The following is a 55,833-nucleotide window of genomic DNA, read 5'->3' on the forward strand; positions in this document are numbered from 1 at the left end:
AGCGCACAACATCACCAGCGGCACCGCTTTCCAAGCCACTGTAAAGAAGAGACATTCTTGGCTGCGTCGCGATTTTCGCGAGCATTAGTACGGCCGCAAAGACGGCCACAGTCGCACCAACAATGATGATCTTGCGGCGCATGTCGAAACCCGACCAGGTGCTGAGTATCTGTTTCACGTTCAACCTCCGAAAAGCCGGACTTTCTATCCGGCCGGCAAAGAGGCTTTTCCCGCATCTGACTTAACAATCGGTTAGTGACTGTGTGGTTAGACATGCTGGAACGAAGAATTTGGATTCCTGCTATGACCGACACAAACGTCGAGACAGAAGAGACGCCCAAAAAGGCGTCGAAACTCCCGCTGATCATTGGATTGGCGCTGGCCCTTATCGGGGGCGGTGGCGGATTCTATGCCGTCTATTCCGGTATGCTGTTCGGCAGCGAGCCGGCGGCAGCCGAAGCCACTGCAGAATCAGAAAATGCTCCAGATGCACTGCCTGACGTCGGGTACGTCGCACTGAGTCCTTTTATTGTATCGCTGACCTCGGACGGGCCAGCGAGCCTGCTCCGCTTTGCGGCGCAGCTTGAGGTGCCCAAAGAGCATCTCGAAGAAGTTGAACGTGTGAAACCGCGAATTGTTGATGTGCTGAACGGCTACTTGCGTGCCCTCAGTGCCGAAGACATCGAATCGCCGGACGCGCTTGTTCAATTGCGGGCGCAAATGTTGCGCCGGGTACAAATTGTGACCGGATCAGAGCGGGTGCTCGATCTTTTGGTCATGGAATTCGTGCTGAGCTGATCGGGAGAAACCCAGATGACAATGATCGCAGATATCCTGTTGGTAGCCGGCGCGCTTGGCGCGAGCGTCTACTGTTATGTGCTGGCCAGAAGACTTGCAAAGTTCAACGACCTCGAAGCTGGCGTCGGTGGCGCCGTGGCGGTTCTGTCCACCCAGGTGGACGAGCTGACCCGCTCCTTGAAAGCCGCGCAAGCTACGGCCGGCACGTCGACCAAAAAACTGGAAGACCTGACAAAACGCGCCGAGACCGCGTCAAAGCGGATGGAGCTTTTGCTGGCATCCATGCACGACCTGCCTGATCCCGAAGACCTCAAGGCCTTCAAGGAGGCGCAAAGCACAACGCGATTCGTCCGCCACTCTGACGAAGAAATCGGCACCCCGTCAGACTCATTCGAAGAGGGCGGTGCTTTTGCATCCAGCAAGCCTGAAGAGGATGTCCAGGGCGATGTGGCCGAAGAGAAAAAACAGAAACAGAAGCGCAACAAAAAGAAACGTCGCAACAGAAAGGCCGCAAAGGTCGAAGACGTAACGACTGAAGACGCGCCCGAGATTTCATTCAGACGCGCTGGTTAATCCCGCGTGACGGAACAAAGGAGACAGCACATGTCCAAGAAAGACGCTGTCAAAGAAAAGCAGGCAAAGGCCCCGAAGGCCGCCCGCAAAAAGGCAACGAGGAACGCACGTCCGCCGCGCGGAAGCCTGTTTCTGATTTCCACCTTCTTGGTGGCATCTGCCGTGTTGCGTGTCGGAATCGGTGCCAGCGAAGCGATTGCCCGTGAGGAAGGTCCTCTGGACTCACCGATGGCGGCTATGTCTGCACCGCAAACCTGCGAACAGCCCGAGGACATGCGCGCCCTGATGGCAGCGTTTGACGAGCGTGAAAAGCGTATCGCCAAGAAAGAAGAAGAAATTCGCAACCGGATGCAGGCGCTGTCTGTTGCCGATGCCGAAGTCAGCCGCAAACTTGCGGCTCTGGAAGAGGCAGAAGGCAAGTTGCGCAGTGTGATCGCTATGGCGGAAACCGCTGCAGACGATGATGTGAGCCGTTTGACCCGTGTCTACGAAACAATGAAGCCCAAGAACGTGGCAGCGTTGTTCGAAGAAATGGACCCGGAATTCGCTGCGGGCTTTATCGCGCGCATGAACCCAGACAGCGCAGCAGGAGTTATGGCCGGGCTTAGCCCGCACGCGGCCTACTCGATCAGCGTTGTTTTGGCAGGTCGTAACGCAAACGTCCCCACAGAATGAATAATTCTTAACCACTGTGTGGTTTGAGAAGGACAAGAAACGGACAGGAGACCGAGCAGGTGCTGGGAATCGTAGGCATTATCACTGTGTTCGCCATGATCATTGGCGGCTACCTGCTATCGGGCGGGGATCTGAAGATCGTTCTCAAGGCATTGCCTTTTGAGATGATGATCATCGGCGGGGCTGGCGTAGGTGCCTTCCTGCTGTCCAACGAGATTGCTGGCGTCAAGCACACGATCAAGGACTTGGGGCGCATCTTCAAAGGTCCGCACTGGAAAGAATCGGACTATCAGGACCTGATGTGCCTGATGTTCGAGTTGATCAAGCTCGCACGGAAAAACCCGGTCGCAATCGAAGAACATATCGAAGCACCGGACGAATCGACGATCTTCACTCGGTACCCGAAAATTCTGGCGGACAAAGAGGCTATTGCCCTCATCGCGGACACCATGCGCTCTGCCTCCATGAACTATGACGACCCGCACCAGGTCGAAGAGGTTCTGGAGAAGCGGATCGAGGCCCACATCCAGGAAATGGAACATTCCGCCCACGCCCTTCAGACAATGGCAGACGGTCTTCCGGCACTCGGTATTGTGGCTGCGGTTCTGGGCGTGATCAAAACGATGGGCTCTATCGACCAGCCCCCCGAAATTTTGGGTAAGATGATCGGCAGTGCGCTTGTGGGGACTTTCCTAGGGGTTCTGCTGGCTTACGGTCTGGTTGGCCCATTCGCGGCCAAGATCAAGGTGACCATCGAAGAAGATGCGCATTTCTATCGTCTGATCCGCGAAGTTCTGGTCGCCAATCTTCATCAACACTCGCCCAACATCTGCATAGAAGTCGGGCGCCAGAACACACCGGCCCACCACCGGCCCCGTTTCAGCGAGCTTGAAGAGGCCATCAAAGCCTTGAAGAAGGAGGCCGCATGACCCGTCATTTTCTGGCTGTCTCGTTTATGGCACTCGCGGCGTCCGCTTCGGCGGACACCGTGTCGTTTCAATCCGGCGAACACAGCGATTTCACCCGACTGGTTGCAACCTTACCTTCGGCGGACACACAATGGCGCCTGTCCGGGAACGGACGCACCTATACGATCAAGGTCGACGGCAGCGACATCGACTTTGTCACTGACACGATTTTCACCCGCATTCCCCGTACGCGTTTGCAAAATGTGGTGACCGATCCCGAAGCAGGCGAAGTCAAACTGCACCTCGCTTGTGACTGCGAAGTCAAAGGGTCGTGGTTCAACGACCGGCACGTGATTTTTGATATCCGCGCCAAAGAAACCGCTCAGGATTCGACGATTCCGCGCAACTTTGCCCTGCATCTGCGTGACATCGACATGGGCGAACCGTTTGCCTATTCATGGGCACAACCTGCACCTCTTCCGGTACCCGTGCCTTCTATTGCGCCGGAAACCGAAGAGACGATCACAACAACCATTCCTGATCCGACTCAGGAATTTGACGTTTATGTGCGCAATCAGGAAAAGGTGAGCCGTGTGGCGCAACAGGTGATCGAGCAGATCAACCGCGCCACAGAACAAAACTTGTTGGATGCGTCTTCACCTGAGGCTGCAGAGCCAAAACCAACCATGGCCGCGAAACCGGACAATAACCGGTCGGAGTGGAATGTAGCCTCCGCCAGGGAAGAACCCGTCCCGACCCCGAACGAGCCCTTGAATGTCACCACCTACAATGCCGTGGATGTCGCTGCCGAAGAGATTGCGGCTGTTCTGGCTGGCCGTCGCGGCGCGTCTGAATGTATCGCAGATGACCGGCTGGATCTTGAGAGCTGGGCCGGCGAGAAACCTTTCTCGGTTGAACTCGGACGCCTTCGTTCAGAGCTTGTCGGCGAATTTGACCTGACCACATCGGATTCGATGAAAGAACTGGCCAAATTCTATATCGCTCACACATTTGGCACCGAAGCCGAACAGATCCTGCGTAATATCCCTGACAACAAAATGGACCCTGTCCTGTCGGCAATGGCCCAGCTGGTCGAAACCGGCACGATCGCAGGAGTGAACCCCTTTCAGGATCAGGGCCATTGTGCCTCTGATGTTGCCTTTTGGGCCGCTTTGTCGGGCCAGCAACTGGCCGGCAAAACCTCTGTCGACAGCGCACTGGAAACACTTGCCGGCTTGCCGCTGACACTGCGCGAACACCTGGCACCTTACCTAAGCAATCGCTTTGTCGAACTTGGCCATGTGGAAGCCGCGTCTTTGGTGTTGAACGCGATCCAACGCGTGAATCCCGCGCAAGGCCCGGAGTTCGAGCTGGCGCAGGCTGCGTTGCATGCCGAGATGGGCGACGACGACGCTGCTATCAAAAAGCTTGAAAAAGTCGCTGCCGCAAACTCGACAATGGCCCCGACGGCCTTGGTGGAGCTGATTGCGAAGCACGTGTCCCAAGACCGCGCTGTGCCAACCGAAACTGTCGCTTTGGTGAGCGCGTTGGCTGTCGAACACAAGGCCGGTTATATGGGACCGGATCTGCGTAGGGCGCACGCGCGTGCGCGCATGCTGGATCGCGATTTCACAACCGCATTCAACGTTGTTTCGGAAATCGCCAAGGTTGACGGTGCCGAAGCCGCCGTTGCGCCACGCAGCGAAGTCACGCAATCCCTGATGAAAAAGGCCACCGACTTCGACGTTTTGAGTTTTGCGATTTCCGAAGGTTTGACGGAACCGGAAGCCATTGATTCCGATACGGCTTTTGATCTTGCGCAGAAAATGTACGACCTCGGTTTTCTGGATCAGACAAAACGAATTGTGCAGGCAATCAACATCGACCACGTGACGCCGGAACTACACATCCTGAAGGCACGGGTCGCGCTTGCCGAGGACCTGCCCCGCCGCGCGGAAGCGGAACTCATGAGCGTTGAAGGTCCCGAAGCTGATGAACTGCGTGCCAAGGCACGGTCCATGTCCGGTGACCACGAAGCCGCAGCTGAAATCCTGCAAGCGATGGGCGAAACAGAACGTGCCGCTTTCGAAGCTTGGTTGGGCGGTGATTTGAGTGGTCTGAGTGCCCTGGAAGTTGAAGTTTACCAGCGCATCGAAGCCTTGGTGGCGGCACCTGAGGTCTCCGCCGAAATTGCGGACTCCCCGATCGGAATTCTCGCGCGCAACCGTGACCTGCTGAACGGCAGTCAGGATGCACGTGACACGCTGTCCGAATTGCTTGAAATGCATAAGGTTTCCGACCCCGCATCGTGACATTTCGCGAGGGGTCGGCACCTGAAACGCGCTTACCAAATCTAAAGATTCCGACACTAGATGTGAGCTGAACCGGCAGAAAGCTCACAGAATGAAAAAACAGAAGTTTTTCAACGTTTTGACGCGCGTTTTTGCGTCTACTTTCCAGCGACTCGCATGGCGAATCGCGACCCTGTTCACATGTCTTATGTTCGCAATGCTCTCCCCTGCCCTCGCGCAGTCGACAGGAGCAGATACCTGCGATCGCGTTGCGCGGATTGCTGCCAGTGAAACCGGCGTACCAGTCGAGGTGCTCATGGCCATAACCCGCACCGAAACCGGACGCCGCGCCAACGGCGTTCTGGCTCCATGGCCATGGACTGTGAACATGGAAGGCACGGGCAAATGGTTCGACACACGTGAAGAGGCGCTTGCCTTTGCCACTGCTGGTCTGAAAACCGGCAAGCGGAGCTTTGACGTGGGCTGCTTTCAGCTGAACTACCGCTGGCACGGTGAACACTTCAACGATGTGGAACACATGTTCGAACCGTTGGAGAATGCCCGTTACGCTGCAGACTTTCTCGCGCGTCTCTTCAGCGAGACCCAATCCTGGGACTCCGCAGCTGCGGCCTATCATTCCCGCACGCCAAAATACGCAAACAAGTACAAGGCGCGGTACAAGCAAATACTGGCAAACCTGCCAGACTTGCCAAAACTGGGCGTCGTCGCGCGTTCCGCAGGCGATGTGATCTCGCCGCGCGTAGCCGCGGTTCAGCAAGCCCGCGTCAACGCCTTTCCGTTGCTTCGCAAGGGTGCGCAGGTTACGGGCATGGGCTCTCTGGTGCCGTTGGGTGGCGGAGACGGCCAGCCCCTTTTTGGCGGAGGGATCTAAGCTGTGAACGGATTCTCCACGAAAGCGCTGTTCAGTCCCACAATACTTCTGGCGCTGGCCCTGATGGCGATTATCGTCATGATGATCCTGCCGATGCCGTCGTTCGTTCTGGACGTCGGCCTTGCTGCATCTTTCGCCCTCGCAATCCTGATTTTCACCGTAACGCTGTTTATCGAACGTCCGCTTGATTTCTCGTCTTTCCCGACGATTCTGCTGGCTTCGCTGATGCTGCGCCTGTCGTTGAACGTGTCATCGACAAAGCTGATCATTGGTCAGGGCCACACCGGCACCAATGCCGCAGGCGACGTGATCGAAGGCTTTGCCAACTTTGTCATGGGCGGAAGCGTGTTCCTTGGTCTTGTTGTATTCGGCGTTCTGTTGATCGTGAACTTCATGGTGATCAACAAAGGTGCGACGCGGATGGCCGAGGTTGGCGCGCGTTTCGCTTTGGACGGAATGCCCGGCAAACAGCTTGCCATCGATAGCGACATGGCTGCCGGTGCCATCGACCACACCGAGGCGAAAGCCCGCCGCGAAATGGAACAGCAGGAAACCACGTTCTTCGGCTCGCTCGATGGTGCGTCCAAGTTTGTGAAAGGCGACGCCATCGCCGGCCTACTGATCACATTGATGAACCTTGTCATGGGCCTCGTCATGGGCGTTGCTGTTCATGGCATGCCGATGGGTCAGGCGTTTGAAACTTACGCCATCCTGACGGTGGGCGACGGCCTGGTCACACAAATTCCCGCGGTCATCATCTCGATTGCGTCGGCGCTGCTTCTGGCCCGTGGTGGCAACAAGGGCTCCACCGATATGGCCCTTGTCGGCCAGCTGGGTGCCCACCCCGCGGCAATTGCTACCGTTGCCGTTCTGATGGCGCTTTTTGCGCTGGTGCCCGGTCTTCCATTCATTCCCTTCATCGCAGGCAGCGCCGCTTTGGGGGCGGTGGCCTACTACCGGTATCAACACCTCGAAGAGGAAAAAGACGCCACCGAAGAGGAAGAAGAAGCCCCGGTCGCCGCCAAGGAAAAATCCATGGGCGACGTGCTGGATCTTGATGACATCCACGTGGAGTTCTCCACCGACCTCATCAACATGGTACTGGACCCCGGCACAGGTCTGGACGCACGCATCACCAATATGCGCACGCATGTTGCATCGACCTTCGGCCTCATCCTTCCGGAAATCCGTCTGACCGACGAACCCTCCCTGCCATCCGGCTACTATGTGATCCGCGTGCAAGGCGTCGAACAAGTCCGCGCGCGTCTGCAACCCGAAAGGGTTCTGGCGCTGGCCGGTGCCAATCCGAGCATTCTCCCCCCTGGTGAGGATGTTGAGGAACCGGTCTACGGAGCGCCCGCGCGCTGGATCGAACCCGAAGCACAGGAAAAGGTTGCCATCGCAGGCATCACGATCGTGTCTCCGGGCGAGGTCATGGCGACGCATCTGCTTGAAGTCATCAAGCGCAACTTCGGCCGTCTTCTGACCTTCAAGGCCCTGCGCCGTATTCTCGACGAAATGACAAATCTGTCGGACCAGCACCGTGCAAATGCCAACCGCAAGCTTTTGGATGAGTACATCCCCGACAAAGTGCCCGTCGATCTGTTGCATCGCGTTCTGCGCATATTGCTCGAGGAGCAAGTCTCGGTTCGCAACATCCCGCTGATCCTCGAAGCCATTGCAGAGGCTCGCCATTCGCACGTTTCACCAGAAATGATTGCGGAGATGGTGCGGCAACGTCTTGGCTTCCAACTTGTCTCCGACCTCAAACGCGATGATGGCACCATCCCACTGGTGCAGCTGGCGCCGGAATGGGAAGACACTTTCGCGACCTATCAGGTTGACGGAGATGGCGCGAATGCAGACGTCGCCCTGCCGCCGGATGTGTTCAACACGCTCGCGCAGTCCGTCGCGGACCGTCTGAACGACGCCGGAAACAACGGAATATTTGCCGCCCTTGTAACTTCCACGCGTCGCCGCCGCTTCCTGCGCACAGTCTTGAGCGCCAAGGGCATCAGCAATCCCGTGCTGTCCTTCGAGGAAATCGGCTTGGACGCGCGGCCTGCTTTGGTGGGCGTCGTCAACACATGATGGAAGAAGCCCTCATCCTGCTGACAACATGGCAAGCCGCGCTTTGGCACGGCTTCCTTGTGTTCATCAGGGTGTCTGCCGCAGTGGCTTTGGTTCCAGGCTTTGGCCAGACGTACGTGCCGCCGCGCGTAAAACTGGGCATTGCCATCGCCTTTACGATCATCGTAGCGCCGGCCATACCGGTCTTTGATAGCGCGGAGCCGAGCTTTGCTGCCACTGCGCGCTACTCTGTTACAGAGGCCCTTTCCGGCGTGATTATAGGCCTGAGTTTGCGCATGTTCATTCTGGCTCTGCAAACGGCCGGGTCTATCGCTGCGCAATCCACCTCGCTGGCCCAGTTGCTTGGTGGCGCTGGCGAACCCATGCCGGCGATTGGTCACCTTCTTATGGTTTCGGCCATTGCGTTTGCCTGCACGATGGGGCTGCACGTGCACCTCGCGCGGTTCTTTATCAACTCTTACATGCTGTTTCCCCCCGGGGTTTTCCCGATCGCTTCGATCATAAGCGAGTGGGGTGTCAGCCATATTGCCTCCGCCTTCGGGCTCGCCTTCAAACTGTCGGCTCCCTTCATGATGGTTTCCGCGCTTTATAACCTGATGCTTGGCGTCATTAACCGCGCCATGCCACAGCTGATGGTCGCCCTCATTGGTGCGCCGCTTATCACTTTCGGCGGCCTGTCGATTTTGCTTTTGACCGCCGGCACCATCATCACCGTGTGGTGGAAGCTGATGGAAACCTTCATGTTTGATCCTTCGCGAGGCATGCTATGAGCGGGCAGGACGACGATTCAGACAAGACCTATGAGCCGACACCCAAAAAGCTCGAGGACGCCCGAAAGAAAGGCGACATAGCCAAGTCGCAAGACGTCAACGTTGTCGCCTCATACGCTGGATTGCTGATCATACTTACTGCGGCCGGTGCCACCACCATCGGGTCTGCCGGTGAAGGGCTTATGGTGCTCTTGGATCAAGCAGATTCAATCGCCCCGATGTTCTTCGAAGGGAACACATCAGCTCCTTTCAGCGGCATCATGTGGCAACTCGCGAAATCCGTGGCGCCCTGGTTCATTGCCCCGATGGTGGCCGTCATCCTCGCACTGGTTGTTCAGCGTTCCATCCTGTTCACACCCTCCAAGTTGAAGCCCAAGGGCAGCCGTCTCAATCCGGTTTCCAACGCTAAGAACAAGTTCGGACGTACAGGCCTGTTCGAATTCGCAAAAAGCTTTGCGAAACTGGTTATTTTCGCTGTTTGCCTCGGTTTTCTGCTAAGGGCGCGCCTGCCGGAAATGACCCACGCCATTCAGTTGGACCCATCGATGGTGCCAGCGATGCTGGGCAAAGTGATGTTGGAGTTCCTGACGATTGTGGCTGTGGTCGCCGGGGCCATCGCGGCGGTCGACTATATGTGGCAGCACGCGGAGTTCATGCGCAAGAACATGATGTCCCGCAAGGAGCTGATGGATGAATCCAAGGACGCCGAGGGCGATCCCTACATGAAACAGAAGCGCCGTCAAAAGGGTCAGGAGATTGCCAGCAAGCAGATGATTCAGGACGTGCCGGACGCAGACGTGGTGATCGTCAACCCGACCCACTATGCTGTGGCGCTCAAATGGACGCGCCTGCCCGGCGAAGCACCAGTCTGTGTGGCCAAAGGTGTCGACGAAATCGCGGCTCGTATCCGCGAAAAAGCACAGGAGAGCGCCGTGCCGATCCACAGCGATCCGCCAACAGCGCGTGCCCTGCACGCAGTTGTGGAGATTGGCCAGGAGATTCCACCGGAGAACTACCGTGCTGTGGCAGCTGCGATCCGCTTTGCTGACGAAATGCGCCTCAAGGCGCGGAGACGTGTGACATGAACAGCGACCTGAAAGATCTTCAGACGATTACGCAGGCCAAGTACCAGAAAGCGCAGACTTCGATGCAGGCCGTGCAAAAGGAAGAGGACCGCCTGCGCCGTCTGCTGGCCGAGCTTTCCGAAAAAGAACAGTCCGGTCGGAATGCCATGGCGCAGGACAACACATTGCAGCGTACCGGCGGGGACGTGAACTGGAGCCGCTGGGTGGCGCACAGTCGCCGTATCATCAACATGCAACTGGCTAACGTGCTTGTGCGCAAAGAGAGAGCCTTTCGCGACCTACAGGCGCACTTCGGGAAAGCAGATGTCATGGATAGATTGGTAGAAGAACAGACACAGGCCTGCCGCATGGAGCGGCAGGCCTCGCTGATCAATTCTATTCTGGAATTGGGGCTCAGCACCGGGCGAAATCCCCGCTGAGCCGCAAACGCTGATGGCGTTAGGACACGTCCTGACGCGTGATTTCCAAGATAATGACGTCAGTGACGTCTTCTCCGAAGATAGCGTGTGTCACTTCAAAGAAGTTGCGGCGCAGCTTTGCAAGCCGCGACGAATTGGTGAAAGAGCCGTCAAACCCGCCGATATTGGCATAATCGAACATCACCTGAAGCAATGCCCCCCGCAGGCGCGGTTCGTTCTCGATGATCTTTTCCTGCGCTTCGGGCTTGGTTTCCAGCGCTACGCTGACCAACACCAAAGACTTCATCCTGCCGTCCTCGACAACTGGAATGACGAACTGGTCCTCAAGTTCGAGATAGTCCAGCGCATCGGAGGCTTCCGACGCGATGTGTGGAAGCTCTGCCTGCGCGGTCTCCTCGTGCGCATCGCCGGCTTCGGCAGCCTCGTGGTTCTCGACCGGCGCAGGGGCCGGGCGGAGCATAACGCCCGCCCCGATGCCCGCACCGATCCCGACAACGGCCAAAACGATTGGAAGCAGTTTCTTGATCATAAGAGGCTCCGATCAGAAGGGCAGCACGGTTTCCATGACCTGTTGGCCGTAGCGCGGCTGCTGCATGTCAGTGATCTGGCCACGTCCACCATAGGACACGCGGGCAGAAGCGATTTTCTCGATCGAGATCGAGTTCTGGCGCGAAATGTCCTCCGGGCGGACAAATCCCGAAATCAGCAGCTCGCGCAGCTCGAAGTTCACACGCAGTTCCTGCGAACCCTGAATGGCCAGAACGCCGTTGGGCAGTACATCAACGATCGTGGCTGCAACCATCAGCTCAAGCTTCTCCGAACGGTTCACAGAGCCATCACCGCTGGCCTTGCTGCTTCCGCCCAGCTCAACCGCGTTCTCCATGGAGGCGCCGCCGGGCAAGTGCTGGTCGATGCGCTGAGGGATGCCAAACAGCTGCGGTACCGTCATGCTTTGCGATCCGCTTCGGCTGCGTGATGTCTTGTTGTCGATGGACGCGTTTTCATCCAGTTCGATCACCACGGTCAGGATGTCACCGCGTTTTACCGCACGGCGGTCGCCCAAAAGGGATTTTCGGTTCCGCGACCAAAGAGAGGCTTCGTCAGTGTTGCGCGTCACATGAGACGCTTCCGGCAACGGCGGCGTCATCATCGCGTATTGTTCCTGGGACTCGTTCACCGGAGTCATCTTGGGCGGCTTGCCAATGTTGGTTGTGGTGCAGCCCATCACCGCGAGCGCAAGGCCCATCATCAAAACAGTCAAAAATCGCACGGTTTCTACCCCTTAGTTTGTAACTCGGACACTTCCGTCCGGCATGACGGTTCCCGTCACTGTTGTTCGCGAGCCAATGTTCATCACGCGCAGTCTTTCGCCTTCCCCAGCGCGATCCAGAGCACGGCCCTCGGTCTCGATCTGCAGGCCACTGCCTGCGAAAATCAGCGTCACCACTTGGTTGCGGTCCACGAGTGCCGGTGCGCCGACATCATCCAGTCGGATCGGACGTCCCGGATACAAGGATTTGCGCGCTTCCTGCCCCAAGACCTGTTCGGGATTGTCGTAAACCCCTTCCGCGCTTCCGCGCTTCAAGCCGATTGCGTCGGCCGTGATGATGGTGTTGGCACGAATGATCTTTGTTGCGACCACGATTTCGGCGGAAACCGACGTGGCACCAAGGATCAGACAAAGGCTGGCAAGAAGGCGTTTCATGTTACCTGACCGCAGTTGTGGCCGACAGCATCTGGTCGACGGCCGTGATGACTTTGGCGTTCATTTCATAGCCCCGCTGTGCTTCGATCAATTCGGTGATCTCGCGCACAGAATCCACCGAGCTGCCTTCCAGATAGCCCTGGCTCAATGTGCCAAGACCGTCTTCACCCGGCTCAGCCACAAACGGGTTGCCGGAAGCTTCGGTTTCGCGGAACAGGTTGCCGCCAATGGCTTCGAGACCCTTGGCGTTTGAGAAGCCGACCAGAGTAAACTGACCTAGAAGTTCGGCTTCTACTGCGTCGTCAAAATATGCGTAGACCTCGCCGGAAGCGTTGATCGAGATGCTGCGGGCGTCGTCCGGAATCGTGATCTGCGGAGCCACAGCAAAGCCGTCGTTTGTCACGATCAGACCATCAGCGCTACGTTTGAAGCCACCGTCGCGAGTATAGGCCGGCTCACCATTCGGCATTTCGACCTCAAAGTAACCCTTACCCTCGATCGCCACATCCAGGTCGCCACCGGTTTCCTTAAGGGCGCCCTGTTCAAGGTGCAGAGAGATCGCCGAAGCGCGCACACCGAGACCCACTTGAACACCGGTTGGCAACAGCGAGCCGTCGGACGACGAAACCGCGCCCGCACGGGAAACTTGTTGATAATGAAGGTCCGCGAATTCGGCGCGACGGGCATTGTAGCCCGTGGTCGACATGTTCGCGAGGTTGTTCGAGATGGTGTCAACGCGCAGCTGCTGAGCGCTCATACCTGTGGCTGCAATTTTTAGAGCTTGCATGATGCGTTCCTTTACTGGCCTTTGATGGCTCTTAGTGCTTCGCGGATCCGGTTATCTTCGGTTTCGCCAAAGCTTTGTCCCATTTCATAGGCGCGCTGCACCTGAATCATTCGGGTGATCTGATCGATCGGGTTCACGTTGGAGTTTTCCAGAAAACCCTGAACAACTCGTGGATTTTCAACAATTTCTGCGCCTTCAGGCGATTCAAATAGAACACCGCTTTCTCGGTTCAGAGCGTTGCGGTCCACCGGTTCAAACACACCGATTTGACCGACCAGCTGTCCGTCCGCGCTGATCGTACCGTCGGTACCGACATCAATCGTTCCGGCATCCGGCGGGATGAAAATCGGTGCACCACCGGCATCCATCACCAGATGCCCGTCCATGTTCACCAGATCGCCCTGTGCATTGGGAGTGAAGTTGCCCGCGCGGGTAAGACGCTCGCCATTTGGCGTTTCCACCATAAAGAAGCCGTCGCCTTCGACTGCAAAGTCAAAGGTGCCGCCGGTCTTGGTCATGGCCCCTTGAACCATGGACGTGGTCTGCACGTTGGCCTTTGCCATCGACAGGCTGCGTGTGCCTGGTTCGGCATGAACGAATTCGGTGAACGTCACCCCCTCGGCGCGATATCCGGTGGTCGCGGCGTTGGCGATATTGTTGGCAATCACTGTCATTTCGCGGTTCAGACCCGACTGGCGGGTCAAACTGGTATAAATCGAGTTGTCCATTGTTACCCTCCAATGATCATCGGAATGATCTGGTTCTGAAAGAACGAGACCAGCGTCTGCGCCATGAAGCCCATCGACACCCAGAACACGAGCACGATGGCCAGCAATTTGGGCACAAAGGTCAGCGTCATTTCCTGAATGGAGGTCAGTGCCTGAAACAGGCCGACCGTCACACCGGAAACCAGCGCAACCCCTAGGATCGGTGTCGAGATGATCACCGCGACCCAGAGACCTTGACGAAGAGTGTCGAAAAAGAGGGCTTCAGTAAGCATCAGACCGGCATATTCAGAATTTCTTTGTAGGCCTCGACCACCTTGTCACGCACGGTGACGGCGGTTTCCACGGCCAGCTCGGTTTGCGCCAGAGCCTGCACAAGAGTGTGCGAGTCGGCCTTGCCGGTCATGGACGCCATGGCCACGTCTTCGCTCTCGCGCAGGGTGGCGGCGAATTCCTTGGCAAAACCTGCAAAGGCGTTTTGGGATGGCTCGCTACCGCCTTCGGCCGGACCAGTGGCCGGTTTGGATGCGGTGTACTTCTGAGCGGCTAGGACGGTGCTGACTTCCATGCCTCTTTCTCCTTATTTACTTACGCAACAAGTCCATCAGGCCCGACTGCATTGCGCGGGTCTGTTCGAACATTTTCAGGTTGGCTTCGTAGCTGCGCTGCGCCTCGCGGGCGTCAGCGATTTCGATGATCAGATCCACGTTGGACCCGGTGTAGTGACCGGTATCATCCGCAAGAGGGTGACCGGGATCATAGATTTTGACACGTTCCTTCTGGTCAAGGCGCACCGGACCAACTTCGACTTTGGGGCTGTCACCGGACATGGTGGCCTCAAAGCTGACGGTCTTGCGGCGATAACCGGGCGTGTCGGCGTTCGCGATGTTTTCGGACGTGTGGCGCAGACGCGAAGCCTGTGCGCGAAGACCACTGGTGGTCACGTCCAGCGCGGAAGAAAAATCACCCATTTCTTGGGTCCTTTCCAGTGAGATGCTTAGCGTCCGAGAGAGGTGCGGATGACGCCAAGCGAATGCTTGTAGACTGCCAGCGCGCGGTCATGCTGGCGTTTGACTTCAACGGACTTCAACATCTCTTCTTCCAAAGTGACGCTGTTTCCGTTCGGGGAGACTTCGTATGCAGACTCAAATGCAGAGGCGTCACGCGCCTCAAGCGCGCCGCCCAGGTGACCCTCCCGGGTCACACGCATGGCCGTGTTGCCGGCTTCGGAGCGGTAGATCTCCTTAAAAGGAGTGATGTCCCGCGCGCGATAGTTCGGCGTGTCTGCGTTGGCCATGTTCTCGGCCACAACAGCCTGGCGGCTCGCTGCGTGCGAGGCCATGGCGTGTGAGACCTTGAATATTTCAAGCGATTTGAACAACGGGGTTTCTCCCTCGGATGACTTAAACGCAGGCTTAACTCTGATTCCTTTAGAAAGTGTTTGCGACGACTGAGTTGGAGAAACCAATGAGCGATCAAGGCTTGAAATGCCTCGGCGCTGAGCTTGAAAGAGTTCAGAAAATCAAAGACATAGGCCGCATTGCCGCGGTCGAGGGCAACCTTTTACGCGTTAAGGGACTTGGTGCGATCTCCCGAATCGGGGATTTGCAGGAAGTGCACCTTCACGACGGCAAAACCATCTCTGGTGAGGTGATTCAGCTGCACGGCAGCGAAGTCACCATGATGCCGGACATCGCACCGGACGGAGTGGCGATTGGTGACCGTGTTGTACAACGCGATCAGATTGGCATTGCACCATCTGATTCCTGGGTTGGCCGGATCATCGACCCGTACGGGCGGCCGCTAGACGGTAAGCCCCTGATGCGCGGTCCGGAAATGCGGAACCTGAAAAACCCGCCGCCTCCGCCTGCCGAACGGCGCGGGCTGGGCACACGCCTGGAAACCGGCATGGCGATTTTCAACACCCTGCTGCCTCTGGTCAAAGGCCAGCGTATCGGCCTCTTCGCAGGATCGGGCGTGGGTAAATCGACATTGATGGGGCAATTCGCCAAGCACATGGACGCCGACATCGCCGTGATTGCGCTAGTGGGCGAGCGTGGCCGCGAACTGCGCGAATTTGTCGAACATGTGCTCGGCCCGGAAGGACTCGCACGGTCGATCGTTGTCGCAGCAACGTCCGACCAGTCGCCATTGGTGCGCCGTCGCTGTGCCATGGCAGCCATGAGCGTCGCGGAACATTTCCGCGACAAGGGCAAACACGTTGTCTATATGGCCGACTCGATCACCCGTTTTGCCGAAGCGCACCGCGAGGTCGCGGTCGCAAGTGGCGAGATGCCGGCACTGCGAGGGTTCCCGCCTTCGACATCGCACATGATTATGTCTTTGTGCGAACGCGCCGGCCCCGGCCGCGGCGGTCAAGGTGACATCACCGGTATCTTCAGTGTTCTTGTCGCGGGATCCGATATGGAGGAGCCCATCGCGGATATTCTCCGAGGCGTACTTGACGGTCACGTCGTACTTGACCGGAAAATTGCCGAACGCGGGCGTTTCCCAGCGGTCGATTTGCTGCGGTCCGTTTCCCGCAGTTTGCCCGCGGCCGCCTCCGCACAGGAAAATGCCTCGATCACCGAAGTCCGGCGGTTGCTTGGCGCCTATGAACAATCCGCAACAATGATCCGTGCCGGTCTGTACAACGAAGGCACTGATCCGATTCTGGATGTGGCCATCAAGGCTTGGCCGGAAATAGACAATTTTATGAGCGGCATGGACAGCCCGTCCATTCAGGATGCTTTCAACCGTTTGATGCTTCTGTTGCGACGTTCGGGCGCCAAGGTGAACTAACAAAAAACGCGCCCGAAAGGGCGCGTTTTTTTTGGGTCGTCGAAAGGTTCGGACAGATCAGAACTGCAACAATTGCAAGGCGATCTGACCGGAGCTTTGTACCTGGAAGGTGTCGATCTGGGCCATCAGCAGATATCGCTGGTTGAGCTTTTCGATCGCGGCCGGATCGGAAAACTGGGCGATCTCGCTGTCACCCATGAAACTTTCGGTACGTTTGCGCAGTTCATCAACCTGACGGTCGATGTCCAGCGAACCAAAGGAGTCGGGCAGTCCAAGGGCGGTCTCGAAAACAGATCGCAGCGGCTCGGAGCCGAGGATCGAATACCACATGGTGTTTTCGCTGACGTCGTCATTGGCGATCTTCGCCAGCTCGCGCTCGGCGTTCAACGCCAGACGGAGGCTTTGATCCATGTTGCCAACCGCCGCCTCGAACTGTCGTTCGTTAAAGGCATCGATGATCTGGTTGGCGAATTCCGGATCCTTTGTATTCGGCACCTCAAGGTCACCAAAGCCAAAGGCTTCCGTGATCTCGACGTAGCGATTATCGGCCATCCGGTTGGCCAGCGCGTCGTCCGCTTCGACACCCTGTTCAAGGATGTTCTGGACGAAGAACTTGTTGTGGATGTCGTCATCCAGGCTAAAGGCGCCCAGCGCAACTTTCATCAACCGGTAGTCGCTGACGAGATCTTCGGCAGTTTCGACATTCCCGATGTTCTCGGCGAAGTACTCGACGTCGCTGACAATTTCAGGGGATTTTTCGAACGCAGCGGTCTGCGTGTCCATTGTCTGTTTGAGCAATGTCCACGCTGTGAGACCAGTGCCAACGACCATCGGCTGATACATTACTTGGCAACCGCCAGAAGGCGCTCCTCTCTGGGCAGAAGAACCCGCAAGGCTTTCAGACCTTGGTAGTGGCGTCCGGCGATAACGCTTTCAGTCGCCAGTGCCAGCTGTTTGCGGCTGTCGGGGTCCGTGAACACTTGGCTCAGATCCTCGATGTGGCGCAGCAGCATACGCTCGACTTCTTCCGGTTCGGAATCGCCCGACAGCACCAGCTGCAGGGCATAACAGGCGCGACGCACGGGCGTATTTGCCTGTTCGGGGTGAATGGCATCACGCAGGCGCAAAATGTGCGCGTTCGGCGTCATGATGGACAGCCGGCTGCGGCGGTCACCGTTCTCGATAACGGCACCATTTACGAGAACCCGCTCTTTGGGGCTCAGTTTCAGTACAAGACCACTCATTACTTGGATGCTCCGCCTCTCAGACCGCGCATTACGGCGGTGTTAATTTCAACCAAGGGGGCGACGTTCGCCTTACCGGAAAGCACCTTGGAAGTGTGCTGGCGGGTGAACTCGGACAGATAAATCAGCCGGTCCTTCAGATCCTTTGGCATGGGGTTGTTTTCGTTCGCCAGGTCAACGTTGAAAGTGGACCATAGCCGGCGGTTGTCGTGCAAAGCATTGGCGAGTTCGCCAAATGCAGATTTGCCGAGTTTGCTGGTGGCGATCATGCGTCGGGTCATCTGGCCCAACAGCTCATATTCGGTTTCTTTGAATGACCGCGTTGTCGTTTGAGCAGCGCGATAGGCATTCTTTGCGTCAATGGCAGCGTTCACGTCGTAGCCCTACCTTCTGGTTTCGATGACGGAATTAAAAAAGGGGGTGGCTGGGGCACTTTTTGTGCCCCAGCCGTCAAGCGCTTAGCGGAAGAGCGACAGCAACTGCTGAGGTGCCTGGTTGGCAATCGACAGTGCCTGTGCGCCGAGCTGCTGCTGAACCTGAAGCGCCTGCAATTTAGCAGAAGCTTCTTCCATATCGGCATCAACAAGTGCACCAATACCGGAAGACATCGAGTCAGCAAGTTTGCTCACGAACTCACCCTGGTCGCTCAGACGGGACTGAGACGAACCGAGAGCAGCTGCGCCGTTAACGGCAGTCTGCAGGAGAGCTTCGATGTCGGTGATCGCGGTCTGTGCAGTTGCAGAGTCCGTGATGCCGGTACGAGTACCGCCAACGATGTCGTTTTCAAAGTCAACACCGTCAACAGTGATGGTCGAAACGGTCGGTGCGTTGGAGCCGACGCGGTCGATCGAAGAGATTACGGAGATACCGGTACCACCGTTACCGTCCGTATCGGTTGCCAGCAGGTTCACGCCGTTGAACTGGGCGCCACCTACGATAGAAGCAATCTGCTCCTCTTTGGCTGCGATGTCTGCTTCGATTTTTGCGTGGTCAACGTTGTCACCGGACGCCTGGATCGCCAGATCCTTCATTTCGGTCAGAAGGGAAACAACCTGCTCGGAAGCGTCGGATGCAACAGCAACAGTTGCTTCACCGAGAGACAGCTGGTCGCCGATCTGTTTGAACGAAGATTGGTCGGATTCCATGACCTTGGACACGGCCCAGATGGCGGCGTTGTCGCTTGCTTTGTTCACGTCCTTACCGGTCGCGATCTGCGACTGAACACCTTCCAGGTCGCTGTTGATGGATTTCAGGGTCTGCAGCGCAACCATTGCGCCGTTGTTGGTCAGAATGCTGGACATGGCATTATTCCTTGTGTTGACGATTTTTCGTCGTGTCATGTTTTGCGCCCCAAAACGGAAGCGCTCTCTCATCGTCGTTCTGACTGTTACCGACCGGTCTTCCTGGTTCGGTGCCACCCGTCTTGGGCGCAGGGGCACCTTTGCCCCCTAAATGCTAATGGAGTGCTAAACGCGTCAGGTGAGATAAGACGCATTTGACTCAATTCCCTCAGGAGCGTTTCTCGAAAGTGCTGCCCGAAGTCATAGGAACAGCGTAGCGCTGGCCCTGGTTTGTGTAGGTCTCAAGAGTGTTCTTTACGCGCGCGAGATCCTTCATACGGTCCATTACGGTGCGGATACCGTTCATTGCCGCTTCCAGCAGTGGCTGGTTGTCTTCGGATTTGTTGCGCAATGCCAAAAGCTCCTCGTCGGAGGCGCCTTCATGATCCTTGAGTTGTTCAAAGAGGGTTTCTTTGCGCTCCAGAAGATCAGGTAGACGATGCAATTCACCCGCTTTCAGAATAGCGCGCTCGTCGTCCATCAGGGCGTCGATCTCAGCGATCAGGTCTTTCTCTTGTTTACGAAACATCCTGTCTCTCCTTCAGAGCATTAAAGAACGCTTCCGCAAGGCCAATGCCGCCGGCATCAACCATGGCACGCGCCTGTTCCATGCGCAGGAAGCTGGAAAACTGATCTTCGCCGGCACCACCGCCGAATGATTCGTTGGTTTTGCCGAGGCCAGCGGACTCGAGCATTTCGGCCAGAAAGGTGACCTCAAGCTCCTTGGCAGCCTCTTGCAATTTTTCATCCACAGTCTGTGGCGAAGGCCCTTTGGCGTTCAGGTTCTGGGCCGGAACATCAGGGTTGATCGGGGTAAACATTCAAACTCTCATCAGATTGGGAGTGGTTTTTCACCTTCTGCCTCAGCACCGGTAAAGAAAGTGGTAAGGAAGTTCAGACTAGGTGGGCTCAGGCGGAAGAATTCCCGGAGCACCCATGTTGAAACTGCCCTTTATGACGACCAGCGCGCCCGCATCGGACGCAACCAAGGCCAAATCGACTCAGAATTCCCAGTCGTCCGAACGTAAGGACAAAGGCTCGGACTTTTCTGATGTCTACGACCAATCCAAGCGAGACGACGGATCGCAACCTGTTGAACCTGTTCAGAAAAGAGACGACCAGGCGCAACCGGCGAAGACCGATTCGACCGAAAAAACGCAGCCGGCAAATCCGGCGGATGGTGAGGCTGAAACCAAGGTTGCGTCCAAGAATAAAGACGAACTTGGCAGTGTTCTGAGCGAGAAAATCGCTGCAAAAACCGACGAAAAAGCGGCCGGACCAATGGCAAAAACGCCGGCTGAAGAGGCTTCCGCCTTTGCCAAAACGATTCGTTCTCTGGAAAAAACCGGGGCTCAGCCCGAGGGCCCGACCAAAATTGAACAAACTCCCGGAGCCGTCGACATAAAATCGCGCACCGCCAACACTGATGGCGCCAAGGCCGCGAAAATGAACTCGTCCACCGTGTCCGGTCTGGCTGTTGAAACCGCAGACGAGCTTGATCCGATGCGTGTTCAGGTACGCGCAACCGGCAGCGCAGGCAGCGCCGCCGTGCAGGCGAACCTGCAAGCCAACGCGCAGGCGACTCCGCAAGCCGGTGCGGCGCAGGCGGCTCAAGCACTGGCTGATGCCCAGTCGGCCAAGCAGGCACAGACTGGCGAAGTCGATGCGAAGTCGAACCCGAAGGTCAAGACGGCACCAACGGAAGAAGCGACGGCGGTGCAGCCACGTGAGCAAACTTCCGCGGCGACTGCCACCACCTTGTCCTGGCGTCCACAGTCCACGGAACAGGCCCAACAGCAGACTCAGGCGAACGCCGGTGCGACCGGTTTGTCTGTGGGATCTGAGGGCGATTCGACCCAATCACTGGACGGTTTGATCGGCGCGCGTGAAGACAGCGTTGCCCGCCAGACCAATGCAGGCACCGATATTCAGCAGCAAACCCGTTTCAGCCAGACCAACCACAACCCGGCACAGGTTGTGAAACAGGTGGCTGATGCCGTGAAAGCCTCTGACAAGGGCATCATTGAGCTGACCATGGACCCGCCGGAACTCGGCCGCCTTCGCGTGGCAATGACCGAGGCCGCAGGCGTCATGAACGTCACCATCACCACAGAACAATCCACCACGTCCGAATTGATGCGCAAACACATCGAACTGTTGCGCAAGGACTTCATGGAAATGGGCTACGAAGACGTAACCTTCTCTTTTGAGCAGGGCGACTTCAACGGGCAGCAAAGCTCTGAACAGCCCCAATGGGCCGGAGAATCCGGCAGCGCAGGCGCAGCACATGACGCTGATTCGGCAAATGCCGACCTTGCAACCAGCACCCCACAGACACCCCAACCCACGCCCACGGACGGTTCCGGCGGGCTGGATATCAGACTCTAGGAATTCCACATGGATTTCATGACCACCCAATCGACGAGCCCGTCGGTACAGTCCAACTCGATGGGCGCGAACACATCTTCGTCCCAGACCAGTCCGGCGATTAACTCGGATTTTGAGACCTTTCTCAAAATGCTGACCACACAAATGCAGAACCAGGACCCGCTCGAGCCGACCGATTCGACAGAATTCACTGCACAACTTGCGCAATTCTCCGCTGTGGAACAGCAGGTTCTGACCAACGAAACCCTCGCCACGGTAAGCGCACAGCTTGCATCGCTAAGCTCTACCAGCATGGCGGGCTGGATTGGTATGGAGGCTCGCGTGGCGGGTCTGGCGCACTTTGACGGTGCAACTCCTGTCGAGCTTTATCCGATGGCCAACGAGGCTGCAGATGACGCCTACCTGATCGTCAAAGACGAAAACGGTGATGAAGTCGATCGGGTGAAGATCGATCCGTCGGCAGAAACCGTAACTTGGGATGGTCTTGACGAGAACGGCCAGCCATTCCCCGAGGGCAACTACGTGTTCCAGACGCAGAGTATGGCTGAAGGCAAAGAGCTCGACACTGTACTTGCCGAAACCTACACCCGCATCAACGAAGCTCAGGCAAGCACCGGCGGAATGGTCCTTATCGGTGAAGGCGGAGCCAAATACCTTTCCGTTGATATTGTCGGTCTGCGTGAACCGGCCAAGGTCGAGTCTTGATAAGACTGGCCCGCTAAACTAGCTTCGCGGCGCTTTCATCAAGGAGCGCCGCGCTGACCTCCCTTCCTTCTTCCCCGCCAGTTTCGGTTGTAAACGCAGCCCGTTCGGCCCTTGGTCTGACGGGCGTCGTGACGTGGCAACCATTGTTCGGCGGTCGGACCAACACCGCCTGGAAAGGCGAATGCGGTTCTGAGGCGTTTGTGGCCAAACTATACAGTGGTCCCGCGCGCAATCCGTTGTTCCCCAACGATCCTGACGCAGAACGACGCTTGCTTCTTGCCCTGGCCGACGGCGGAAACACACCCGTTTTTCGTGCGCAACTTCAAACCGAATCGGGCGTGTGCAATCTGTATGATCACATCCCCGGCGAAATCTGGCGTGATGGAGTAACCGACGTTGCCCGCCTGATGGCTGACCTTCATGCTCATCCTTGCCCTGAGGGTCTGCGAACTGTGCCAGACGGGTCCGATGCCCTGCTAAAACAAGGGCAGGAAATTTTGTCAAAATCTAGCGATTCCCCTACGCTGGAAGCCCTAAAACCCCTAGGCCACGTGCCCGCATCTAACCTGCGCCGCCTTTTGCATAGTGACATTGTCCCCGGGAACCTGATTCGGAACACGAGCGGTCTGTTTCTGATCGACTGGCAGTGTCCCGCGACAGGTGACCCGTGCGAAGATATTGCGGTTTTCCTGTCCCCAGCCATGCAGTTTCTCTATCGCGGTGCGCCTTTGACAGAGGAACAAATCGCTGCATTTTTTGACGCCTATGGGCATCCCGAGACTGCCACGAGGTACCGCGCGCTGACCCCGTTTTTTCACTGGCGCATGGCCACCTATTGCCATTGGCAAACCGACAATGGTCGCACCGACTACGGCGCAGCGCTCACGCTCGAACTCGAAGCGCTTCAGAGGTCGCTCAATTCGAACCCGACATAGGCCGGATACATCAGCAACCGACGGAAACGCCCAAGCGGAAAAGGTTTGGGTGGACGGCGCAACACGTCGGGATGAGGCAAACCGGACCTCCCCAGAATGTCCTCTGCTAGCAAGGCACCGGCATAGCTACCCATCGCCACACCGTTCCCATGATAGGCAAACGCCGCGTATAACCCTTCTTCTTCGGGCACGGCGCCCGCAAAGGGTGTCAGATCGCGTGACAAACAGACAAAACCCGTATGGAACCATGGCGTCTCAACGTGCCGCCACTCCGGAAAGAGGCGCTCAAAATGAGCGCGAATTTTGTGCCGGATGCGGTGATGCACTGTTTCCGAAGTGGTGATTCCGCCACGCATCCCAAAAAGGAACCGACGGTCCGGCATCAAACGGAAGTAGTGGATCAGGCTGCGGCTGTCATAGGCCATTTGCGAGGAAGTCCACCCCTGCGACCGCAACTCATCATCCGTCAACGGCCGCGTCACGATGATGCTGGATTGCGCCGGCAGATATCGACCTGCCATCCATGCGGGTATTGCCTCGCTGGAATAGCCGTTGGTCGCAATCACCAGCTTTTCGGCGCGCACCGTGCCTTCTGGTGTCTTCAATGACCATTTCCCGTTGTCCCGTTTCGCGTCGGTCACCGGAGAGTCACCAAATATCGTCGCGCCGGACTGCTCCACCGAATTTGCCAGTGCGGAAACATACTTTCGCGGGTTCAGGGCGAATCCGACAGGTAAAGTCGCGGCACCGTGAAAGTCGCCACCGAGGCCGTGTTGGCGCAATTCCTCTTTCGGGATGACCGTAGATTTCGTCCCGAAAAGCGAATCGATATGGGCAGCCTCGTCGGCAATTGCCCGCATCGCCGACGGTTTGTGGGCCAAGATCGTTTCGCCGTCACTGTGCCGGTCTACATCCCAGCCCGACTCATCGATCATCTGTTCGACAAACTCCACCGCCCCCTTTTCCGCCATGAAAAATGCGCGAGTGGCGTCAGCGCCATAAGTGCGTTCCATGCCAGCGGCATCCAGCATAGCCCCACCAAGACAGCAAAATCCGCCATTGCGTCCCGAGGCGCCCCAACCAACTTGTTTGGCCTCGAGAATAACCACCGACATGCCTGCCTGTGCCAACCTCAAAGCGGCGTTCAGCCCCGTGAAACCGGCTCCGATTATGGCGACGTCTGCCTCCACTGCCCCAGCGGCAGTTCCCCGATCAGGGATCGGCACGGAGTCGGCCCAAAAGCTTTCCGAAACGGGACCGTCACCATAAGAAAACGGATCACAAATCCGGGTCATGACACGCGTTCGGCCGCCCGTTCCTCACGTTTTTGGCGTACAGCCTGATGTTTGGTAATGAGCGATGCGGTGATCACCCCGATTGTCACCAGAACGATCATGATCGTTGAAAGTGCGTTGATTTCCGGGCTGACCCCGAGGCGTACAGAACTCCAGATTTTCATCGGAAGTGTGGTTGCCGCAGGACCCGACGTGAACGATGCAATCACCAGATCATCCAGCGACAGAGTAAAGGCCAGCAACCAGCCTGAAATCACCGCTGGCGCAATGATTGGCAACGTCACAAGGCGGAACGCCTGAAATGGAGAACAGCCGAGGTCCAGCGCGGCCTCCTCCAAAGACTGATCGAAACTTACAAGCCGTGAACTGACGACCACAGATACGTAACACATCGAAAAGGTGGTGTGTGCCAAGACAATAGTCATGATGCCACGGTCGACATTTAAGCCAATGAACAGCAGCAGAAGCGACAGACCGGTGATCACCTCGGGCATAACCAGCGGCGCATAGATCATGCCGGAAAACAGCGTGCGCCCGAAAAAGCGTCCGGACCTCACCATCACATAGGCCGCCATAGTCCCCAGAATAGTGGCGATCGAAGAACTGATCACAGCAACCTTAAGTGTCACCCACGCCGCATCCAGCATGGCCTGATTGGACAGCAATTCTCCGTACCATTTGGTCGAGAAGCCAGCCCAAACGGTCACAAGCTTGGACTTGTTGAAGCTGTAGACGATCAGAATGATCATCGGCACATAAAGAAAAGCGAAACCGAGCGTCAGAGACGTCGCATTGAACCAGCTGAACCTCCTCATCCTTCGGCCTCCCGCTGCTTCTGCTCGTTCCGTTGGAACAGGATGATTGGGATGATCAGGATCAGCAGCAGAACCACTGCAACTGCGCTGGCCACCGGCCAGTCGCGGTTGGAGAAAAACTCGTCCCACAGTACCTTACCGATCATCAGGGTTTTCGACCCACCCAACAGCGAGGGGATCACGAATTCCCCGATCGTCGGGATGAACACGAGGAAGCACCCGGCGATTACGCCTTGTTTGGACAATGGTGCGGTTACCAGCCAGAAGGCGGAGAATCGGGAACATCCGAGGTCTTCCGCCGCTTCCAGCAGGCTGTCATCCATACGATCGAGCGAGGCATAAATCGGCAGGATCATGAACGGCAGATAGGTGTAAACGATACCGATATAGACCGCGATATTGGTGTTTAGGATTACCAAAGGTTCCGAAATCACGCCCAGCCACATCAGGAACTGGTTAAGCACACCTTCTTTGGCCAGAATGCCCATCCATGCATACACTCGGATCAGAAAGCTGGTCCAGAACGGCAGGATAACCAGCATCAACAGCATCGGTCGCCATTCTTCAGGTGCCCGTGCCATGCCATAGGCCATGGGATAGCCAACTAGCAGCGTCAAAAACGTCGCAAAAACAGCGATCTGCAGGCTGGAAAGATAGGCCTTCCAGTAAAGCTCATCTTCTGTGAGCCAGACATAGTTTTCCAGATCAAGTTGGCTGAAGAAGGATTTGATGCCTTCCCAACCTGCCGCCAGATCGAGCTGCGGCGTATATGGCGGGATAGACATGGCCAGATCCGACAGCGAGATCTTGAGCACGATGACAAACGGCACAAGAAACAGTGCCAGAAGCCAGAGGTACGGGACCAGTATGAGAGCCAGACGACGCATACCTCAGCGCTCCAGAAACACGCCGGCGGTGTCGGTCCAGCTCAGCCACACAGTGTCTTCCCAAGTGAAACTGCGACGCGATATGCGCCGGTTATTGGCGGTTTGGGCTTTGATAACCTGCCCGCCCTTTAGCTCAACGTGATAGGTCGAGATGTTGCCAAGGTAAGCGATATCAAGCACTTTTCCCTTCAGAGCGTTGGCCGCTCCATCCGGTTTTTGGGCTGTGATGTTGATCTTCTCGGGGCGGATCGCAAAGAACGCGCTCTGGTCTTTGGAGAACGTTTTTGAAGAGCTTCCGACAATGTCGGGTTGCCCTTCGGCCCAGCTCAGATGCAGCTTGTCGCCTTCGGCTGCAACCGTTCCATTCAACAGGTTAACATCCCCAATAAAATCAGCGACATAGGTGGAATTCGGCGCCTCGTAAATCGCATCAGGTGTTGCGACCTGTACGATCTTGCCATGGTCCATTACGGCCACTCGGCTGGCCACTGTCATCGCCTCTTCCTGATCGTGGGTCACAATAACAAAAGTGGTCCCCGTGCTCTCCTGAATGTCCATCAGTTCAAACTGGGTTTCCTGACGCAGTTTTTTGTCCAGCGCGCCAAGTGGTTCATCAAGCAAAAGCAGTTTCGGCGCTTTTGCCAGGGAGCGGGCCAAGGCCACACGCTGTCGCTGGCCTCCGGAAATCTGATGCGGTTTTCGTCGTGCGAATTTTTCGAGCCGCGTCAAACGCAGCATCTCTTCAACTCGCGCTGCCATCTCGTCCTTGGGCATGCGGTCCCGCTTGAGACCAAAAGCGATATTGTCCCAGACCGACAGATGCGGAAACAGTGCATAGGACTGGAACATCATGTTCACCGCCCTCTGGTTCGGAGGAACCGGCGCGATATTCTGACCACTCAACAGGATCGTGCCTTCGGTAGGTGTCTCGAAACCCGCCAACATCCGCATCATCGTGGTCTTGCCACATCCTGATGGACCCAAAAGCGCAAAGAATTCCCGCTCGAAAATGTCCACTGTCAGATCGTCGATCGCTGTGAAATCGCCAAAACGCTTGGTGACATTCTGGAATTGAATAAGCGGTTTTGCGTTGGGATCGTCCCAAGGGGCAAACGCGTCGAGCGCCATGGGCAGGCCTCCGGTGCTGGTCGGGGAAGTCAGAAATGAAACCCGCGCCAAAAGACGCGGGTTTCAAAGATCGAGAGGCTTAGGTGCCCGACTTGATCTTGGTCCAGGTGCGGGTCACAACACGCTGGGTTTTCGGCGGGTACGGCGTTGTGGTGTAGAGGTTTTCCAAAGTGGCCTCGTCCGGATAGATCGCCGGATCACCAATCACGTCCTCCTCCAGCATGGGCTGGGACGCCTTGTTGCCGTTGGCGTAGTAGACGTAGTTGGACGCCGCAGCCATATTTTCAGCGTCCATGATGAAGTTCAGGAACGTATGTGCTGCATCCGGGTTCGGTGCGTCCACAGGAATAGCCATCTGGTCAAACCACATCATCGCGCCTTCGACCGGCGCGTTGTATGCGATTTCATAGTCCTTCTCCGCTTCCCATGCACGGTCACGCGCCTGAAGGATGTCACCGGACCAACCGATGGCGACGCAGATGTCACCGTTTGCCAGAGCGTTGATGTACTCGGAGCTGTGGAATTTCTGGATGTGTGGCGACACTGCGGCCAGAACTTCCTCAGCTTTGGCAATGTCCTTGGTATCGTGGCTGTCGGGGTTCAGACCCAGATACGCCAGAGCCGCTGGAATCATTTCGTCCGCCGCGTCCAGCATGTGGATACCGCAAGCCGCCAGCTTTTCAGCATTTGCCGGATCAAAAATCAGCGACAGCGAATTGATCGGGGCGTCTTCACCCAGAATCTCGGTGACTTGGTTTACGTTCGCGCCGATGCCCGTGGTACCCCACATATAGTTGATGGAGTACTCGTTGCCGGGGTCATACTTGTCGGTGCGTGCCTCGATTACGTCCCACATGTTGCCCGCATTAGGCAGCTTGGACTTGTCTAGCTTCTGGAACGCGCCCGCAGCGATTTGGCGCTGCAGGAACGTGCCGGACGGTACAACCACGTCGTAGCCGGACTTGCCGGCGAGCATTTTGGTTTCCAGAACATCGTTGCTGTCAAAAACGTCGTAGATCAGCTTGATGCCGGTCTCAGCCTCGAATTTTGTCAGCAGTTCTTCGTCAATGTAGTCCGACCAGTTGTAGACGCGCACTTCTTCCGCAGATGCGGCCATCGCGCTCATCGCAACACCAGCCGTGAGTGTCAGCAGGGTTTTCTTCATGGTGCTCTCCCGTTGGTCCGGGCTCTGGGTCCCGGTTGTGATCTTGCGAGATTAATTTGATCAAGTTTTTTTGATATGGCAACATAGATGTGCATATTGATGATGAAATACGACTTTTGCACGCAGATCAGACGGACGGGACGCACAAATGGAAGGCAGCTTGCCTCAGAGGAAAACAACCGCTCAAAAAGCTGGTGAGCCAGCGCGGATACCAACCCATCAGCTGGTCTATCACCAATTGCGTGACGCCGTGCTGTTTGGCGAGCTCGCACCCGGAGAGCCAGTGACGATTCAGGGACTTATCGAGAGAACGGGTGCCGGCATGACCCCGATCCGCGAGGCCATTCGACGCCTGACTTCCGAGGGCGCGCTGGAGTTTCGCGGCAATCGTCGGGTGCTGGTTCCAATGCCCACGCCAGAGGCCATTGAAGAGCTGATATTTCTGCGGGAAACCCTTGAACCTCAATTGGCTGCACGTGCGGCCACCCGGGCCAGCGACGCCGACATCCAAGAGCTGAAACGGATCGATTCGGCGCTCGACGAAGCGATCACACGCGGCGACGTGGCTACTTATCTGCGCCAGAATCACGCCTTCCACACGAAACTGTATACCGTCGCCGAAGCTCCGATTCTCTCGGAAGTGGTGGGCGGCGTTTGGCTCAGGTTTGGTCCTGCAATGCGCGTTGTCTGCGGACGCATGGGCACCCAGAACCTACCCGATAACCACAAGACCGCGCTCGCCGCGCTGGCGGCCAAGGATAGCACCGCCGCCGCCGAAGCCATGCGACTTGATGTTGTTCAGGGTATGGAACAACTGCTTGAAGCGCTGAAGGACGCAGAGTCCTTCGCCGATGCGATTGACTAAAAATAATTTGATCATATTCTAGCCGTGACTCAGGGCCACTCCAGGGAGGGAGGGCCATTGACCGCGGTTTTTGAGAGGTAAAGTCGATGAGCGTGATCACGAACCACATGCCAACCGAAGAGCTGCAGGCGCTGGATGCAGCCCACCATATGCACCCCTTCACCACGCAGGATGAACTGGCAGAGCGCGGCGTCCGGGTAATCACCCGCGCAAAGGGTGTGACCCTGACCGATAGCGAAGGTCATGAGATACTGGACGGCATGGCTGGCCTGTGGTGCGTGAACATCGGGTATGGGCGCGAAGAACTTGCCGAGGCCGCGGCCCGCCAGATGCGAGAACTGCCTTACTACAACACCTTCTTTATGACCACGCACGTGCCGGTCATCGCCCTGTCCGCCAAACTCGCGCAACTGGCCCCCGAAGGTCTGAACACTGTTTTCTATGCGGGCTCCGGCTCCGAAGCGAACGACACCAACATCCGCTTAGTGCGTCACTATTGGTCCGCAATGGGCAAACCCGAGAAATCGATCATCATTTCACGTCAGAATGCTTACCACGGATCGACGCTTGGTGGCGCAAGTCTTGGCGGTATGGTCCCGATGCACCAGCAGGGGGGCCTTCCACTGCCGGACAAACACCACATCGGCCAGCCGGACTGGTGGTCAGAAGGCGGCGATATGAGCCCCGAGGAATTCGGGTTGATGCGTGCCCGCGAGCTGGAAGAAACCATTCTCCATTACGGCGAAGACCGTATTGCAGCCTTCATCGGCGAACCCGTACAAGGCGCCGGCGGTGTGATTGTGCCGCCAGAAACCTACTGGCCGGAAATCCAGCGCATCTGCGATAAATACGGCATTTTGCTCATTGCTGACGAGGTGATTTGCGGCTTTGGCCGGACCGGCAACTGGTTCGGCTCCGAAACCATGGGTATCCGCCCTGACATCATGACCATCGCAAAGGGTCTGAGCTCAGGCTATGCGCCCATCGGCGGCTCCATTGTCTCTGACGAGATCGCAAAAGTCGTGAACGCAACCGAATTCAACCATGGCTACACCTACTCCGGCCATCCGGTATGCTCCGCTGTGGCGCTGGAAAACCTGCGCATCATGGAAGAGGAACGGGTTGTAGAGACCGTACGCGATGTCACCGCGCCCTACCTCAAACAAAAATGGGAAGCGCTCACAGATCACCCGCTTGTGGGCGAAGCAAAGATTGTCGGCATGATGGGATCGATCGCTTTGACCCCGAACAAGGAAAGCCGCGCACCGTTTGCCGCCGAAAAAGGCACGGTCGGCTACAAATGCCGTGAACACTGCTTCGACACAGGCCTGGTGATGCGCCATGTGGGCGACAGGATGGTGATTTCACCCCCGCTGGTGATCAAGCCGGAAGAAATTGACATGCTGATTGACCGGGCAACCATCGCGCTCGACAAGACCTACGATCAGATCAAATCTGAGGGCCTGTACAAGTAAACTGCCCCAACCGCTTGCGGTTAGTGAGTCACAATCCAGTGAAATCGGGCGTGGAATTTACCTTCGCGCCCGATATTTTTTGCCCGAACGGTCAAGACGTGGCAGGATTCTCCTGATTAGTAGGAGACGAGTGATGCAAAGACGTCAATTTCTGACCACAGCCGCGGCGGCCAGCGCGGCTCTGAGCACCCCGATGATCGCGCGCGCTGCCGCCAGCCAATCCTTCGAATTGATGGAACACCTCAAGCCGCGTGAAGTGACAATCGCACGCAAGTACAAGTTCGAACCCGGTCAGATCGTCGTCACCCTGCAAGCGTTCTACCTTTACCATATGCAGGATGATCGCACCGCGATCCGCTATGGCGTGGCTGTGGGCAAAGAGGGCCTCAACTTCCGCGGCGATGCCACAATCGACCGCAAAGTCGAATGGCCGAACTGGACCCCGACTGCCGAAATGATCGAACGCAACCCGCAATATGCACGCTGGAAAGACGGTATGCCCGGAGGCCCGAACAACCCGCTCGGGAGTCGCGCACTATATCTCTACCAGAATGGACAGGACACATTGTTCCGCATCCACGGAACCAATGTGCCCCAATCTGTCGGCACGCCTTCATCGAACGGCTGCATCCGGATGTACAATCCGCACGTAGAGCACCTCTACAGCATCCTGCCGTTGGGCACGAAGGTCTCTGTTTTCTGATCAGCGCAGGCTGCTGAGCAATCTCAAAGAAGCATAGCCGTCCGGTGTCATACCACGCGAAAGCTGGTATTCCCGAACCGCGTTGATCGTCAGCGGGCCAATTTTGGCGTCGATTTTCTGCGTATCGAAACCTGCTGCAGTCAGGCGCGTCTGCAATTCGATACGTTCATCATAGGTCAGAGCCCGATCTCCGCGCGGCCATGCGCCTTGAATCTTCGCCGCACCTTGAATGCGATCACTCAGGTGCCCCACTCCGATCACATATGCATCCGCGGTGTTGTACGTTTCGATGGCGTCGAAATTTTTGAAAATCATAAACGCCGCTCCCTCTGCGCCCGCAGGCAAAAGGATCGACGCTTTACCGTGGTTCGGTACCTTGCGTCCGTTCATGTCCCGAATGCCGATGCGGGCCCACTCCCCGGGCATCTTGAGCGTTTCCCGGTTGGCCAATGTATAGTCAAATCCGTCCGGAATGCGCACTTCAACACCCCAAGGCTGTCCCTTGACCCAACCCGAATTCTTCAAATAGGCCGCTGTCGAGGCCAGCGCGTCGCTCGGATCGTCTGTCCAGATATCGCGCTTTCCGTCGCCTGTGAAATCCACAGCGTAAGACAAAAATGAGGTCGGCATGAATTGGGTATGCCCCATGGCACCGGCCCAACTGCCGGTCATGTTCGCAACCGATGTGTCTCCGTTTTGCAGAATCGTCAAAGCTGCGGTCAGTTGCTCCTCGAAGAAGGCACCGCGCCGTCCGTCATAGGCCAGGGTCGCCAAAGCGCTGATGATAGGCGTGCTGCCGCGAAACGTGCCATAGGCGCTTTCCAGCCCCCAAATGGCAACGACAACTTCCTTGTCGACGCCGTATTTGCGTTCGATCTGAACAAGCTTGTCGTTGTGCCTGGCCAGCGCCGCCTGCCCGTTCTTGACGCGTAAATCGCTGGCCGCGCTGTCGAGATAATCCCAGATCGTTTTTGTGAACTCGGACTGGTTCCGGTCGCGTTTGATCACATCAGCATCATAGCGGGCCCGCGACATGGCCTGGTCAAATGTGGTCGCGGAAATGCCAGCGCTCAGCGCTCTGGGCCGGTAGGCGCGAATCCAATCCTGAAGTCCAGCCTCTGTCGGGGCCACAACAGCAACGGTTTGCGTGATATTGGTGACCGCCAGATCAGGCCTCAGAACCGGCCGCAGCGACGTTAGCGGCGCTTCAGCGATCACACTTGTTGCGGTCATTGTCAGTGCCAGAATTGCTGCTGCTCGCATAGCCTGCGCTCCTGCTCGTTTTGCCTGAATGTTAACGTGCCACCCGATTCTGACAAAGCGCACAAACGACATACGCGGGGATTTGCCGATCAGGATTGAATATGGCGAGGCGGTTCTGCCTCCAGCCGCGCTTTGAACTCCCGCAGCATCGGAATACGACGCGGACGGAAAGACCGGTCTGTCACTGTGAAATCCTCCATCCGGTCGAGACGAAACACCCGGTAATCCTCACGCAGATGACAATAGGCCAACAGGCAATGCGTGCCGTCCAGAAAGGTAATGGTCAGAGGGTCAAGTTCACGCACGGTACGCTTGCCCTTTGCGTCGGCGTAATCAACAGCGATCGTACGCTCCTCCCAAGCCGCTTGCCGCAAGGCGCTGGCATCTATGACGATGGTCGGGGGCTTATAGAACCGCTTGGCTGTCAGTACCGCGTGCTTGAGACGGTGGGCCTGAGCCGATGGAAGGCGCGATTTCAGCTTTGTTAGAGCCGATTTTGCGGCCTTGGCAAGTGCAGGATCACCAATCTGCGTGACTTCTGTCAGCCCCACCACCAGCGCCTCTATTTCTTCGGGAACAAACCCAAGCGGCGGCAGCGTTGCGTCTTCAATCAAGGTGAATCCGAAACCGGCCTCGCCATCGATCACCGCGCCCAACCCGCGCAACGTGTCGATGTCGCGATAAATCGTGCGCTCTGAAACGCCGGTTTCCAACGCGAGCGCAAGCGCCGTTGCAGGCGCCGGCAAATCACGCAGGGCTTGCATCAACTGAAACAGGCGGTCGGTTCTGGGCATAATTCCAGATACTGCGACATACTGACAAAAACTGGCAAGAGGCGTCGTTAAACCGGATCCATCGTTTCACAAGGAGTGCTATAGATGCATCTGATTATGTTCCCCGGTAATGCGGCCCTTCCGAGCCATTCGCCTTTCTGCCTGAAAACCATTTGCCTGCTCGAAATGGCAGGCATCAAATGGCAGCCAGAAATTTCCGTGGATGTCTCGGTCCAACCCTTGGGCAAATTGCCGGTATTGCGGGTGGGCGACCGGTTGATCCCCGACAGTTCCAACATCGAAGACTATCTGACCGCGCAGGGTGCCGATTTCTACGCCGGCCTTTCCGACGAACAGAAAGGCATCGCACACGCGCTCAAAAGCATGGTCGAGCACAACCTCGTACTCGGCCTTGTGCATGACCGCTGGCTGGACGAACGGGTATGGCCCATCATGCGCGAAGAGTTTTTTGCCGCCGTACCAGCCGAAGCCCGCGAGATGGTTGCTGAAGAAGGTCGGGCGCCTGTACGTACCGGCCTGACATCACAGGGTATCGCGCGTTTCTCACCGGAAGATCGCCATCAACGATTGGGCAGAGATTTGGCAACGCTAGAGACTGTATTGGGTGATCAAACCTACCTGTTTGGCGACCTGCCATCAGGAGCGGATGCCGCCATTGCACCGGTGCTGGATATGATCCTTAGATTGCCCGCCAGAACAGAACTGCGGGCTGCTGTCGAAGACATTCCCACATTCGCGCCTTATGTCTCTCGTGTGCGTTCCGCGATCTATCCCGGAGGCAAAATGACGGGCTGCGCCATGCCCAAACAAGCTCTTGCCGGCTGAAAATAGTCTCTAATAAGGCCGAACTCCGTCCTGCCGTCACTTCCGACGGCGGGACACTTTGCGTTTGATCTTGTCTGCCTTGCGCTTGGCCTTTGTGGCCTTGCGCCGCGCAGGGCCGCCGCTGCGCCCTCGGCCACGGCCGCCGCCGCCCGCGCGTTTGACGACCTCGCCATCAAGCGAGATCAATTCCATCGCAATGCCACCCGTTACAGGTGCGGCCTCAGTCAGCCGCGCTGTGACCCGCTGTCCAAGCCCGATGACGATGCCGGAGTCCGACCCGGTAAGCGTGTTGCTGTCTTTGTCGAAGTGAAAGTACTCACGCCCCAATTCCCGCATCGGGATCAAGCCGTCCGCCCCGGTCTCGTCCAGTTTCACGAACACGCCGAAACGGGCTATCCCGTTGATCCGCCCGGTGAACTCGTTGCCGATGCGCTCCGACATGTAGGCCGCAAGATATCTGTCTGTCGTATCCCGCTCGGCCAACATCGAACGCCGCTCGGTGTCCGAAATATGCGTTCCCGTATTCTCCATGCGCTCGATCATCTCAGGCGTAAGCCCGTCCTCGCCCCACCCGTGTGCAGTGATCAACGCACGGTGTACGATAAGGTCGGCATAGCGCCGGATTGGCGATGTAAAATGCGCATAGGCCCGCAAGGCAAGGCCGAAATGGCCAAAGTTCTGCGGCGTGTAATAGGCCTGCGTCATGGAGCGCAACGTCGAAATATTTATGAGCTCCGCGTCGTCAGATCCCGCCGCGGCATCCAGAAGCGCATTCAAGTGGCGGGTCTGCAATACCTGCCCCTTGGCCAGCGTATATCCGGCGGACTGCGCCGTTTCGCGCAACGCGTCCAGCTTTTCCGGGCTTGGCTCTTCATGCACTCGGAACAGCAAAGGCGATTTCTTGGCGATCAGCGTTTCGGCGGCACAGACGTTTGCCAGCACCATGAATTCTTCGATCAGCTTGTGAGCATCAAACCGGTCCCGGAAGTTAACCGAAAGAACCTCACCTTGGTCCGACAGCTCGATTTTACGTTCAGGGAGGTCGAGAGCCAGTGGCTGACGTTCGTTGCGCGCCTTTACCAGAGCCTCGTAGGCCGCATATAGCGGCGCGATGACAGTTTCCATCAACTCGGCACACCGTTCGTTGGCGTGCCCGTCCTGCGCCTGCTGTACCTCACCGTAGTTGAGCGAAGCCACCGACCGGATCATGGCGCGACAGAATCGATGCCCGATCTTCTTGCCCTTGCTGTCGATCTGAACCCGCAGCGCGATCACGGCACGCGGCACACCTTCGTGCAGTGAGCAAAGATCCCCCGACAGCCGATCCGGCAGCATCGGCACGACCCGGTCCGGAAAATAGCTTGAATTGCCCCGCTTGCGCGCTTCCCCGTCAAGCGCCGTGTCCGGTCGCACGTATTGTGCCACGTCGGCAATCGCGACCCACAACACGTGCCCGTCGGCGTTTTTGGGATCGTCGTCCGCGTGGGCCCAACACGCGTCGTCGTGGTCTCTCGCGTCAGCAGGGTCAATGGTCACAAACGGCATGTCCCGCAGGTCTTCACGACTGCCAAGCGGCGCAGGTTTGGTGGCATCTGCTTCGGCAATCACCTTGTCCGGAAAGCTGTCCGGAATGCCGTGTTGATGGATCGCAATAAGCGACACCGCTTTCGGCGCAGAAGGATCGCCCAACCGCGCAACAACCTTGGCGCGCGGCAGGCCCAGCCGACCCTTGGGTCCGGCCTGTTCAGCCTCTACAAGTTCGCCGTCTTTGGCGTCGTTGATCTGCTCGGGCAGAACCATCCATTCCTTGCCGTCCCCCTTGTCGATTGGCAGGATACGGCCGCCTTCTGCGGTTTTTCTGAAGACACCCAGTACTCGGCGCGGGTTGGTGCCAATGCGCCGGATCAGCCGTGCCTCATAGGCGTGATCCTCATCCTGAATTTCCGTCAACCGTCCAAGGATTCGGTCTCCTGCTCCCAGTGCGGGGTCGGAGGCACGTGTGATCACCATCACGCGCGGCTCATTGCCCTCGCCGTGCCATTCCAGCGGACGGGCAAACAGGTCGCCGTCTTCGTTAGGATCAAGAATTTGCAGCACCGTCACCGGTGGCAACTTGTCGGGATCACGGTAGGTTTTGGACCGTTTCTGAAGATGCCCTTCGGCTTCCAGTTCACGCAACAATCGCTTCAGATCGATCCGCGCAGCACCCTTGATGCCAAAAGCTTTGGCGATGTCGCGTTTCGTGGTGAGGGTCGGGTTCTCGGAAATCCACTCAAGGACTTCTTCTTTGGAGGGCATACGCATGGGTTTGCCCTAACACGCATGCGGGTTCAGGGGAAAGGCCCGCCGCCAAACGAGCTACCGATGCAAAGCGTCGCCCAATCGCGGCGGCGTTGCCTGCTCACGGGTACGGCGTGCTGATTTCGATCAACGCACCGTCGGGGTCTCGTACATAAAGGGACAGGATCGGGCCGGTGGCTCCCGTGCGTTTCACAGGTCCTTCTTCAATCGGCACGCCCTCAACGGCCAGATGCGATTGCCAGTCGGTGATCGACGTATCGGTGAGAAAGCACAGATCGGCCGAGCCACTCGAAACGGTTTTGGCATGCGGCGCAAATGGCGCGGAGGCATCGTGTAGATTTATCTTCTGATCGCCGAATTTCAGAGCCCAGCGCGTGCTGCCGTCTGCGGGGGAGAACCGCTCTGAGGTCATCCCCAAGACCGCCGTGTAAAATGCCAGCGTGCGCTCCATATCCGTGACACTCAAAACAAGGTGATCCAGCGATGTAACCTGAGGCATGGTCTCTCTTGTCCTTAAGGGCGGCTCTGATAGCCTGTCGCCATGAACCATGCCAGCCCTTCTGAAGTCCGTCAAAGAGATGTGTTCGATCCCGCCCGAGCACAAGCATTCTGGACAGCGTTGGGACGACAGGGCGCGCCAACGGATCCATTGCCGCCATTCTTCCACCAACTCTATTTCTGGGATGCTCAGCCACCGGTCCAACTCGGTCGGGACGGTCACCCCAAGGTCGGAGGTATTATCCCGGATATGGGCCTGCCACGACGCATGTGGGCAGGTGGGCGTTTGGAATTTCTGACCCCTCTACGCCAAGGACAGCCGGCGGAGAAAACCACTACCCTTGAAACCGCCACCCTCAAACAAGGGCGCACCGGACCACTGGCCTTTGTGACTTTGCGCCACGAGATCTTTCAGAACGGCGTGATTTGCGTGCGGGAGTTTCAGGATCTGGTCTATCGTGAAGATCCCGACCCTGAAACTCCCAAACCTAAAAGCAAACCAGCAGGCACGGACGAGATCCTCTCGGAGGAGTATAGCTTCGACAGTACCCTTTTGTTTCGGTATTCGGCACTGACATTCAACGGGCATCGCATCCACTACGATCTGGATTATGCCCGTGACACCGAAGGCTACGAGGGGCTTGTGGTGCATGGACCGTTGCTGGCTCAGTTGCTGATGTTGCTTGCGCAGTCCCAGCTTGGACGCCTCTCGTCATTTGCCTTCCGTGCCGCTTCGCCGTTGATGCATTTCGAAACCGCAACTCTTTGCTGGGGCGGCGACGGCAGGTGCTGGGTGCGCGGGCCGGACGGGCGCCTGATAATGAGCGCCGAAGCGACCTAAAGCGACGCCTCAGGGCGGAACCTGTCAGGTATTTGGTCAACCCCGTCCAGAACCAGATCCGCCATAGCCTCGGCCACTCCGGGCGCCATACCGAATCCGATTTTGAAACCACCATTGGCGATGAAGTCGCCCTCAAACAACGGGTGCGCGCCAATCATAGGCGCGCGGCTTTTTGCCCGCGGACGCAAGTTGGCCCAGCGCTCGACAACCGGCGCAGCGGCGAGCATCGGGAACACCTCGCAGGCCCGAGCGATCAACTCTTCCAACTGCTCGTCAGTTGCGTCCGGAGAGGAATATTCCCGCTCGGATGTGGAACCCACCGCCACGGTACCGTCCGCATGTGGCACCACCAGAACATCTCCGGCGGACGTGATGGGCGCGCCTCCTGCGTCCAACCCGAACACGGCAGCCTGGCCTTTGACACCATTGCCAATGGTCTTGCCTTTGGCGTCGCTAAGTTCTCTGAGTCCAGCGACGCCGGTCGCCCAAATCACCTGTCCCTGTAACTCTTTCGCCAACCCAACTTCGATCACTCCGCCTTTGGCGCGGATCGCTGCTGCAAGAGCTTCGCAGGTCTGGCGCGGATGCAAACGCGCACTCAATGTGTCCTCAATCAACAGCCCGCTGGCGGTCTGAGGTGCCCAGTCACCCGCAGTCTCGGCTCTGATCACACGCCAGTGCGCCTTGCCCTGCCAGAACTCCTTGGCACTTTCGGTGCGCTCGTTGGCGAGCTCCAACGCCCGCTCTGAATCGATCGGCTGCAAGCGTCCGACACGGTCATAACCTGTCTGGCCACCGCCAACTACTTCAACCTCGCGCCAGAATTCTTCGGCATAGATCAGGCTCTGGAACTGGAACTCCTTCGTCTCGTTCCAGCGCTCAGGCGCATGCGGAGACAACATCCCGACGACACCGCCGCTGCATCCCGCTGCCACGCCTGTACGGTCAATCACACGTACCTTTGCGCCCCGCTTGGCACAGGCCCATGCGCTCGCCAAACCGAACACACCAGCCCCCACGACCGTCACATCCACCGCACTGCCCATTGCCAAATCACCCGCCTTCGCTCAAAGCTCTTCTGACCTCTCAATAAGGCAAGCCGAGATGAGCGACCAGCACGCAGAATTGGAATGGCGGGATCAGGCCATTCCGGTCAGCACACGTTTTGACGATCCGTACTTCAGCCTTGAAAACGGGCTGGCGGAAACCCGTCACGTTTTTCTGCAAGGCAACAACTTGCCCGCACGTTTTGCACCTGGCTTTCACATCGCGGAACTCGGTTTTGGTACGGGCCTGAATTTGCTTACGGCCTGGAAGGCGTGGGACCAGGCCGGCATGACCGACCCATTGCGGTTCACCAGCTTCGAGGCCTTCCCGATGGAGGCTGACGAAATGGCCCGCGCGCTTCAAGCCTTTCCCGAACTCGGCGATTACCGCGATCGGCTGGTTGCGGCATGGGCGCAGGACAAAACTCTTACCTCGCTGCAGGGAATAAATGTGCAGGTCATTCTCGGCGACGCGCGCGAAACCTTGCAAGCCAACGCATTTACCGCCGACGCATGGTTCCTTGATGGATTTTCTCCTGCCAAAAACCCTGAACTCTGGGATGCGGGTCTCATGGCGCAGGTTGGCGCGCATACCAAAACCGGAGGCACAGCTGCAACTTACACCGCGGCGGGTTTTGTGCGGCGTAATCTGGCTGACGCGGGCTTTGCCGTCACGCGCGTCAAAGGTTTTGGCCGCAAGCGTCACATGACCACCTGTCTGAAGGACGGCGCATGACCGGCGCGCCAGACAACCGGCGCGGCATCCTGTTGATGTGCCTCACGACCTTTGTCTTCGCAATGCAGGACGGGTTCTCTCGGCATTTGGCTGAAACCTACAACACCTACCTCGTGGTGATGATCCGATATTGGTTCTTTGCCGCCTTTGTCATTGCACTTGCCATTCGTCAGGAAGGCGGCCTGAAACGTGTAATGCAAAGCCGCTTCCCCGTATTGCAATCCATCAGAGGCGCGCTGCTGGCGCTGGAAATCTGTGTCACGGTCGCCGCGTTCACCCTCCTTGGCCTGACAGAAACACACGCGGTCTTCATCTGCTATCCTCTGATGATCGCCGCCCTCTCGGGGCCTGTGCTGGGCGAGCAGGTCGGTTGGCGGCGCTGGCTGTCGATCGGCATTGGCGCAATCGGTGTTATGATCATCCTGCAACCCGGTTCCGGCGTCTTTTCACCCGTCGCAGCAATCCCTCTCCTTGGGGCATTGATGTTCGCGATCTACGGCCTGCTCACGCGCTATGTCTCCCGCGGCGACAGTTCCGAAACCAGCTTGTTTTATACCGGCACAGTGGGCTGCATCCTGATGACCGCAATCGGCGTCTTTTTCTGGGAACCGATGACCGGACAGGACTGGATCTGGATGTTGATGCTCTGTGTGTCCGGCGTTTTCGGCCATTGGCTGCTCATCAAGACGTACGAGGCCGCCGAGGCCAGCGCGGTGCAACCCTTCGCCTACCTGCAACTGCCCTTTGCTGCGGCTTTGGGTATGGTGGCCTTTGGCGAAACCCTTCGCGTGAACGTGGCAGTCGGGGCCGCCGTGGTTGTCGGGGCGGGGCTATTCACTTGGTGGCGAGAGCAGAGCAAACGGACCTGACAAAACACAACAGGCGCAACCGGCTTGTTCATCGCGCGCTACAAAAGCGTGCGCACCCATTCGGCAAACGTCTCTGCAAGGACATGCGACTGGCCCTTGGGCAGGACCGCGACATAGTCCGCAAAAATCGGTTGCGGAGTATCAATCTTGACGACGCGGCCAGCAGAAAACTCCTCTTGAGCAAGAGTTTCCGTGAACAGGCTCATGCCGATGCCGCCTCGCACAGCTTCAAGCAGCAGGTTTGGACTACCGATGGGCACTCGCCGAAGCTTGTCCACGTCGAGCCCCCCTGTCCGCATCATCTTCAACTTCAAGTCCATACCATCATGCCACAGCCAGGGCATGTCCGCCGAAGAGGCACCATGTTTCTCTACCAACTCCGGCGCTGCGATCCCGACAACCTGAACCTTCTTCAGGTGTATCGTTCGCAAATCGTTGCTGCCCGGCTGATCGCGCAAATCAGGGTGTCTCGAGCGAATGCCCAGATCAAAACCCTCGGCCGCAAGATCGGCATAGTCGCGCGTCGGCGACAATGATATTTCGGCGCCCGGATTCAGCAGCCAGAAATCCTTAAGATTGGGCATGATGATCCGCTCTGCCATAAAGGGGGAGCATGTCACGCGCAAACCTCTCGAACGCGCGCCCAAACGCGTTCTCTCGATCTGGTCGCCAATTCTTTCAAAGGCGTTTGCCAGGGTGCTCGCAAGCTGCTGGCCAGCGGCTGTCAACACCACTTGCCTGCCTTGCCGAGTGGCAAGGCCAACACCAAGTTCCTGTTCAAGACCTCGTACCTGTTGCGCGACGGCAGCATGTGTGACGTTGAGCGCGCGAGCAGCCCCCGCAAAGCTACCTTCCCGTGCTGTCGCATCAAAAGCGCGCAACGCTGTAAGAGACGGGATCTTTCTCCAATCTACTGACATGATAGAATTTCTATTGTTTGAACATTTTTTCTGACTAACCGTTTTGTGGAATTCTGGCTAGTATTTCCTTCAAGCCTTCAATGTGGAGAGATCAGATATGCCTCAGACTTCTGCGCAAAATCTATCATCAGACAACAGCTTGATCTTCGACGTAGAAGCTATGGCACAGGGTCAAGAAGTTCCTTGTCTAAAAGGCTATGTTGCGAAGCGGTTTCAATCTGAAGACGAGATTCCACACGAGACCGCAAATGAATTTTTGATGGAGTACATATACACACAAGCGGTCGTTTTTGAGCGCGCGACCGGAGTAAGTGTTGATGCGGCGGAACATATCAGAGCGTTCTGGGCGCACATTGATCGCGTGCTGCCACCACAAGGCAACTATTATCTCATTTGGAGCGATCAGGGTCAGTTGGTGGGCACGGCCGCTCTACGACGCGTGGACGACGCAACAGGTGAGATGAAACACCTTTACGTCCGGCCCGAAGCGCGGGGAACCGGATTGGGCCGGTGGCTCGCCGAAAGGCGTATTCAGGATGCGCAATCATTGGGATTCAAGTGCCTTATCGCGGATACGGTTCGCGGCAACGTCGAAATGCCAGCGCTCTACGCCAAGCTCGGGTTCAAAGAAACCGAACCCAATGAAATCGGAACTTCGGTGAACGTTATGCCAACAGTCGCCGCGGGCCTGAGGTTCTTTCGAAAAGAGATATGAACCGCCCGCTACCTGATCACCTTGATCGTGCCACCGGTGATTTCTTGCCCGAACGGCATCGGCAGCGCGGATTTGCCCAAACGCGCGCGATAAACCGGTAGGCTTTCGGAAACCCGCATCACATAGTTCCGCGTCTCGTTGAACGGGATCAACTCGATCCAGTCCACCATCGCCTCGACGCTGCCACCACGCGGATCCCAACGGTCCGCCATCCAGCGCTTCGGTCGGTGCGGTCCGGCATTGTATCCGGCGGCAATCATGATGATGTTGCCGTCAAACTGTTCTGCAAGACCAGCCAGATAAGCGCTGCCAAGACGCGCGTTGTATTCGGGGTCCGCCGTCAGGTTGCCAAGCACGTAAACCTCACCAATGTCGCGCGACACGTCCCGCGCTGTGCCCGGCATCAGCTGCATAAGACCCCGCGCGCCGGCGTGGCTGACCACGACGGGGTCAAACTCGCTTTCGCGCCGCGCAATCGCCAGTGAAAGCTCGTCCGCCACCGGCAAGTCCTGCGATACCAGAGGGTGCAACGGATAATAGGGCCCTGGCAGGGTGATACCGCGTTTTACGATCGCCTTGCCAAGCATGACCGCAACATGCGGCTGTCCAAGATCCTGCGCCATCTCACCCAATTGTCCCAACGCCTGTCGGTCCATGCTTTCACTCAGGTGAATCCAGAACCGCTCCGCAAGTGACAGCTCGCCTGCATCCAGCAACATTCGGGCTGCTTCGTGTACGCTGGACGTGGTCCAAGCCGCCTCTCGCCAATTCGGGAATTTTTCGTCGCCACGCAACGCAGGATCAGCCGGCACTTTGCCCTTCTCGGCTGCCAAAAGACCATAAAAGCTTGTTTGATGAACCGCTCCGGCCTGATACGCCTGCTGCGCTGTTTCGGTGTCTCCCATCGCCTCATAGGCCCGGCCGAGCCAATACCCCGCACGCCCAAGAGAAATTGGTGTTTCTACAGACTGGGCGAAGCGCACAAAATGCGCCGCAGCGATCTCCGGCTTGTTCAGGAAGCGCAGCGCCAGATAACCCGCGAGCCACTCGCAATCGGAATAACCATACCCCGCATCAGGCGACATCCCGTGCACCGCCGCAATGTCATACGCTGTCTGATAATTGCCTGCCCTCATTTCGCTGCGCACCAGCGAACGGCGGCGACTGGCCCATTGATCCGCCTCGCCCAGGGTTCCGGCCTTGGAACGGGCCACAACCAGTTCGATTGCACGCTCATTCAACCCTTTGCGATGACGCCAGACAAAACGCTCATAGGCCAATCCCGGATCGTTTTGCAGCTCATCCGGCACCGCTGCAATCAAACCATCCACACCTGCTGCGCGATCCCGCAAGGCGATGCGAGCCTGTGCAAGCGCAACCCAGCCTTCCGGCACGCGGGCATACATCCTGCGTGCATTTTCCTTCCAGCCTTTCCAAAGCATCGCATCAAGTCGGGCTGTGTGGTGGTCACTCAACAATGACCCGTAGCGGTCAAGGTAAACGCCTTGCGTTTCGCTATCCATGGGCATGGTGCGCCAAGCAAGGACTACGCCCGCCTGAGCAGCGCCTTCTTCGCCAGCAGCCTGCAAGACTTCTGCCTGCGTCAACGCCCCCTGTGCGGTCTGTGGCATGCCGTGAACGTAAAACGACATGGCCATCTCGTGGCTCACACCAAAAAACGCCTCTTCCGACTGTTTGCGCAAATAGGGAAGTCCGGGCCAGTCGCCACGCCGTTCCAAAAAGGCAAGAACCTCATCAGGGCGTCCACGGCCTGCCCGCAACCTGTGCCACTCGACGATATCGCGAGCCACCTGCCCATCGCTGCGAGCTTCCGCGGCCGCGCGGTCCCAATCGTTGGCACGCACGGCGTCCATTGCCGCAGCAAGATCGGCCCGAACCGGACCGGCAGCGTTGAGCGTCGCTGTAACAGCAAGACAAAGGGCGAGAAAAGGACGCAACATGGCTTGCATTTTCCAATGTCAGACAGGATAGAACCCGCACGATAAATCGCGTCCCCCTTCGCCACAACTCACAATCTTGGCAAGCAGGCGACTTCCCGCTAGGGTCCGCGCGGTTTGATACGGGCAATTCCGCCCAGCTACGCAGAAAAAGGAGCGTGTCATGTTCAAAGGGTCTTTCCCCGCACTCGTCACGCCGTTCACGAACGGCGAGCTGGATTTGGAAACGCTCAAGAAACTGGTCGAATGGCACATCGGTGAAGGCAGCCACGGTTTTGTACCCGTTGGCACCACCGGTGAAAGCCCGACCCTGAGCCATGCCGAACACGAAGCCGTGGTCGAAGAGGTTGTGCGCGCCGCCGCAGGTCGTGTGCCAGTCATCGCCGGCGCTGGCAGCAACAATACCCTCGAAGCCATCGGCCTCGCACAGCATGCCGAGAAAGTTGGCGCGGACGCCCTTTTGGTTGTCACGCCCTATTACAACAAGCCGACCCAGCGCGGCCTGGTGGCGCATTTCACGGCGATCCACGATTGCTGCAACCTGCCGATCATCATCTATAACATCCCGGGTCGTTCGATCGTCGACATGACGCCGGACACCATGGGTGAACTGGCAAAGCTGGAGCGCATCGTTGGCGTGAAAGACGCCACGGGGGATCTGTCGCGCGTGCCACAACAGCGCATCACCTGCGGCAACGACTTTGTTCAACTCTCCGGTGAAGACGCAACTGCGCTCGGCTTCAACGCGCATGGGGGCGTCGGCTGCATCTCCGTAACCGCAAACGTCGCTCCACGCCTTTGTGCGGAGTTTCAGGAAGCCACTCTGGCCGGTGACTACACCAAGGCGCTGGAACTTCAGGACCGTCTGATGCCGCTTCACATGGCGATCTTCACCGAGCCTGGTCTGGTCGGCGCGAAATACGGCATGTCCCGTCTGGGTCTCTGCTCTGACGAAGTGCGCCTGCCGCTGACGGGTTTGACCGACGAAACCAAGGCGCTGATCGACGATGCCATGCGTCACGCAGGTCTGCTGAACTGAAAATAGAAACAGAAGGCGCTGATGCGCCGCTGTTGGCAAGGCCCATGCTTTCGGCATGGGCCTTTCTTTTTCTCATTCTTCGCGCAGTCTCTCCGCGCGTCTGGACAGCTTCGCGGCCAAGTTCGGCCCAATCCCCGGACGCGACCACGGGCAGACCGCAATGCAAATCGCACATCCGTGGGTCTGGTTAAAAAACGGCAGACAGCGGTCGAAGTCCACGTACCACTTTTCGACTCCCCGCACCGTTTTCTTCGTTGAGAACAAAGCCTCCGGCGGACAGGCGTCCTCGCACACCCGACAGTTCTGGCAAAACCCGTCTATGCCAGCCTCAACCGGTTCGGTGACATCAAACGGGGCGTCGGTCAGAACAGCAGACAATCGGAAAGACGCGCCCATCTCCGGATTGATGATCGATCCGTGTTTGCCCAACTCTCCAAAGCCGCAAGCCAGAGCGGGCGGGATCATCAGCAAAGCACCCGTCATCGGGCCAGTCACCGGTGTCGCATCCCAGCCCTGCATGCGCAGCCAGCCCGCAACGGCCTTTGATGCGGCAGCCGCGCGTTCATATTGCTGCATGACCTCAAGTCCGGCAGTGACGTCTGGCGCCGTAGAAATCTCTCCATAGTCGTGTTGAACGCCAAGGATAATCACCCGCCTTTGAGAGACCTCAAATCCTTCGACCACCCAATCGGACTGCATCTCCGCGACGCCGGCTTGTTCGCAAATCCCCTGCGCAACAAACTGTTGAAGCGCCACAGTCCAGTCTTTGGACGTTCTTTCGACAGCTTCCTGCGCTATGTCCGGCAAGGGCGCATCCAGAACCTTTTGCCGTTTTGCGCGCGCCGCGCCAAAAGCAGGTTCTCGCGCCGACCGCTCAAGGAAATAGCGCTGCATACCGCCATGGGGAATGTCATCCGGATTTGGCGCCCAATAGACCATACGCGCGCGGCGCGGTTCCGTTTCGTCCAAACCATTGAGCGCGTTACCGGACTGCTCGGGCACCCTTGCCATCTGGTCTGGCTCAGGTGTGAACGGTCGGTAAGGCGAAAAACGAGGCATGCCCAAACCTAAACCGGCGAGCCCGAGTCAGGCAAAGCCTTTCAAGGTTCAGATCAGAACATCACCATTGCAGCGATTGCGGCAATTGCACCCAGCGTGACGCCCGTACCACCGGTCAACACGATCCAAAGCCAGAAGCTGTCTCTGGGGCGCATCGGCGTCTCGTTCTGCTTCATCAGAACCGCCTCGACCATTTCAGGCAAGCGTGGACCAAAACGTGTCAACACCCGCGCCGTTCTGGCAAGATCATTCAACACGGCGCGTGGACCGAGGCTCTTTTCGATGTAGGTCGTCACCACGGGCTTGGCGACATCCCAGATGTTCACGCGCGGATCCAGCGATCGTGAAACGCCTTCGACCACAACCATTGTGCGCTGCAACAGGATCAATTCGGTCCGTGTGGCCATGCCAAATCGCTCGGTCACTTCGAAAAGATAGCTTAGCAAACGCCCCATCGAGATACGGTCCGCATCCATGCCGAAGATCGGTTCGCCTACAGCCCGTAGCGCGCGAGCAAACTCATCGACGTCTTGATCGGCAGGAACATACCCCGCCTCGAAATGCACCTGAGCAACACGTTTGTAGTCGCGCTGTATAAACCCATAGAGGATCTCTGCATAAACACGGCGCGTGTATTCGTCGATCTGCCCCATGATCCCGAAGTCATAAGCAATGATGTCACCGTTGGCAGCGACCTTCATGTTGCCTTGGTGCATGTCGGCGTGAAAAAATCCGTCCCGAAGCGCATGGTTCAGGAACAGTGTCAAAACGCGGCTGCCCAATGCGTGACGATCGTGTCCTGCGGCATCCAGCGCATCGTTGTCGCCGATCGGCGTACCCTCTGCCCAACCGAGAGTCATCACGCGCTTCGCGGAGTGCTCCCAGACCACAGCGGGCACCTGATAGCCCGGATCGTTCGCAGTATTCGCGGCAAACTCGCTGGCAGACGCACTTTCGAGTCTCAGATCAAGTTCCGAGCTCACACCATTGTCAAAGTGTTCGATAACATCGCGCGGCCGCAAACGGCGTGACCCCGGCGACAAGAACTCGATAGTGTTTGCAGCGAAATAGAAAGCATCGATGTCTTTGCGAAATGCTTTTTCAACACCCGGCCGCAGGATTTTGACCGCGACCTCTGCGCCGGTTTCCGCAAGCCGCGCACGGTGAACCTGCGCAATCGATGCAGCCGCAACAGGTTCGGAAAATTCAGAGAAAATCTCGTCAACTGGCTGGCCAAGCTCTTTTTCGACTTCGGCCTTGGCTGTGGCGATGTCAAATGGCGGCAACTTATCCTGAAGAATGCGCAACTGGGTTGCCAGATCGCTGCCAACAACATCAGGTCGGGTCGACAAAACCTGACCGAACTTGATGTAAGCGGGGCCGAGCGCGGTCAGCGCGCGTGGCAATGGTGGTGCTTCGGGATCGCCTTTGATACCCAACCACTGAAACGGCCAAACCAGCCCACGCAACACACCGCGTACAAGGGGTGGCGCGTCAAACGCATCCAGCACGACCTTCATTGCGCCAGAACGCTCCAGAGTGGCACCTGTCCGGATCAAACGAATGATGTTGTGAGGTCCACGCATCAGGTCGCCTTTTCCGCAGAAAGAAATCCGGAACGGGTCATCATCATCACAGTTTCCATCCCGAATGCAGCGCAGCAATACCCATCGTCAGGTTGCGATACTTCGCGTTCTCGAAACCGGCCTGTTTGACCATACCCAGAAAGGTCTCCTGATCTGGAAACTTGCGGATGCTTTCCACCAGGTACTGATAGCTGTCCCGATCATTCGCGATCACTTGCCCCATCTTCGGAATGATATTGAACGAATACAGGTCATAAACCTTTTGCATCATGTCATTGGGAATTTGGGAGAACTCCAGCACCATAAGGCGCCCACCCGGTTTCAGAACGCGAAAGGCCTCGTTCAGAGCTTCTTGCGGACGGGTCACGTTACGGATGCCAAAGCTGATGGTGTAAACGTCGAACGTGTTGTCTTCGAATGGCAAGGCCATCGCATCACCGACCACCCAGTCCAGGCTTTCCGCCATTTGCGCAGCCTCGGCCCGTTTGCGACCCTCCACCAGCATCGGTTCTGTCAGGTCGCACACCGTCGCATGTCCATAACCCGCACGACCGAGAAACTTGAACGACACGTCTCCTGTGCCACCCGCAACATCCAGAAGACGCTGACCGGGTCGGGGTGCCAGCCAATCCATCATCGCATCTTTCCAGATGCGATGAATCCCCATCGACATAACATCGTTCATCACGTCGTACTTAGAAGCCACAGAGTTGAAAACGCCCTGCACCTTGCCCGCCTTTTCCGACTCCGGCACCGTTTCAAAGCCGAAATGCGTGGTGTTGCTGTCCTGGGTCATATGGGCGTCCCTATCTGGTTCGGGACTCTTCATATCTCTCTGTGGAAACCGGCACAATGCGGCGTTTGGGTGACCCCCTGATTGCACGCCAAAGTCTTTGTAAAAGTTGACAACGCCAGCACCTTTTTGCCGAGCCACTTGCAAACCCGGAAACAAGTCTCACATGCGAACCACGCGCGATGCTGCAAGGCATTGCCAGACGCGCGTTAACCAAGTCTTCACCTAATTTGCCTCAAATTCGAAGGATCTCAATTCAAAGGATCGACAGCATCATGCCGGGAACACCAACCAAACAACCCGTGGAAGCGAGATCTAACAAAAGTTTGCACAAGCGGCTGTCATTTTTCTCGCAAACCCGCCACCGATTCCGTTACATTGCTGTTACTCGAAGCGAAGCAAGAGATATCCGACGCCGCAAACCACTCACCTCTGCGCGTCCCCGACCAGGAAAAAAGATGCCGAACATTTCGACGTCTCAAGAAGTGAATGCGGTCCGTGTGACCGTGTTTATGCCGACGTTCAACCAAAAAAACCTAGTTTCCCAAGCACTTGAAAGTGTCCTTTCTCAAAAGGTCGACTTTCGGTACGAAATCTTCGTGCACGATGACGCATCTTCGGACGGGACCCGCGAAATCCTGGAAGCCTACGCCGAAAAACACCCTGACATCATTCGCCTGATGCTTCAGGACGAAAATCAATACAGCCAAGGGCGCCGCATTTTGGCTTTGGCTTTGCCCGAGTTCCGCGGTGAGTACGTAGCTTTCCTAGACGGCGATGATCTCTGGACCAACGACACCAAACTGGCGAAGCAAGTGGCTTACATGGACGCCAACCCCGGGTGCGCGCTTTGCCAAACGATGTCGTCCTACTGGGACAGCGCAAACGAAATCGAACTCAAGGAGTTCCCCCCGCTTGTGAGACGGGAACCTCTTCCGGGGTCCTATCTGGCGACAGGCAACTTTGTGCAGGCATGCGCAACCATCCTAAGGCTGTCCGCACTCGGAAAGTTGCCTGACGATTTCGACGCGATCCCTTTCGGCGATTATGCGGTGTATGCCTTGGCCGCCCGAAACGGGTGGATCGGTTTCATTCCCGAAAAGATGGCCCGCTACCATTTCCACGAGACAAACACCTGGGCCTCGTTGCCCGTCGAAACCCGTATTGAGCGCACAAAAAGCGTCAAGAGGTACTTGCTGAGCTATTTGCCGTGGTACCAGCTTCCGTTTTGGCGCGCCTCCTTGGTCGACAAGAAGCCAGTCGCCCTTTGGCGGCTCTTTCGACGACTGGACCGCTTCAAGATCCAGCTATCGGCCAGCAATTAAGCGCGGCGGGAAATCACCAGCAGATATCCGTTTGGCAGCGTTTCACTGTCCACTCCATCAACGTAGTGCGTGTTCAAGAACGTGTTGATACGTCCACGGTCCACGTTCTTGGAGAAGACATTGAACATTTCTGACAGGAAGGTCACAGGCGCGGTCCCGTTCGCCTGAACAGTGACGTCATAGTTCCTTGAGCCTGCCCAAGCCTCAACGTCTTCCGTCTTTGGCATCAAACATTCAAGGTGTTCTTTGGCCCAACCCGCGTTGGCATATTCCACAAACAACTCCATGCCTTCTTCTTTGGCAGACGTTCCCATGTCGAAGGGGTTCAGGAGTACCAATGCCTTTTTCGCGTGGCTCATGAGCCCGTCCAGAAAATCGTCTCTCGCTGCCTTTGGTATGTGCTCGAGAACGTGACAGCACACCACAAAATCAAAGCTCTCGCCTTCGAATGGCAGCGAATTGCTGTCCAGCCCGTTTGCGATGGGCTCTGCCAGGAAATACCCGGCCTCTGGGAGAAAACTTGCCAATTGTCCATCACCACCACCCACATCAAGAAAACTCCACTCCGGTAGATCGCCAGCGAGGTCCTGCAAGGTGCGCTGAAGAGTGCGGAAGCGATAATACTTGTTGTGATCCAGCGAGAGATGTTCCACGGCAGGAATAGCCTGAAACGGGTTCTCAACAGTTGCATCCAGAGTGGCAGCTGAACGCATCACGGCGTGAGCCGCATAGTGCCGGTTCCGCCGCGAATAGGCCTGCGCCAGAGCACTATGTGCCTCTGGGTTGTCAGGGTCGGCTTTGATGGCGTCCATCAAAGCCAGAAGCTCATTCGGTTTCTTTTTCTTGGAAAACAACTTTCTCATAGAACCGTCACCATTTCTTTCTGGGTTGCAGCACCTCGGCGAGCCTTGCTGACGGTGATGGCATCCCTACAATTGTACAGCATATGTCTTACCCGCCTGCGCGCAACCGACACCTCAATCTGTTGGAGGTCCACGAACATGTATTTCAATCTTTGTCGGACCACCGAAACAAGCCATAAGCCGATGGTCATCCCGAATTTGATGTTCCGTAAAAGAGGCAAGACCCGTATCTCTGGTGAACTGCTTCCCATGACTCCGTCTTGGACCTCGAACTAGAAGAGCTGAACAACATGCCTGAACTGCCCGAAGTCGAAACTGTGCGTCGCGGCCTGGCACCCGCCATGGAGGGCGCGGTCATCTCCAAGGCCATGGTCAATCGCCCCGATCTACGCTGGCCTTTTCCGGACCGCATGGCCGATCGCCTGACTGGTGCGCGGGTCAATCAATTGCGACGCCGATCCAAATACATCCTCGCGGACCTCGATACCGGCGAGTCGCTTCTCGTGCACTTGGGGATGTCGGGACGCATGACCGTTTCCGGCGATCCTCTTGGCCAATTCGTTCACGACCACCCACAGGCCCAGAAACACGACCATGTGGTCTTTGATATGGACAACGGCGCCCGCATCACATTCAACGACCCGCGCCGTTTTGGAGCGATGGACCTTCTGCCCTCCGATAACACCGACACACATCCTTTACTCGCCAAACTCGGTCCCGAGCCTCTGGGAAACGATTTTCACGAATCCTATCTCGCCAGCCGACTCACGGGCCGCAACACACCCATCAAATCCGCGCTGCTGGACCAAAGCATTGTTGCCGGATTGGGCAATATCTACGTTTGCGAGGCGCTTTATCGTGCAGGCATCTCTCCACGTCGCAAAGCAGGAGCAATTTCCGAAAAACGGGTTCACTCCCTCGTGCCGATCATCCGTGACGTCCTGTCGGAAGCCATCAAAGCCGGCGGTTCATCGCTTCGAGATTTCCGCCAAGCCGATGGAGAACTTGGATATTTTCAACATAGTTTCGATGTGTACGGTCGCGAATCGAAACCCTGCAAAACGGCTGATTGCCGCGCCACAATCAGCCGAATCACCCAGTCGGGACGCTCATCCTTCTTCTGCCCGCAATGCCAAAGATAACTTGATCCGTGGTCTGCAAGTGATAAGGAATCACCCCTGACTGGAACAACGAAAGCACCACTCATGGCTTTTGAGACGATCATCGTCGACGTCGAGGACCACGTGGCCCTCATCAAACTCAACCGACCCGATGCCTTGAACGCGCTGAATCAACAGCTCATCGGCGAGGTCATGACCGCCCTCAAGGAGGCGGATGCCAACGACAAGGTGCGTTGCATCGTGCTTACCGGCTCGGAAAAGGCCTTTGCGGCTGGTGCGGACATCAAGGAAATGTCCGAAATGAGCTTTGCCGACGTGAACCAGTCGGATTTGTTTGGCGCCTTTGGCGATGAAATCCAGCGAGTGCGCAAGCCGGTCATCGCAGCAGTCTCGGGCTATGCGCTCGGCGGCGGCTGCGAGGTGGCGATGGCGTGTGATTTCATCATTGCGGCCGACAACGCGAAATTCGGCCAGCCGGAAATCAACCTGGGTGTGATCGCCGGTATTGGCGGGTCCCAGCGCCTGACGCGCGCTGTCGGCAAAGCCAAGTCGATGGATATGAATCTGACGGGTCGCTTTATGGATGCCGAAGAGGCCGAGCGCGCTGGTTTGGTCAGCCGCGTTGTGCCTGCCAAGAAGTTGATGGAAGAGACCCTCGCAGTTGCCCATAAGATCGCCGAGAAATCGTTGATTGCCGCGCGCACTGCCAAGGAGGCCGTAAACCGCTCCTTCGAAACGACGCTATCCGAAGGCCTGCTGTTCGAACGCCGCTCTTTCCATGCGCTCTTCGCAACTGAAGACCAGAAAGAAGGCATGGCCGCCTTCATCGAGAAACGCGAGCCGCAGTTCCGCGACAAATAAACCTGCAGAACTCCAGTCAAAGGCCGCTCCAGAACCGGGGCGGCCTTTTGCGTGAGGTAGGCCCACGCTTTGCTGACGGGATACCGACGCGATGCAGTCAGTGGATTCCAGCCTGTCCATACATGTTGGGGATTCCCGTTTGCATTCCCTGCGAAACTCTCTATAAGCACCCGTCATACATGCGCGTGCAGCCCGCTCTGGCTTGATCTGATTCTCTCTGATGAACGAGAGGCCCTGTTCGGGACGTGGCACGCATTCACAAACGACCGAACCAAGTAAAGGTTACAGATCATGGCAAATTCGCCCCAGGCAAAGAAGCGCGCCCGTCAGAACGAGCGCCGTCTCGAAGTTAACAAAGCCCGCCGTTCGCGCATCCGCACCTCCCTGCGCAAAGTCGAAGAAGCAATCGCTTCCGGCGACAAAGAAGCAGCAACCGCAGCTCTGCGCGCCGCTCAGCCTGAGCTGATGCGTGGCGTGACCAAAGGCGTCTACCACAAGAACACCGCATCGCGGAAAATGTCGCGCCTCGCGGCGCGCGTCAAAGCGATCGCGTAAGACTCTAGAGTCTATGTAAAATCCAAAAAGCGTCGCCTTAGGGCGGCGCTTTTTCTTTGCCCCCAGGTCAACTGGTTCCAACATTCGGGACAGGCACCCGAATGCCGATTCCAACTTTTTTGTATTGACCAAGCGCCCGAATCCGAGGCGTCGTCCGGAATCCGGAAACGAATCTTTTCCACAGATCAAAACCCGATTCTTTCGCGGATTTGCACAAGGCAAGGGCAGAGTGATCTTTCTTCGTAAATTAAGTGATTTCAGAGACTTATCCACAGGCCGCCAGATTCTTTTTCGCAAATGAATGAGTCAAGATCGAAGTTTCATTGCCGCGCGCGCAGGCAGCTTGCTAGTTTCGATCCTGCGATTCACATCGCCTTGGGGGGAACGGACGCTAAACCGCTGACGCACTGCCTTACCGTGCTTGCCTGCCAACTCGCTATTTCGGGTCGGCAAAGCGGTTTTTCTGGCGTTTAGACCGTTCCTACGGAGCAGCGCACCTGCGCTTTGTGAGCAAAACTGACCTGGGACAGGGACCCCCGGGACAAAGACGTTTTTGATCCGCTCTTCTGACGTTATGTCGCCCAATTGGTGTGATCTCGTAACGAAAAGAAGACGCCGGGCAACCGGCACATACGCTGAAGGAAAACGGGGACACATGACACAGGAACAATGGGGCGCACTACGGCAAGAGCTGCTCAAGACAGTTGGCCAGAACAACTTTAAGACCTGGATCGAACCGATCGAGTTTTTTGAACTCGCCGACGGTGTCGCAACCTTCAACGTCCCGACCAATTTTATTGGCAACTATGTGTCCCAGAACTATGGCGACCTGATCCTGCACCAGATGACCCGCTCCGGCCATGCCGTCCAGCGCATTCACTTTGCTGTCGCAGCCAACACACCAGCACGACCTACAGCACCTGCTGCGGAAACGCCGGCACCGACCACTGCTCCGGCCTCTGCCGAGAACCGGGAACTGGAAATGACCGGCGCGCCGTTGGATGCGCGGTTCACCTTCGACAGCTTCGTCGTTGGCAAGCCGAACGAACTCGCCAACGCTGCGGCCCGCCGCGTTGCCGAAGGCGGTCCCGTCACTTTCAATCCGCTGTTCCTTTATGGCGGCGTAGGCCTCGGCAAGACGCACCTGATGCACGCCATTGCGTGGGAACTTCAGTCCCAGCGCCCAGATCTCAATGTCCTCTACTTGTCCGCCGAACAATTCATGTACCGGTTCGTGCAGGCCCTTCGTGATCGCAAGATGATGGACTTCAAAGAACTGTTCCGCTCGGTTGATGTGCTGATGGTGGACGATGTGCAATTCATCGCCGGCAAGGACAGCACACAGGAAGAGTTCTTCCACACGTTCAACGCGCTCGTGGACCAGAACAAACAGATCATCATTTCCGCCGACCGTGCACCAGGCGAGATCAAAGATCTCGAAGAGCGCATCAAGAGCCGTTTGCAATGCGGTCTAGTCGTGGATTTACATCCGACTGACTATGAGCTCCGCCTTGGCATCCTGCAGTCAAAAGTTGACAGCTACCGCGCTCAGTACCCGGATCTGCAATTGGCCGACGGCGTGCTGGAATTCCTTGCTCACCGCATCTCTACCAATGTGCGTGTCCTCGAGGGCGCCCTTACCCGCCTCTTTGCGTTCGCCTCGCTCGTGGGACGTGAAATCACAATGGAACTCACACAGGACTGTCTCTCGGACGTGTTGCGCGCATCCGAGCGCAAGATCTCGGTCGAGGAGATCCAGCGCAAGGTCGCCGAGCATTACAATATCCGTCTGTCGGACATGATCGGTCCCAAGCGCGTGCGTACTTTTGCCCGCCCACGCCAGATCGCTATGTATCTCTGTAAACAGCTAACCTCGCGCAGCCTGCCCGAGATCGGACGCCGCTTTGGCGGCCGCGACCACACCACGGTGATGCACGGTGTGAAACGCGTTGAGGAGCTTCGCACACAGGACGCGCAGATCAGCGACGATCTGGAACTTCTGCGTCGTGCGCTCGAGGCCTGAGCGACCTGCTTTCACCGATTTCGTGATCAAAACGCCGCGTCCTTCGGGATGCGGCGTTCTATATTTGGTCCACAACCTTGACGCCTCTCCCGAAGTGGCAGACAAAGGCAAAAAAGCTTGCGCCGAAAGGGGAAACCGCTAGTGTCTCCCTCCCGGCAATCGAGAGGACGATGGGATGAAAATCAGTATCGAACGCAGCGTACTGCTCAAGGCGGTAAGCCAGGCGCAGTCGGTTGTGGAACGCCGCAACACCATTCCAATTCTGGCGAACGTCCTGATCGAAGCCGAAGGCGACACAGCCCAATTCCGCGCCACAGACCTTGATATCGAAGTCGTGGACAAGGCCGCTGCGATGGTCGAACGTCCCGGTGCAACC

Annotated in this window: 60 protein-coding genes and 1 pseudogene (2 of these 61 running past the window's edge); 29 read left to right on the forward strand and 32 right to left on the reverse strand. The window is 57.2% G+C overall.

Features of this window, described 5'->3' with window-relative positions:
• On the reverse strand, positions 1–178 hold the 5' end (the start) of the coding sequence (fliF, locus tag BXY66_RS13440; protein WP_132860793.1) for a flagellar basal-body MS-ring/collar protein FliF. 1,475 nt of this gene lie to the left of the window's left edge; 178 of the gene's 1,653 nt are visible here — the first part of the coding sequence; its start codon is at positions 176–178; its stop codon lies beyond the left edge, outside the window.
• Between the two features lie 125 nt (positions 179–303).
• Here fliF and BXY66_RS13445 point away from each other — a divergent pair, with 125 nt between their 5' ends.
• The 10 genes and pseudogenes from BXY66_RS13445 (at position 304) to BXY66_RS13490 (ending at position 10,502) form a co-directional block, all read left to right on the forward strand.
• A complete protein-coding gene (locus BXY66_RS13445; RefSeq protein ID WP_132860795.1) occupies positions 304–798 on the forward strand; it encodes a flagellar basal body-associated FliL family protein in 495 nt (164 codons plus the stop codon).
• A 15-nt stretch (positions 799–813) separates the two neighbouring features.
• Positions 814–1,155 (forward strand): annotated as a pseudogene (locus tag BXY66_RS13450) (hypothetical protein); the annotation flags it as partial.
• Positions 1,156–1,401: 246 nt separating this feature from the next.
• A complete protein-coding gene (locus tag BXY66_RS13455) occupies positions 1,402–2,046 on the forward strand; it encodes a MotE family protein (RefSeq protein ID WP_243694382.1) in 645 nt (214 codons plus the stop codon).
• Between the two features lie 59 nt (positions 2,047–2,105).
• Positions 2,106–2,975: a flagellar motor stator protein MotA gene (motA, locus tag BXY66_RS13460; protein WP_132860796.1), complete on the forward strand. Its 870-nt coding sequence runs from the start codon at positions 2,106–2,108 to the stop codon at positions 2,973–2,975.
• Positions 2,972–5,266: a hypothetical protein gene (locus BXY66_RS13465; RefSeq protein WP_132860798.1), complete on the forward strand. Its 2,295-nt coding sequence runs from the start codon at positions 2,972–2,974 to the stop codon at positions 5,264–5,266. Before motA ends, BXY66_RS13465 begins: the two co-directional genes overlap by 4 nt.
• Before the next feature lie 91 nt (positions 5,267–5,357).
• Complete coding sequence (locus BXY66_RS13470) at positions 5,358–6,137, forward strand: transglycosylase SLT domain-containing protein (protein ID WP_243694383.1); 780 nt, start codon at positions 5,358–5,360, stop codon at positions 6,135–6,137.
• A gap of 63 nt (positions 6,138–6,200) precedes the next feature.
• Positions 6,201–8,228: a flagellar biosynthesis protein FlhA gene (gene flhA / locus BXY66_RS13475; RefSeq protein ID WP_243694395.1), complete on the forward strand. Its 2,028-nt coding sequence runs from the start codon at positions 6,201–6,203 to the stop codon at positions 8,226–8,228.
• On the forward strand, positions 8,225–8,998 hold the full coding sequence (locus tag BXY66_RS13480) for a flagellar biosynthetic protein FliR (protein WP_243694384.1): 774 nt from the start codon (positions 8,225–8,227) through the stop codon (positions 8,996–8,998). Before flhA ends, BXY66_RS13480 begins: the two co-directional genes overlap by 4 nt.
• The gene (locus BXY66_RS13485; RefSeq protein WP_132860801.1) at positions 8,995–10,083 is read left to right on the forward strand and encodes an EscU/YscU/HrcU family type III secretion system export apparatus switch protein; all 1,089 of its coding nucleotides are present in this window, start codon (positions 8,995–8,997) and stop codon (positions 10,081–10,083) included. Before BXY66_RS13480 ends, BXY66_RS13485 begins: the two co-directional genes overlap by 4 nt.
• Positions 10,080–10,502, forward strand: coding sequence for a hypothetical protein (locus tag BXY66_RS13490; protein WP_132860803.1), 423 nt, complete (start codon positions 10,080–10,082; stop codon positions 10,500–10,502). Before BXY66_RS13485 ends, BXY66_RS13490 begins: the two co-directional genes overlap by 4 nt.
• 19 nt (positions 10,503–10,521) lie before the next feature.
• Here BXY66_RS13490 and BXY66_RS13495 read toward each other — a convergent pair whose 3' ends face one another.
• The 9 genes from BXY66_RS13495 to BXY66_RS13535 are packed head-to-tail and all read right to left on the reverse strand — an operon-like array spanning position 10,522 to position 15,100.
• On the reverse strand, positions 10,522–11,031 hold the full coding sequence (locus tag BXY66_RS13495; protein ID WP_132860805.1) for a flagellar basal body-associated protein FliL: 510 nt from the start codon (positions 11,029–11,031) through the stop codon (positions 10,522–10,524).
• 12 nt (positions 11,032–11,043) lie between these two features.
• Positions 11,044–11,772: a flagellar basal body L-ring protein FlgH gene (gene flgH, locus BXY66_RS13500; protein WP_132860807.1), complete on the reverse strand. Its 729-nt coding sequence runs from the start codon at positions 11,770–11,772 to the stop codon at positions 11,044–11,046.
• A gap of 12 nt (positions 11,773–11,784) precedes the next feature.
• On the reverse strand, positions 11,785–12,207 hold the full coding sequence (flgA, locus tag BXY66_RS13505; RefSeq protein WP_132860808.1) for a flagellar basal body P-ring formation chaperone FlgA: 423 nt from the start codon (positions 12,205–12,207) through the stop codon (positions 11,785–11,787).
• A 1-nt stretch (position 12,208) separates the two neighbouring features.
• Complete coding sequence (gene flgG, locus BXY66_RS13510; protein ID WP_132860809.1) at positions 12,209–12,994, reverse strand: flagellar basal-body rod protein FlgG; 786 nt, start codon at positions 12,992–12,994, stop codon at positions 12,209–12,211.
• 11 nt (positions 12,995–13,005) lie between these two features.
• A complete protein-coding gene (locus tag BXY66_RS13515; protein WP_132860811.1) occupies positions 13,006–13,722 on the reverse strand; it encodes a flagellar hook-basal body complex protein in 717 nt (238 codons plus the stop codon).
• A gap of 2 nt (positions 13,723–13,724) precedes the next feature.
• On the reverse strand, positions 13,725–13,994 hold the full coding sequence (locus BXY66_RS13520) for a flagellar biosynthetic protein FliQ (RefSeq protein WP_132860812.1): 270 nt from the start codon (positions 13,992–13,994) through the stop codon (positions 13,725–13,727).
• Positions 13,994–14,287 carry a flagellar hook-basal body complex protein FliE gene (fliE, locus tag BXY66_RS13525; RefSeq protein ID WP_132860813.1) on the reverse strand — a complete coding sequence of 98 codons (294 nt, stop codon included), beginning with the start codon at positions 14,285–14,287 and terminating at the stop codon, positions 13,994–13,996. The genes BXY66_RS13520 and fliE overlap by 1 nt, the downstream gene beginning before the upstream one ends.
• Positions 14,288–14,303: 16 nt before the next feature.
• Positions 14,304–14,690: a flagellar basal body rod protein FlgC gene (gene flgC / locus BXY66_RS13530; protein ID WP_132860814.1), complete on the reverse strand. Its 387-nt coding sequence runs from the start codon at positions 14,688–14,690 to the stop codon at positions 14,304–14,306.
• 26 nt (positions 14,691–14,716) lie between these two features.
• Positions 14,717–15,100 carry a FlgB family protein gene (locus BXY66_RS13535; protein ID WP_132860816.1) on the reverse strand — a complete coding sequence of 128 codons (384 nt, stop codon included), beginning with the start codon at positions 15,098–15,100 and terminating at the stop codon, positions 14,717–14,719.
• 86 nt (positions 15,101–15,186) lie between these two features.
• On the opposite strand from BXY66_RS13535, the gene BXY66_RS13540 reads away from it, so the two are divergent.
• Positions 15,187–16,521, forward strand: a complete 1,335-nt coding sequence (locus tag BXY66_RS13540; RefSeq protein ID WP_132860818.1) for a FliI/YscN family ATPase — start codon at positions 15,187–15,189, stop codon at positions 16,519–16,521.
• Positions 16,522–16,578: 57 nt separating this feature from the next.
• On the opposite strand, the gene BXY66_RS13545 is transcribed toward BXY66_RS13540, so the two are convergent.
• The 6 genes from BXY66_RS13545 to BXY66_RS13570 form a co-directional block, all read right to left on the reverse strand.
• Complete coding sequence (locus tag BXY66_RS13545) at positions 16,579–17,364, reverse strand: DUF1217 domain-containing protein (protein WP_132860820.1); 786 nt, start codon at positions 17,362–17,364, stop codon at positions 16,579–16,581.
• The gene (gene flbT, locus BXY66_RS13550; RefSeq protein WP_132860821.1) at positions 17,364–17,765 is read right to left on the reverse strand and encodes a flagellar biosynthesis repressor FlbT; all 402 of its coding nucleotides are present in this window, start codon (positions 17,763–17,765) and stop codon (positions 17,364–17,366) included. Before flbT ends, BXY66_RS13545 begins: the two co-directional genes overlap by 1 nt.
• A complete protein-coding gene (gene flaF, locus BXY66_RS13555) occupies positions 17,765–18,139 on the reverse strand; it encodes a flagellar biosynthesis regulator FlaF (RefSeq protein ID WP_132860823.1) in 375 nt (124 codons plus the stop codon). The genes flbT and flaF overlap by 1 nt, the downstream gene beginning before the upstream one ends.
• 84 nt (positions 18,140–18,223) lie before the next feature.
• Entirely contained in the window at positions 18,224–19,066 is an 843-nt protein-coding gene (locus tag BXY66_RS13560) for a flagellin N-terminal helical domain-containing protein (protein ID WP_132860825.1), read from the reverse strand.
• A gap of 208 nt (positions 19,067–19,274) precedes the next feature.
• A complete protein-coding gene (locus BXY66_RS13565) occupies positions 19,275–19,634 on the reverse strand; it encodes a flagellar biosynthesis protein FlgN (RefSeq protein WP_132860827.1) in 360 nt (119 codons plus the stop codon).
• A complete protein-coding gene (locus BXY66_RS13570) occupies positions 19,624–19,926 on the reverse strand; it encodes a rod-binding protein (protein ID WP_132860828.1) in 303 nt (100 codons plus the stop codon). The genes BXY66_RS13565 and BXY66_RS13570 overlap by 11 nt, the downstream gene beginning before the upstream one ends.
• A gap of 115 nt (positions 19,927–20,041) precedes the next feature.
• Here BXY66_RS13570 and BXY66_RS13575 point away from each other — a divergent pair, with 115 nt between their 5' ends.
• From BXY66_RS13575 to BXY66_RS13585, 3 genes are all read left to right on the forward strand, one after another.
• Complete coding sequence (locus BXY66_RS13575) at positions 20,042–21,493, forward strand: flagellar hook-length control protein FliK (protein WP_132860829.1); 1,452 nt, start codon at positions 20,042–20,044, stop codon at positions 21,491–21,493.
• Between the two features lie 9 nt (positions 21,494–21,502).
• Positions 21,503–22,198, forward strand: a complete 696-nt coding sequence (locus BXY66_RS13580; RefSeq protein ID WP_132860831.1) for a flagellar hook capping FlgD N-terminal domain-containing protein — start codon at positions 21,503–21,505, stop codon at positions 22,196–22,198.
• Positions 22,199–22,326: 128 nt separating this feature from the next.
• The gene (locus tag BXY66_RS13585) at positions 22,327–23,133 is read left to right on the forward strand and encodes an aminoglycoside phosphotransferase family protein (RefSeq protein WP_165929184.1); all 807 of its coding nucleotides are present in this window, start codon (positions 22,327–22,329) and stop codon (positions 23,131–23,133) included.
• Here BXY66_RS13585 and BXY66_RS13590 read toward each other — a convergent pair.
• From BXY66_RS13590 to BXY66_RS13610, 5 genes are all read right to left on the reverse strand, one after another.
• Positions 23,103–24,428, reverse strand: coding sequence for an NAD(P)/FAD-dependent oxidoreductase (locus BXY66_RS13590; RefSeq protein WP_132860834.1), 1,326 nt, complete (start codon positions 24,426–24,428; stop codon positions 23,103–23,105). The genes BXY66_RS13585 and BXY66_RS13590 overlap by 31 nt on opposite strands.
• Positions 24,425–25,243: an ABC transporter permease gene (locus BXY66_RS13595; RefSeq protein WP_132860835.1), complete on the reverse strand. Its 819-nt coding sequence runs from the start codon at positions 25,241–25,243 to the stop codon at positions 24,425–24,427. Before BXY66_RS13595 ends, BXY66_RS13590 begins: the two co-directional genes overlap by 4 nt.
• A complete protein-coding gene (locus tag BXY66_RS13600; protein WP_132860837.1) occupies positions 25,240–26,130 on the reverse strand; it encodes an ABC transporter permease subunit in 891 nt (296 codons plus the stop codon). Before BXY66_RS13600 ends, BXY66_RS13595 begins: the two co-directional genes overlap by 4 nt.
• A gap of 3 nt (positions 26,131–26,133) precedes the next feature.
• Positions 26,134–27,258, reverse strand: a complete 1,125-nt coding sequence (locus BXY66_RS13605; RefSeq protein ID WP_132860839.1) for an ABC transporter ATP-binding protein — start codon at positions 27,256–27,258, stop codon at positions 26,134–26,136.
• A gap of 79 nt (positions 27,259–27,337) precedes the next feature.
• Positions 27,338–28,423 (reverse strand): polyamine ABC transporter substrate-binding protein, encoded by a 1,086-nt coding sequence (locus tag BXY66_RS13610; RefSeq protein WP_132860841.1) that lies wholly within the window; start codon positions 28,421–28,423, stop codon positions 27,338–27,340.
• Between the two features lie 148 nt (positions 28,424–28,571).
• Here BXY66_RS13610 and BXY66_RS13615 point away from each other — a divergent pair, with 148 nt between their 5' ends.
• The 3 genes from BXY66_RS13615 to BXY66_RS13625 all read left to right on the forward strand — a co-directional run bounded on the left by BXY66_RS13615 (position 28,572) and on the right by BXY66_RS13625 (position 31,466).
• On the forward strand, positions 28,572–29,288 hold the full coding sequence (locus tag BXY66_RS13615; RefSeq protein WP_132860842.1) for a GntR family transcriptional regulator: 717 nt from the start codon (positions 28,572–28,574) through the stop codon (positions 29,286–29,288).
• Between the two features lie 86 nt (positions 29,289–29,374).
• Positions 29,375–30,763, forward strand: coding sequence for an aspartate aminotransferase family protein (locus tag BXY66_RS13620; RefSeq protein ID WP_132860844.1), 1,389 nt, complete (start codon positions 29,375–29,377; stop codon positions 30,761–30,763).
• Positions 30,764–30,896: 133 nt separating this feature from the next.
• Entirely contained in the window at positions 30,897–31,466 is a 570-nt protein-coding gene (locus BXY66_RS13625; RefSeq protein WP_341785808.1) for a L,D-transpeptidase, read from the forward strand.
• On the opposite strand, the gene BXY66_RS13630 is transcribed toward BXY66_RS13625, so the two are convergent.
• Positions 31,467–32,729, reverse strand: a complete 1,263-nt coding sequence (locus BXY66_RS13630) for a lytic murein transglycosylase (protein WP_132860848.1) — start codon at positions 32,727–32,729, stop codon at positions 31,467–31,469. It lies immediately after the preceding gene.
• Between the two features lie 89 nt (positions 32,730–32,818).
• The gene (locus BXY66_RS13635) at positions 32,819–33,523 is read right to left on the reverse strand and encodes a helix-turn-helix transcriptional regulator (protein ID WP_132860849.1); all 705 of its coding nucleotides are present in this window, start codon (positions 33,521–33,523) and stop codon (positions 32,819–32,821) included.
• An 84-nt stretch (positions 33,524–33,607) separates the two neighbouring features.
• Here BXY66_RS13635 and BXY66_RS13640 point away from each other — a divergent pair, with 84 nt between their 5' ends.
• Positions 33,608–34,348 (forward strand): glutathione S-transferase family protein, encoded by a 741-nt coding sequence (locus tag BXY66_RS13640; protein WP_132860851.1) that lies wholly within the window; start codon positions 33,608–33,610, stop codon positions 34,346–34,348.
• Positions 34,349–34,384: 36 nt separating this feature from the next.
• Here BXY66_RS13640 and rnr read toward each other — a convergent pair whose 3' ends face one another.
• Complete coding sequence (gene rnr, locus BXY66_RS13645) at positions 34,385–36,652, reverse strand: ribonuclease R (protein WP_132860852.1); 2,268 nt, start codon at positions 36,650–36,652, stop codon at positions 34,385–34,387.
• 97 nt (positions 36,653–36,749) lie between these two features.
• A complete protein-coding gene (locus BXY66_RS13650) occupies positions 36,750–37,148 on the reverse strand; it encodes a VOC family protein (protein ID WP_132860854.1) in 399 nt (132 codons plus the stop codon).
• A 42-nt stretch (positions 37,149–37,190) separates the two neighbouring features.
• Between BXY66_RS13650 and BXY66_RS13655 the strand changes: the two genes are divergently transcribed.
• Positions 37,191–37,988, forward strand: coding sequence for an HTD2 family dehydratase (locus tag BXY66_RS13655; RefSeq protein WP_132860855.1), 798 nt, complete (start codon positions 37,191–37,193; stop codon positions 37,986–37,988).
• Here the strand turns inward: BXY66_RS13655 and BXY66_RS13660 are convergent.
• Complete coding sequence (locus BXY66_RS13660; protein ID WP_132860857.1) at positions 37,985–39,034, reverse strand: NAD(P)/FAD-dependent oxidoreductase; 1,050 nt, start codon at positions 39,032–39,034, stop codon at positions 37,985–37,987. The genes BXY66_RS13655 and BXY66_RS13660 overlap by 4 nt on opposite strands.
• 58 nt (positions 39,035–39,092) lie before the next feature.
• Here BXY66_RS13660 and mnmC2 point away from each other — a divergent pair, with 58 nt between their 5' ends.
• Together mnmC2 and BXY66_RS13670 are read left to right on the forward strand one after the other, a co-directional pair.
• Positions 39,093–39,770: a tRNA (5-methylaminomethyl-2-thiouridine)(34)-methyltransferase MnmC2 gene (mnmC2, locus tag BXY66_RS13665; RefSeq protein WP_132860858.1), complete on the forward strand. Its 678-nt coding sequence runs from the start codon at positions 39,093–39,095 to the stop codon at positions 39,768–39,770.
• A complete protein-coding gene (locus BXY66_RS13670) occupies positions 39,767–40,639 on the forward strand; it encodes a DMT family transporter (RefSeq protein WP_132860860.1) in 873 nt (290 codons plus the stop codon). The genes mnmC2 and BXY66_RS13670 overlap by 4 nt, the downstream gene beginning before the upstream one ends.
• A gap of 38 nt (positions 40,640–40,677) precedes the next feature.
• Here the strand turns inward: BXY66_RS13670 and BXY66_RS13675 are convergent, their stop codons facing one another.
• Entirely contained in the window at positions 40,678–41,559 is an 882-nt protein-coding gene (locus BXY66_RS13675) for a LysR family transcriptional regulator (protein WP_132860862.1), read from the reverse strand.
• 97 nt (positions 41,560–41,656) lie between these two features.
• Here BXY66_RS13675 and BXY66_RS13680 point away from each other — a divergent pair, with 97 nt between their 5' ends.
• A complete protein-coding gene (locus tag BXY66_RS13680; protein ID WP_207911331.1) occupies positions 41,657–42,274 on the forward strand; it encodes a GNAT family N-acetyltransferase in 618 nt (205 codons plus the stop codon).
• 8 nt (positions 42,275–42,282) lie between these two features.
• Here the strand turns inward: BXY66_RS13680 and BXY66_RS13685 are convergent, their stop codons facing one another.
• The gene (locus BXY66_RS13685; protein WP_243694386.1) at positions 42,283–44,235 is read right to left on the reverse strand and encodes a lytic transglycosylase domain-containing protein; all 1,953 of its coding nucleotides are present in this window, start codon (positions 44,233–44,235) and stop codon (positions 42,283–42,285) included.
• A 160-nt stretch (positions 44,236–44,395) separates the two neighbouring features.
• On the opposite strand from BXY66_RS13685, the gene dapA reads away from it, so the two are divergent.
• Entirely contained in the window at positions 44,396–45,271 is an 876-nt protein-coding gene (dapA, locus tag BXY66_RS13690; protein WP_132860863.1) for a 4-hydroxy-tetrahydrodipicolinate synthase, read from the forward strand.
• A 72-nt stretch (positions 45,272–45,343) separates the two neighbouring features.
• Here the strand turns inward: dapA and BXY66_RS13695 are convergent, their stop codons facing one another.
• From BXY66_RS13695 to ubiE, 3 genes are read right to left on the reverse strand one after another with little or no spacing between them, the layout of a single operon-like run.
• Positions 45,344–46,330, reverse strand: a complete 987-nt coding sequence (locus BXY66_RS13695; RefSeq protein ID WP_132860864.1) for a 4Fe-4S dicluster domain-containing protein — start codon at positions 46,328–46,330, stop codon at positions 45,344–45,346.
• 53 nt (positions 46,331–46,383) lie between these two features.
• On the reverse strand, positions 46,384–47,916 hold the full coding sequence (gene ubiB, locus BXY66_RS13700) for a 2-polyprenylphenol 6-hydroxylase (protein ID WP_132860866.1): 1,533 nt from the start codon (positions 47,914–47,916) through the stop codon (positions 46,384–46,386).
• Between the two features lie 46 nt (positions 47,917–47,962).
• The gene (gene ubiE / locus BXY66_RS13705; RefSeq protein ID WP_132860867.1) at positions 47,963–48,712 is read right to left on the reverse strand and encodes a bifunctional demethylmenaquinone methyltransferase/2-methoxy-6-polyprenyl-1,4-benzoquinol methylase UbiE; all 750 of its coding nucleotides are present in this window, start codon (positions 48,710–48,712) and stop codon (positions 47,963–47,965) included.
• A 455-nt stretch (positions 48,713–49,167) separates the two neighbouring features.
• Between ubiE and BXY66_RS13710 the strand changes: the two genes are divergently transcribed.
• Complete coding sequence (locus BXY66_RS13710; protein ID WP_165929185.1) at positions 49,168–50,034, forward strand: glycosyltransferase; 867 nt, start codon at positions 49,168–49,170, stop codon at positions 50,032–50,034.
• Here BXY66_RS13710 and BXY66_RS13715 read toward each other — a convergent pair.
• Positions 50,031–50,897 carry a class I SAM-dependent methyltransferase gene (locus BXY66_RS13715; RefSeq protein ID WP_132860870.1) on the reverse strand — a complete coding sequence of 289 codons (867 nt, stop codon included), beginning with the start codon at positions 50,895–50,897 and terminating at the stop codon, positions 50,031–50,033. The genes BXY66_RS13710 and BXY66_RS13715 overlap by 4 nt on opposite strands.
• Before the next feature lie 290 nt (positions 50,898–51,187).
• Between BXY66_RS13715 and mutM the strand changes: the two genes are divergently transcribed.
• From mutM to dnaN, 5 genes are all read left to right on the forward strand, one after another.
• A complete protein-coding gene (gene mutM, locus BXY66_RS13720) occupies positions 51,188–52,039 on the forward strand; it encodes a bifunctional DNA-formamidopyrimidine glycosylase/DNA-(apurinic or apyrimidinic site) lyase (protein ID WP_132861083.1) in 852 nt (283 codons plus the stop codon).
• Between the two features lie 63 nt (positions 52,040–52,102).
• On the forward strand, positions 52,103–52,879 hold the full coding sequence (locus BXY66_RS13725) for an enoyl-CoA hydratase (RefSeq protein WP_132860871.1): 777 nt from the start codon (positions 52,103–52,105) through the stop codon (positions 52,877–52,879).
• A gap of 291 nt (positions 52,880–53,170) precedes the next feature.
• Positions 53,171–53,434, forward strand: coding sequence for a 30S ribosomal protein S20 (gene rpsT, locus BXY66_RS13730; protein ID WP_093323700.1), 264 nt, complete (start codon positions 53,171–53,173; stop codon positions 53,432–53,434).
• Positions 53,435–54,089: 655 nt separating this feature from the next.
• The gene (gene dnaA / locus BXY66_RS13735; RefSeq protein WP_243694387.1) at positions 54,090–55,457 is read left to right on the forward strand and encodes a chromosomal replication initiator protein DnaA; all 1,368 of its coding nucleotides are present in this window, start codon (positions 54,090–54,092) and stop codon (positions 55,455–55,457) included.
• A gap of 175 nt (positions 55,458–55,632) precedes the next feature.
• Positions 55,633–55,833, forward strand: the 5' portion of a protein-coding gene (gene dnaN, locus BXY66_RS13740; protein ID WP_132860873.1) for a DNA polymerase III subunit beta. 918 nt of this gene lie beyond the right edge of the window; only the first 201 of its 1,119 coding nucleotides appear in the window; the start codon lies at positions 55,633–55,635; the stop codon falls past the right edge of the window.

It is taken from the genome of Shimia isoporae (assembly GCF_004346865.1).
GTDB lineage: Bacteria > Pseudomonadota > Alphaproteobacteria > Rhodobacterales > Rhodobacteraceae > Shimia > Shimia isoporae.

Coding starts and splice junctions, on each gene's coding strand:
- BXY66_RS13445 (WP_132860795.1), top strand. CDS start 304: ATGACCGACACAAACGTCGAGACAGAAGAGACGCCCAAAAAGGCGTCG.
- BXY66_RS13455 (WP_243694382.1), top strand. CDS start 1,402: ATGTCCAAGAAAGACGCTGTCAAAGAAAAGCAGGCAAAGGCCCCGAAG.
- BXY66_RS13465 (WP_132860798.1), top strand. CDS start 2,972: ATGACCCGTCATTTTCTGGCTGTCTCGTTTATGGCACTCGCGGCGTCC.
- BXY66_RS13470 (WP_243694383.1), top strand. CDS start 5,358: ATGAAAAAACAGAAGTTTTTCAACGTTTTGACGCGCGTTTTTGCGTCT.
- flhA (WP_243694395.1), top strand. CDS start 6,201: ATGGCGATTATCGTCATGATGATCCTGCCGATGCCGTCGTTCGTTCTG.
- BXY66_RS13480 (WP_243694384.1), top strand. CDS start 8,225: ATGATGGAAGAAGCCCTCATCCTGCTGACAACATGGCAAGCCGCGCTT.
- BXY66_RS13485 (WP_132860801.1), top strand. CDS start 8,995: ATGAGCGGGCAGGACGACGATTCAGACAAGACCTATGAGCCGACACCC.
- BXY66_RS13490 (WP_132860803.1), top strand. CDS start 10,080: ATGAACAGCGACCTGAAAGATCTTCAGACGATTACGCAGGCCAAGTAC.
- BXY66_RS13495 (WP_132860805.1), bottom strand. CDS start 11,031: ATGATCAAGAAACTGCTTCCAATCGTTTTGGCCGTTGTCGGGATCGGT.
- flgA (WP_132860808.1), bottom strand. CDS start 12,207: ATGAAACGCCTTCTTGCCAGCCTTTGTCTGATCCTTGGTGCCACGTCG.
- flgG (WP_132860809.1), bottom strand. CDS start 12,994: ATGCAAGCTCTAAAAATTGCAGCCACAGGTATGAGCGCTCAGCAGCTG.
- BXY66_RS13515 (WP_132860811.1), bottom strand. CDS start 13,722: ATGGACAACTCGATTTATACCAGTTTGACCCGCCAGTCGGGTCTGAAC.
- BXY66_RS13520 (WP_132860812.1), bottom strand. CDS start 13,994: ATGCTTACTGAAGCCCTCTTTTTCGACACTCTTCGTCAAGGTCTCTGG.
- fliE (WP_132860813.1), bottom strand. CDS start 14,287: ATGGAAGTCAGCACCGTCCTAGCCGCTCAGAAGTACACCGCATCCAAA.
- flgC (WP_132860814.1), bottom strand. CDS start 14,690: ATGGGTGATTTTTCTTCCGCGCTGGACGTGACCACCAGTGGTCTTCGC.
- BXY66_RS13540 (WP_132860818.1), top strand. CDS start 15,187: ATGAGCGATCAAGGCTTGAAATGCCTCGGCGCTGAGCTTGAAAGAGTT.
- BXY66_RS13545 (WP_132860820.1), bottom strand. CDS start 17,364: ATGTATCAGCCGATGGTCGTTGGCACTGGTCTCACAGCGTGGACATTG.
- flbT (WP_132860821.1), bottom strand. CDS start 17,765: ATGAGTGGTCTTGTACTGAAACTGAGCCCCAAAGAGCGGGTTCTCGTA.
- BXY66_RS13560 (WP_132860825.1), bottom strand. CDS start 19,066: ATGTCCAGCATTCTGACCAACAACGGCGCAATGGTTGCGCTGCAGACC.
- BXY66_RS13565 (WP_132860827.1), bottom strand. CDS start 19,634: ATGTTTCGTAAACAAGAGAAAGACCTGATCGCTGAGATCGACGCCCTG.
- BXY66_RS13570 (WP_132860828.1), bottom strand. CDS start 19,926: ATGTTTACCCCGATCAACCCTGATGTTCCGGCCCAGAACCTGAACGCC.
- BXY66_RS13575 (WP_132860829.1), top strand. CDS start 20,042: ATGTTGAAACTGCCCTTTATGACGACCAGCGCGCCCGCATCGGACGCA.
- BXY66_RS13580 (WP_132860831.1), top strand. CDS start 21,503: ATGGATTTCATGACCACCCAATCGACGAGCCCGTCGGTACAGTCCAAC.
- BXY66_RS13590 (WP_132860834.1), bottom strand. CDS start 24,428: ATGACCCGGATTTGTGATCCGTTTTCTTATGGTGACGGTCCCGTTTCG.
- BXY66_RS13595 (WP_132860835.1), bottom strand. CDS start 25,243: ATGAGGAGGTTCAGCTGGTTCAATGCGACGTCTCTGACGCTCGGTTTC.
- BXY66_RS13600 (WP_132860837.1), bottom strand. CDS start 26,130: ATGCGTCGTCTGGCTCTCATACTGGTCCCGTACCTCTGGCTTCTGGCA.
- BXY66_RS13605 (WP_132860839.1), bottom strand. CDS start 27,258: ATGGCGCTCGACGCGTTTGCCCCTTGGGACGATCCCAACGCAAAACCG.
- BXY66_RS13610 (WP_132860841.1), bottom strand. CDS start 28,423: ATGAAGAAAACCCTGCTGACACTCACGGCTGGTGTTGCGATGAGCGCG.
- BXY66_RS13615 (WP_132860842.1), top strand. CDS start 28,572: ATGGAAGGCAGCTTGCCTCAGAGGAAAACAACCGCTCAAAAAGCTGGT.
- BXY66_RS13620 (WP_132860844.1), top strand. CDS start 29,375: ATGAGCGTGATCACGAACCACATGCCAACCGAAGAGCTGCAGGCGCTG.
- BXY66_RS13625 (WP_341785808.1), top strand. CDS start 30,897: ATGCAAAGACGTCAATTTCTGACCACAGCCGCGGCGGCCAGCGCGGCT.
- BXY66_RS13630 (WP_132860848.1), bottom strand. CDS start 32,729: ATGCGAGCAGCAGCAATTCTGGCACTGACAATGACCGCAACAAGTGTG.
- BXY66_RS13635 (WP_132860849.1), bottom strand. CDS start 33,523: ATGCCCAGAACCGACCGCCTGTTTCAGTTGATGCAAGCCCTGCGTGAT.
- BXY66_RS13640 (WP_132860851.1), top strand. CDS start 33,608: ATGCATCTGATTATGTTCCCCGGTAATGCGGCCCTTCCGAGCCATTCG.
- rnr (WP_132860852.1), bottom strand. CDS start 36,652: ATGCGTATGCCCTCCAAAGAAGAAGTCCTTGAGTGGATTTCCGAGAAC.
- BXY66_RS13650 (WP_132860854.1), bottom strand. CDS start 37,148: ATGCCTCAGGTTACATCGCTGGATCACCTTGTTTTGAGTGTCACGGAT.
- BXY66_RS13655 (WP_132860855.1), top strand. CDS start 37,191: ATGAACCATGCCAGCCCTTCTGAAGTCCGTCAAAGAGATGTGTTCGAT.
- BXY66_RS13660 (WP_132860857.1), bottom strand. CDS start 39,034: ATGGGCAGTGCGGTGGATGTGACGGTCGTGGGGGCTGGTGTGTTCGGT.
- mnmC2 (WP_132860858.1), top strand. CDS start 39,093: ATGAGCGACCAGCACGCAGAATTGGAATGGCGGGATCAGGCCATTCCG.
- BXY66_RS13670 (WP_132860860.1), top strand. CDS start 39,767: ATGACCGGCGCGCCAGACAACCGGCGCGGCATCCTGTTGATGTGCCTC.
- BXY66_RS13675 (WP_132860862.1), bottom strand. CDS start 41,559: ATGTCAGTAGATTGGAGAAAGATCCCGTCTCTTACAGCGTTGCGCGCT.
- BXY66_RS13680 (WP_207911331.1), top strand. CDS start 41,657: ATGCCTCAGACTTCTGCGCAAAATCTATCATCAGACAACAGCTTGATC.
- BXY66_RS13685 (WP_243694386.1), bottom strand. CDS start 44,235: ATGTTGCGTCCTTTTCTCGCCCTTTGTCTTGCTGTTACAGCGACGCTC.
- dapA (WP_132860863.1), top strand. CDS start 44,396: ATGTTCAAAGGGTCTTTCCCCGCACTCGTCACGCCGTTCACGAACGGC.
- BXY66_RS13695 (WP_132860864.1), bottom strand. CDS start 46,330: ATGCCTCGTTTTTCGCCTTACCGACCGTTCACACCTGAGCCAGACCAG.
- ubiB (WP_132860866.1), bottom strand. CDS start 47,916: ATGCGTGGACCTCACAACATCATTCGTTTGATCCGGACAGGTGCCACT.
- ubiE (WP_132860867.1), bottom strand. CDS start 48,712: ATGACCCAGGACAGCAACACCACGCATTTCGGCTTTGAAACGGTGCCG.
- BXY66_RS13710 (WP_165929185.1), top strand. CDS start 49,168: ATGCCGAACATTTCGACGTCTCAAGAAGTGAATGCGGTCCGTGTGACC.
- BXY66_RS13715 (WP_132860870.1), bottom strand. CDS start 50,897: ATGAGAAAGTTGTTTTCCAAGAAAAAGAAACCGAATGAGCTTCTGGCT.
- mutM (WP_132861083.1), top strand. CDS start 51,188: ATGCCTGAACTGCCCGAAGTCGAAACTGTGCGTCGCGGCCTGGCACCC.
- BXY66_RS13725 (WP_132860871.1), top strand. CDS start 52,103: ATGGCTTTTGAGACGATCATCGTCGACGTCGAGGACCACGTGGCCCTC.
- rpsT (WP_093323700.1), top strand. CDS start 53,171: ATGGCAAATTCGCCCCAGGCAAAGAAGCGCGCCCGTCAGAACGAGCGC.
- dnaA (WP_243694387.1), top strand. CDS start 54,090: ATGACACAGGAACAATGGGGCGCACTACGGCAAGAGCTGCTCAAGACA.